60 protein-coding genes (2 of these 60 cut by a window edge) are annotated in these 57671 nt (G+C 39.0%); 58 read left to right on the forward strand and 2 right to left on the reverse strand.

Translation table 11 applies throughout. The features are described 5' to 3' along the window. Window positions 1-1485, reverse strand: partial view of a methyl-accepting chemotaxis protein gene (locus AMET_RS01300; protein ID WP_011971391.1) — the 5' portion only. Its footprint begins 579 nt before the window's first position; 1485 of the gene's 2064 nt are visible here — the first part of the coding sequence; its start codon is at window positions 1483-1485; the stop codon falls past the left edge of the window. Between the two features lie 553 nt (window positions 1486-2038). Between AMET_RS01300 and eutS the strand changes: the two genes are divergently transcribed. The 55 genes from eutS (at window position 2039) to AMET_RS01560 (ending at window position 54442) form a co-directional block, all read left to right on the forward strand. Continuing rightward, the gene (gene eutS / locus AMET_RS01305; protein ID WP_011971392.1) at window positions 2039-2389 is read left to right on the forward strand and encodes an ethanolamine utilization microcompartment protein EutS; all 351 of its coding nucleotides are present in this window, start codon (window positions 2039-2041) and stop codon (window positions 2387-2389) included. A gap of 11 nt (window positions 2390-2400) precedes the next feature. After that, a complete protein-coding gene (locus tag AMET_RS01310) occupies window positions 2401-2829 on the forward strand; it encodes a EutP/PduV family microcompartment system protein (protein ID WP_011971393.1) in 429 nt (142 codons plus the stop codon). Window positions 2830-2933: 104 nt separating this feature from the next. Beyond that, on the forward strand, window positions 2934-3503 hold the full coding sequence (locus AMET_RS01315) for an ANTAR domain-containing response regulator (protein WP_011971394.1): 570 nt from the start codon (window positions 2934-2936) through the stop codon (window positions 3501-3503). Window positions 3504-3525: 22 nt separating this feature from the next. Continuing rightward, window positions 3526-4935: a sensor histidine kinase gene (locus AMET_RS01320; RefSeq protein ID WP_011971395.1), complete on the forward strand. Its 1410-nt coding sequence runs from the start codon at window positions 3526-3528 to the stop codon at window positions 4933-4935. A gap of 106 nt (window positions 4936-5041) precedes the next feature. Beyond that, window positions 5042-6475, forward strand: coding sequence for an ethanolamine ammonia-lyase reactivating factor EutA (gene eutA / locus AMET_RS01325; RefSeq protein ID WP_011971396.1), 1434 nt, complete (start codon window positions 5042-5044; stop codon window positions 6473-6475). Between the two features lie 19 nt (window positions 6476-6494). Beyond that, window positions 6495-7862, forward strand: a complete 1368-nt coding sequence (locus tag AMET_RS01330; protein ID WP_011971397.1) for an ethanolamine ammonia-lyase subunit EutB — start codon at window positions 6495-6497, stop codon at window positions 7860-7862. Window positions 7863-7887: 25 nt separating this feature from the next. Next, the gene (gene eutC / locus AMET_RS01335) at window positions 7888-8787 is read left to right on the forward strand and encodes an ethanolamine ammonia-lyase subunit EutC (protein ID WP_011971398.1); all 900 of its coding nucleotides are present in this window, start codon (window positions 7888-7890) and stop codon (window positions 8785-8787) included. A gap of 23 nt (window positions 8788-8810) precedes the next feature. Next, window positions 8811-9464, forward strand: coding sequence for an ethanolamine utilization microcompartment protein EutL (gene eutL, locus AMET_RS01340; protein ID WP_011971399.1), 654 nt, complete (start codon window positions 8811-8813; stop codon window positions 9462-9464). Between the two features lie 17 nt (window positions 9465-9481). Next, complete coding sequence (locus AMET_RS26780) at window positions 9482-10102, forward strand: BMC domain-containing protein (protein WP_011971400.1); 621 nt, start codon at window positions 9482-9484, stop codon at window positions 10100-10102. After that, window positions 10103-11554 (forward strand): acetaldehyde dehydrogenase (acetylating), encoded by a 1452-nt coding sequence (locus AMET_RS01350; RefSeq protein WP_011971401.1) that lies wholly within the window; start codon window positions 10103-10105, stop codon window positions 11552-11554. 23 nt (window positions 11555-11577) lie between these two features. Beyond that, a complete protein-coding gene (gene eutM / locus AMET_RS01355; RefSeq protein WP_011971402.1) occupies window positions 11578-11862 on the forward strand; it encodes an ethanolamine utilization microcompartment protein EutM in 285 nt (94 codons plus the stop codon). A 65-nt stretch (window positions 11863-11927) separates the two neighbouring features. After that, window positions 11928-12701: a cobalamin adenosyltransferase gene (locus tag AMET_RS01360; RefSeq protein ID WP_011971403.1), complete on the forward strand. Its 774-nt coding sequence runs from the start codon at window positions 11928-11930 to the stop codon at window positions 12699-12701. A gap of 18 nt (window positions 12702-12719) precedes the next feature. Further along, a complete protein-coding gene (gene pduL, locus AMET_RS01365; protein WP_011971404.1) occupies window positions 12720-13358 on the forward strand; it encodes a phosphate propanoyltransferase in 639 nt (212 codons plus the stop codon). A 15-nt stretch (window positions 13359-13373) separates the two neighbouring features. Then, window positions 13374-14195 (forward strand): ethanolamine utilization protein EutJ, encoded by an 822-nt coding sequence (eutJ, locus tag AMET_RS01370; RefSeq protein WP_011971405.1) that lies wholly within the window; start codon window positions 13374-13376, stop codon window positions 14193-14195. An 11-nt stretch (window positions 14196-14206) separates the two neighbouring features. Further along, entirely contained in the window at window positions 14207-14944 is a 738-nt protein-coding gene (locus AMET_RS01375) for a hypothetical protein (protein WP_011971406.1), read from the forward strand. Window positions 14945-14962: 18 nt separating this feature from the next. After that, window positions 14963-15247, forward strand: coding sequence for a EutN/CcmL family microcompartment protein (locus AMET_RS01380; RefSeq protein WP_011971407.1), 285 nt, complete (start codon window positions 14963-14965; stop codon window positions 15245-15247). Between the two features lie 11 nt (window positions 15248-15258). Continuing rightward, window positions 15259-16605 (forward strand): SLBB domain-containing protein, encoded by a 1347-nt coding sequence (locus AMET_RS01385; RefSeq protein ID WP_011971408.1) that lies wholly within the window; start codon window positions 15259-15261, stop codon window positions 16603-16605. Further along, window positions 16602-17150, forward strand: coding sequence for a BMC domain-containing protein (locus AMET_RS01390; RefSeq protein WP_011971409.1), 549 nt, complete (start codon window positions 16602-16604; stop codon window positions 17148-17150). Before AMET_RS01385 ends, AMET_RS01390 begins: the two co-directional genes overlap by 4 nt. 24 nt (window positions 17151-17174) lie before the next feature. Then, complete coding sequence (gene eutH / locus AMET_RS01395; RefSeq protein WP_011971410.1) at window positions 17175-18278, forward strand: ethanolamine utilization protein EutH; 1104 nt, start codon at window positions 17175-17177, stop codon at window positions 18276-18278. A 118-nt stretch (window positions 18279-18396) separates the two neighbouring features. Continuing rightward, a complete protein-coding gene (locus AMET_RS01400; protein WP_011971411.1) occupies window positions 18397-19572 on the forward strand; it encodes a 1-propanol dehydrogenase PduQ in 1176 nt (391 codons plus the stop codon). Between the two features lie 494 nt (window positions 19573-20066). Next, window positions 20067-20621, forward strand: a complete 555-nt coding sequence (locus tag AMET_RS01405) for a TetR-like C-terminal domain-containing protein (RefSeq protein ID WP_011971412.1) — start codon at window positions 20067-20069, stop codon at window positions 20619-20621. A 182-nt stretch (window positions 20622-20803) separates the two neighbouring features. Then, entirely contained in the window at window positions 20804-22405 is a 1602-nt protein-coding gene (locus AMET_RS01410; RefSeq protein WP_330368663.1) for an oleate hydratase, read from the forward strand. A gap of 11 nt (window positions 22406-22416) precedes the next feature. Continuing rightward, entirely contained in the window at window positions 22417-22707 is a 291-nt protein-coding gene (locus tag AMET_RS01415) for a hypothetical protein (protein WP_011971414.1), read from the forward strand. Between the two features lie 355 nt (window positions 22708-23062). After that, the gene (locus AMET_RS01420; protein WP_011971415.1) at window positions 23063-23986 is read left to right on the forward strand and encodes a hypothetical protein; all 924 of its coding nucleotides are present in this window, start codon (window positions 23063-23065) and stop codon (window positions 23984-23986) included. After that, the gene (locus tag AMET_RS01425; RefSeq protein ID WP_011971416.1) at window positions 23974-24297 is read left to right on the forward strand and encodes a hypothetical protein; all 324 of its coding nucleotides are present in this window, start codon (window positions 23974-23976) and stop codon (window positions 24295-24297) included. Before AMET_RS01420 ends, AMET_RS01425 begins: the two co-directional genes overlap by 13 nt. Before the next feature lie 171 nt (window positions 24298-24468). After that, window positions 24469-24630, forward strand: coding sequence for a hypothetical protein (locus tag AMET_RS25460; RefSeq protein WP_011971417.1), 162 nt, complete (start codon window positions 24469-24471; stop codon window positions 24628-24630). 33 nt (window positions 24631-24663) lie between these two features. Beyond that, entirely contained in the window at window positions 24664-24867 is a 204-nt protein-coding gene (locus AMET_RS01430; RefSeq protein ID WP_011971418.1) for a hypothetical protein, read from the forward strand. Between the two features lie 68 nt (window positions 24868-24935). After that, window positions 24936-26783 carry a polysaccharide biosynthesis protein gene (locus tag AMET_RS01435; RefSeq protein WP_011971419.1) on the forward strand — a complete coding sequence of 616 codons (1848 nt, stop codon included), beginning with the start codon at window positions 24936-24938 and terminating at the stop codon, window positions 26781-26783. Window positions 26784-27068: 285 nt separating this feature from the next. Continuing rightward, window positions 27069-27485 (forward strand): COG2426 family protein, encoded by a 417-nt coding sequence (locus tag AMET_RS01440; protein WP_278184251.1) that lies wholly within the window; start codon window positions 27069-27071, stop codon window positions 27483-27485. A 270-nt stretch (window positions 27486-27755) separates the two neighbouring features. After that, complete coding sequence (locus tag AMET_RS27150) at window positions 27756-27977, forward strand: oleate hydratase (protein WP_334290548.1); 222 nt, start codon at window positions 27756-27758, stop codon at window positions 27975-27977. Continuing rightward, window positions 27892-28176 (forward strand): oleate hydratase, encoded by a 285-nt coding sequence (locus AMET_RS24720; RefSeq protein ID WP_330368665.1) that lies wholly within the window; start codon window positions 27892-27894, stop codon window positions 28174-28176. The genes AMET_RS27150 and AMET_RS24720 overlap by 86 nt, the downstream gene beginning before the upstream one ends. 14 nt (window positions 28177-28190) lie before the next feature. Continuing rightward, window positions 28191-28355 (forward strand): hypothetical protein, encoded by a 165-nt coding sequence (locus tag AMET_RS25465; RefSeq protein WP_011971421.1) that lies wholly within the window; start codon window positions 28191-28193, stop codon window positions 28353-28355. A gap of 389 nt (window positions 28356-28744) precedes the next feature. Next, window positions 28745-29224: a hypothetical protein gene (locus AMET_RS01450; RefSeq protein ID WP_011971422.1), complete on the forward strand. Its 480-nt coding sequence runs from the start codon at window positions 28745-28747 to the stop codon at window positions 29222-29224. A 68-nt stretch (window positions 29225-29292) separates the two neighbouring features. Further along, window positions 29293-30459 (forward strand): efflux RND transporter periplasmic adaptor subunit, encoded by a 1167-nt coding sequence (locus AMET_RS01455; RefSeq protein WP_011971423.1) that lies wholly within the window; start codon window positions 29293-29295, stop codon window positions 30457-30459. Next, the gene (locus AMET_RS01460) at window positions 30459-33539 is read left to right on the forward strand and encodes an efflux RND transporter permease subunit (protein WP_011971424.1); all 3081 of its coding nucleotides are present in this window, start codon (window positions 30459-30461) and stop codon (window positions 33537-33539) included. The genes AMET_RS01455 and AMET_RS01460 overlap by 1 nt, the downstream gene beginning before the upstream one ends. A 353-nt stretch (window positions 33540-33892) precedes the next feature. Next, window positions 33893-34480 carry a nucleotide exchange factor GrpE gene (gene grpE / locus AMET_RS01465; protein ID WP_011971425.1) on the forward strand — a complete coding sequence of 196 codons (588 nt, stop codon included), beginning with the start codon at window positions 33893-33895 and terminating at the stop codon, window positions 34478-34480. Continuing rightward, the gene (locus tag AMET_RS01470) at window positions 34477-36186 is read left to right on the forward strand and encodes an Hsp70 family protein (protein ID WP_011971426.1); all 1710 of its coding nucleotides are present in this window, start codon (window positions 34477-34479) and stop codon (window positions 36184-36186) included. The genes grpE and AMET_RS01470 overlap by 4 nt, the downstream gene beginning before the upstream one ends. Beyond that, on the forward strand, window positions 36186-36740 hold the full coding sequence (locus tag AMET_RS01475) for a tetratricopeptide repeat protein (protein ID WP_011971427.1): 555 nt from the start codon (window positions 36186-36188) through the stop codon (window positions 36738-36740). The genes AMET_RS01470 and AMET_RS01475 overlap by 1 nt, the downstream gene beginning before the upstream one ends. Window positions 36741-36765: 25 nt before the next feature. Continuing rightward, window positions 36766-38142: an SEC-C metal-binding domain-containing protein gene (locus AMET_RS27225; RefSeq protein ID WP_011971428.1), complete on the forward strand. Its 1377-nt coding sequence runs from the start codon at window positions 36766-36768 to the stop codon at window positions 38140-38142. Window positions 38143-38452: 310 nt separating this feature from the next. Next, a complete protein-coding gene (locus tag AMET_RS01485) occupies window positions 38453-39103 on the forward strand; it encodes a response regulator transcription factor (RefSeq protein ID WP_011971429.1) in 651 nt (216 codons plus the stop codon). Between the two features lie 3 nt (window positions 39104-39106). Then, complete coding sequence (locus AMET_RS01490) at window positions 39107-40534, forward strand: sensor histidine kinase (protein ID WP_011971430.1); 1428 nt, start codon at window positions 39107-39109, stop codon at window positions 40532-40534. A gap of 74 nt (window positions 40535-40608) precedes the next feature. After that, window positions 40609-40839 (forward strand): hypothetical protein, encoded by a 231-nt coding sequence (locus AMET_RS01495; protein ID WP_011971431.1) that lies wholly within the window; start codon window positions 40609-40611, stop codon window positions 40837-40839. Window positions 40840-40945: 106 nt separating this feature from the next. After that, complete coding sequence (locus AMET_RS01500; RefSeq protein WP_011971432.1) at window positions 40946-42736, forward strand: hypothetical protein; 1791 nt, start codon at window positions 40946-40948, stop codon at window positions 42734-42736. Between the two features lie 32 nt (window positions 42737-42768). Next, window positions 42769-43149, forward strand: a complete 381-nt coding sequence (locus tag AMET_RS01505; RefSeq protein ID WP_011971433.1) for a metallopeptidase family protein — start codon at window positions 42769-42771, stop codon at window positions 43147-43149. 236 nt (window positions 43150-43385) lie between these two features. Next, a complete protein-coding gene (locus tag AMET_RS24050; protein WP_011971434.1) occupies window positions 43386-45263 on the forward strand; it encodes an S-layer homology domain-containing protein in 1878 nt (625 codons plus the stop codon). 546 nt (window positions 45264-45809) lie between these two features. After that, entirely contained in the window at window positions 45810-46364 is a 555-nt protein-coding gene (locus tag AMET_RS01515; RefSeq protein ID WP_011971435.1) for a TetR-like C-terminal domain-containing protein, read from the forward strand. Between the two features lie 95 nt (window positions 46365-46459). After that, window positions 46460-47389, forward strand: a complete 930-nt coding sequence (galU, locus tag AMET_RS01520) for a UTP--glucose-1-phosphate uridylyltransferase GalU (protein WP_011971436.1) — start codon at window positions 46460-46462, stop codon at window positions 47387-47389. A gap of 204 nt (window positions 47390-47593) precedes the next feature. Next, window positions 47594-48436 carry a motility protein A gene (locus tag AMET_RS01525; protein ID WP_011971437.1) on the forward strand — a complete coding sequence of 281 codons (843 nt, stop codon included), beginning with the start codon at window positions 47594-47596 and terminating at the stop codon, window positions 48434-48436. Next, window positions 48411-49124 (forward strand): OmpA/MotB family protein, encoded by a 714-nt coding sequence (locus tag AMET_RS01530; protein WP_011971438.1) that lies wholly within the window; start codon window positions 48411-48413, stop codon window positions 49122-49124. The genes AMET_RS01525 and AMET_RS01530 overlap by 26 nt, the downstream gene beginning before the upstream one ends. 225 nt (window positions 49125-49349) lie before the next feature. After that, on the forward strand, window positions 49350-50261 hold the full coding sequence (locus tag AMET_RS24055; RefSeq protein ID WP_011971439.1) for an S-layer homology domain-containing protein: 912 nt from the start codon (window positions 49350-49352) through the stop codon (window positions 50259-50261). 79 nt (window positions 50262-50340) lie between these two features. Then, complete coding sequence (locus tag AMET_RS01540) at window positions 50341-51003, forward strand: tetratricopeptide repeat protein (RefSeq protein ID WP_011971440.1); 663 nt, start codon at window positions 50341-50343, stop codon at window positions 51001-51003. 152 nt (window positions 51004-51155) lie between these two features. After that, a complete protein-coding gene (locus AMET_RS01545; RefSeq protein WP_011971441.1) occupies window positions 51156-51422 on the forward strand; it encodes a DUF4160 domain-containing protein in 267 nt (88 codons plus the stop codon). 13 nt (window positions 51423-51435) lie between these two features. Beyond that, window positions 51436-51681: a DUF2442 domain-containing protein gene (locus AMET_RS01550; RefSeq protein WP_011971442.1), complete on the forward strand. Its 246-nt coding sequence runs from the start codon at window positions 51436-51438 to the stop codon at window positions 51679-51681. A 235-nt stretch (window positions 51682-51916) separates the two neighbouring features. Further along, window positions 51917-52906 carry a UDP-glucose 4-epimerase GalE gene (gene galE, locus AMET_RS01555; RefSeq protein WP_011971443.1) on the forward strand — a complete coding sequence of 330 codons (990 nt, stop codon included), beginning with the start codon at window positions 51917-51919 and terminating at the stop codon, window positions 52904-52906. Between the two features lie 105 nt (window positions 52907-53011). Continuing rightward, the gene (locus AMET_RS01560) at window positions 53012-54442 is read left to right on the forward strand and encodes a glycosyltransferase family 39 protein (RefSeq protein ID WP_011971444.1); all 1431 of its coding nucleotides are present in this window, start codon (window positions 53012-53014) and stop codon (window positions 54440-54442) included. 9 nt (window positions 54443-54451) lie between these two features. Here the strand turns inward: AMET_RS01560 and AMET_RS01565 are convergent, their stop codons facing one another. Next, window positions 54452-55660, reverse strand: a complete 1209-nt coding sequence (locus AMET_RS01565) for an IS4-like element ISVsa5 family transposase (protein ID WP_001339197.1) — start codon at window positions 55658-55660, stop codon at window positions 54452-54454. Between the two features lie 219 nt (window positions 55661-55879). Here AMET_RS01565 and AMET_RS01570 point away from each other — a divergent pair, with 219 nt between their 5' ends. From AMET_RS01570 to AMET_RS01580, 3 genes are all read left to right on the forward strand, one after another. Further along, window positions 55880-56770 (forward strand): glycosyltransferase family 2 protein, encoded by an 891-nt coding sequence (locus AMET_RS01570; protein ID WP_011971445.1) that lies wholly within the window; start codon window positions 55880-55882, stop codon window positions 56768-56770. 27 nt (window positions 56771-56797) lie between these two features. Continuing rightward, a complete protein-coding gene (locus AMET_RS01575; RefSeq protein WP_011971446.1) occupies window positions 56798-57217 on the forward strand; it encodes a GtrA family protein in 420 nt (139 codons plus the stop codon). Between the two features lie 187 nt (window positions 57218-57404). Next, on the forward strand, window positions 57405-57671 hold the 5' portion of the coding sequence (locus AMET_RS01580; RefSeq protein WP_011971447.1) for a polyphosphate polymerase domain-containing protein. 480 nt of this gene lie beyond the right edge of the window; 267 of the gene's 747 nt are visible here — the first part of the coding sequence; its start codon is at window positions 57405-57407; the stop codon falls past the right edge of the window.

Below are 57671 nucleotides of genomic sequence, written 5' to 3' on the forward strand. Positions count from 1 at the left end.
CGATCTTACGCAATTGATAAGATCTTTGAATGTTGAATCAAGCTTTTCAAAAGATGCTGTCATTTTATTCATTTCTTCGTTACTAGTATTGGCCATATTTTTTATGTCTTCAGCAGAATGCTCTACATCATCTATGGATTGACTCATGAAATCTACATCATTTCCAAATCTATTGATAACATTGCCGACATCTTTGAGCTTTTGAAATTGATTTGAAGCTCCTTCTGCCACATCTTCTATTGCTAGAGAAACACCTTCGGAAGTGGTGCTCATTTCCTCAGAAAAAGCCGATAGATTTTGAGCATGCTCATCTATGTTGGTGGCATTTAGCTTAAAACTCTCTACCACTTCTTTTAATTTGTTTTGCATTTCATTTAACGATCTTCCGATATCACCTAATTCATCTTTTCTAGTTAATTCTTTTTCATGAAAAACATTTTTTAAATTTCCATTAGAGACATTTTGAGCAACATCACTATATCTCTTAGTTACTTTACGTATATTATTGGCAAAGATTGCGATTAAAATGATCACAAGGATGATAGATACAATGCTTGTCATAACAAAAATAAGTAATAAACTATTTAAATCTTCAAATAAAGTAGATTCGTTTACTTGTATACCTATTTTCCAACCTGTTTCTGGGATCGTTTCATAATAAAAGAGGTGGTTGTCGGAATTTTCTATGTACTGACCTTTGCCGTATTGGTTTACAAACATACCTTCAGATGCTTCTACTAAAGATGGATTGTCATGATTCTTCAAACTATCTGTTATGAGCTGATGTTCTTGGACACCGCCTAAGTAAATACCACTTTCTTCTATCAGTATTGCACTGCCGTCATAATCGATATCTAAGGTGGATATCGTGTTTTGAATGCTAGATATGTCTATATCTGCAGTAACCACACCTAAAAGGTTATGGGAGGGATCATAGATAGGATAGGATATGGTAACCATAGCAACTTCTGTTGCTGGGTCGAAATAAGATTCTGTCCAGCCGCCGTCTCGATTTGTTTTCCCTACTTCATACCATTCCGTTGTCCAAATGTTAAGGTCACCAGATGTATAACTGTCATCTGCCACGATGTGAGGGCCATCTCTGTAGCCATAGGGAGCATACTGTTCAAGGTCCTGAAATGCATAGGGTTCGAACCAGATCCCCATACCAAAAGTTTCATCATACATAGAGATATAATTGATCAGAAGGTCATCATAATCCGCCATTGTCATATTATCAAAATTGGACTCTATGGTTTTGGCCATGCTCTTTGTGATTGCCTTTTGTGTGAACAATGTGTTTTCAATTGACCGGACTGTTTCTGTTAGCTTGGTTTCCATTATGTTATCTAGTTGAGTGACGATGATGTTCTTAGAAAATATGTATCCGATAGAAGAGATACTGACAAGAATCACTAAAACAACTGGTATCACATAGGAAATAATAGATATGGCAATGCTTTTCTTTTTCATTTTTGTAGACATATACTTTCCCCCCTTGAAAATATTGTGTGTTTTATTTACCAAAAACCTTTTTTAAAATACCCTATTGACGCTGGGAGCATCATAGAAATCTGAATAGCCAAATAATAGTAGGCGGTTCTATTGACACTTGTACTGACAGTAGAGAGCCACATAAATAGGGATGTTACATTACTATAAAGAGTAAGGATAAAACACTCCAGCAATGTAACACAGAGCACCAAGGATGTCAACAGAAAGGGGTAAGAGACTACTGGAGCTTATATGAGGGTGGTTGCCAATGAACATATATTATGATATGTTTATCACAATATATATGTTGTTGAAAAGAAACCCGCTATAGATTGAAGAGATAGATAAAAAATGAAGAGGAAATTTTCTAAAATAAACTTGTCCTATTAATGAGACTATGGTATGATTTAAATAATTAATAATTTCAAACAATTGCACAATGGCGTGCAATGATTAAAAAGCGATGAAGCTTGCAGGAAGGAAAATATTTTTTCCTTGCAAGCTTTTTTATGTTTTTGAATCAAGATTGTAAAGGAGTGATTGAATGGCCACAGAAGAAAAACAAAGGATGGTTCAAGAGTATGTACCAGGAAAACAAGTTACATTAGCTCATTTAATTGCGCATCCTCAACACAGCATTTATAAAAAACTTGGACTAATAGAAGATGAATACAATGCCATCGGAATTTTGACCATAACTCCTGGTGAAGCTGCCATTATTGCTGCTGATGTGGCGACTAAGTCCGCCAGCGTTGAAATCGGTTTCTTAGACCGTTTTAGTGGTTCTTTGGTCATCACAGGAGATGTTGCTAGTGTAGAATCGGCTTTGCTTGGGGTGATAGAGAGTTTGACCAACACACTGCAATTTACTCCGGCAGAATTAACTCGATCCTAGGAGGAAGCTGGATGAAGAAAGTTATTTTAGTAGGTAGAACGGGTAGTGGAAAAACCTCCCTCAGCCAGAGACTCAACCAACAAGAACTGATTTATAAGAAGACCCAAGCAATGGAATTTTCTGACAGGGTATTAGATACGCCTGGAGAATATATTGAAAACAGAAGGTTTTACTATGCAATTATCAGTGCTTCCGCTGATTGTGATGTCATAGGCATCCTACAAGCCATTGATGAACCCAATTGCATTTTTCCCCCTGGTTTTGGAAACTTTTTTAACAAACCTGTTATAGGCATTATCACTAAAATAGATCTAGAGCATGATAGTGGCAATGTGGAAAGCGACTTATATGCTGCAGGAGCTCAGCAAATTTTTAGAATAAGTGCTGTTACTGGAGAAGGGTTAGAGGAGCTTAGAGTTTATATGGAAGAAGTAGACTGAAGTAACAGGAAAATACCCTATTCAGCTTAAATTAACTGTATAATGGTAATAGATGAGTGAAATAATCAATGGAGATTATGTGAGTATCAAAGGAGGAAGGCGCTATGAAAGGTCGAGTGGTAATAGCCGATGACGAACCTATTACTAGAATGGACATAGTAGAAATGCTACTTGAGGAAGGATATGACATTGTAGGCGAAGCTTCGGATGGATTTGATGCAATTGAGTTGTGCAAAAAACATAAACCAGATTTGGTATTAATGGATGTTAAGATGCCTCTACTAAATGGATTGAAGGCCGCTGAGGTGATTAACCAAGATGAACTAGCAGCATGTGTTGTATTGGTAACGGCCTATAGCGGAAGAGAATTTGTAGAAGAGGCTAAAAAAGCAGGTGCCATGGGTTATGTTGTGAAACCAATTAATGAGAAGAACCTACTCCCGACCTTGGAGGTTGCGGTATCTAAAAGCAAAGAATTTAATGAGATGAAAAGCCAAGTCAAAAAAGCACAGGTTCAATTAGAGGATAGAAAGCAAATTGAGAGGGCCAAGGGAATTCTGATGAAAAAAGAAATGCTTTCAGAAGAAGAAGCCTACAACCAGATAAGAAAACTGAGTATGTCCAAAAGATGTTCTATGGGTGAAATAGCAAAAATCATTACGATGAATCAATAAGAAGGTACTAAGGGGTGAATGGATGTTACAGGAGCTTTGTAAGACCTATACGCAATTATCCGACTCAGATATTCTTATTTTAGAAAATGCAAAGCAGATGTTGCCACTTATTTCTAGTGCCATTAGAGCTGATGTGTTTATCGATTGTCTAACGAATATACCCAATACAGCTATTGTTGTGGCAGAAGCTAAGCAAAGTCAAAAAGAATCCATGTACCAGCATTCAGTAGTTGGCAAATTTGCTCTGGGAGAGAACGAACCCGCTGCATTGCGCACGTTAGAGACTGGTCTTGCTTCTCGGGATTTAAAGGCGTTGACCCAGGAAAACAAAACGGTTAGACAAAGTGTAGAGCCTATAAGAAATAAAGAAGACCAGATGATAGGCGTTTTGATTATAGAGCAGGATATTACAAAGGACATTAAGAGGGACAAAGAGATGGAAAACTTATTGCAAACAGCGGAAAAACTAACGGAAACAGTGAGTACCCTGAAGGGTGCTGAAAGCACAATTATTCATCATGTTAATGAAGCGATTATTATGTTCAATCGTAATGGCATTGCGACGTATTGTAATCCGGAGGCTCATCAGCTTTATAAGAAGCTGGGATATCAAGATGAAATTGTTGGATTATCCTTTAACAACTTAACTTTGGGTGGGATGACTTTCTCTGGCGTCATTCATAAAGACTTGGTTAATGTAGTGGAAGTCAAAGTAGGAAAACTGTCACTACGAGTGAAATATGTAGCCATGGAAGATGAGAATGAAGTGATTGGATTCATTATGATCATCAATGATGTCACAGAGGTAAAGGAAAAAGAAATGGAATTGGTTTCGAAATCAGTTGTCATTAGTGAAATACATCATCGTGTTAAGAATAATCTACAGACCATTGCCAGTTTGTTGAGATTACAGTCACGGCGGATCCATGAGGTCAAAGCAAAGCAAGCCTTCAATGAAAGTATTAGTCGGATTTTAAGTATTGCCATCACCCATGAGTTGTTAGCCCAAAGGGGTGTAGATGATGTTGATTTACGAACCATACTAGAGAGAATAAAGGAAAGTACCATGGATTATGTCATATCTCCAGATAAAATGATCAGTATTTCCATAGAAGGAGATCATATCATTGTTAACTCAGATAAGGCGACATCCATTGCCCTAGTTGTGAATGAGCTTTTGCAAAATGCACTAGAACACGGATTCAAAGGAAGGCAAGAGGGAAAGATAAGAATTCATATTCGAAAAAGTGATATCTACACTGATGTGACTGTTGTGGATAGTGGCCTGGGGTTTGATGCGGAGAAGGTTAAAACAAAAAGTCTAGGATTAAGCATTGTCAAGAGTATTGTTAGAGAACGACTTTATGGTAATCTGCAAATGAATTCTTCTAATCAGGGAACGGAAATACGGTTTAATTTCAAAAATAAATAAAATCAAGCACAATGGTGTGTTTGTTCAAGGCAATGGGGCCAAGGATCTATGAAAATACATAGATCCTTGGCCCCATTGTCTTTGCAGAAGAAAGGAGGGGAAACTTTTGACGGAAGAGGTTTTTAGTGTAGGGATTGATATTGGTACCTCAACAACTCAATTAGTATTTAGTAAACTGACCATTGAAAACACCGCTTCAATGATGGCGATTCCGAAAATACAAATCATTGACAAAGAGGTCGTTTACAGAAGTGACATACATTTTACTCCCTTGCTATCGGATACAAGAATTGATGGAGATGCCATTAGAAGGATTATTGAATTAGAATATAAAAAAGCAAATATTTCCTTTGAAAAAATAGATACAGGGGCGGTTATTATCACTGGAGAAACTGCCCGGAAGGAAAATGCCAATGAAATCCTCAGCACCCTTAGTGGGCTGGCCGGTGACTTTGTTGTTGCCACTGCAGGACCAGATCTGGAAAGCATTATTGCGGGTAAGGGGGCTGGGGCAGGAAAGTTCTCTAAGGAGAAAGGATGTACTGTTGCCAACCTGGATGTTGGTGGCGGCACAACTAATATCGCTATTTTCAAAAATGGAGAAGTAATTGACACTGCTTGTCTTGATATTGGAGGTAGACTGATTAAGTTTGCCAATGATCAACTGAAAGTAAGCTATGCTTCTGGTAAAATTAAAGTTTTAGCCAAAGAGATAGGCATCGATGTTGAAGTAGGCAACAAATTGTCAGTAGAGGAAGTAGAACGAATCAGTAGAAGAATGGGGGAGGTTTTAGCCGAGAGCATAGGGCTGATCCCTGAAACAACTCTTCTACAGAAGATGCTAACGGGAACCTCCCTAAAGCGGCAGGGAGAAATTGATTGTATTTCCTTTTCCGGGGGCGTGGCAGATTGCATCTTTAACAAAGAGATTGCTCCCCCCTTTAAATATGGTGACATCGGTATTGTTCTTGGTAAATCCATTGCATCTTCCCCTTGGTTAGAAACTGCTAAGGTGATTCAAGCCAGTGAAACCATTGGGGCAACAGTTGTTGGTGCAGGAACCCATACAACAGAGATCAGTGGCAGTACCATTACCATTGAAGCATCGATTTTACCTATGAAAAACATCCCCATTTTAAGGTTAAATCAGGAGGATGAAGAGCTGGTCTATGATCAACTAAGTCATCGTATCGCTGAAAAGCTAGATTGGTTTCGTCTGGAAAATGGACAACAGCTGGTGGCCTTAGCCATGAGGGGGTTGAAGAATCCAAGCTTTAAAGAGATACAAGGATTGGCAAAGGCCATTATAAAAGGGATGGAAAATAAGCTAGGGGAAAAGCAACCACTGATCATTGTGGTGGAACAGGACATGGGAAAAATATTAGGGCAAGGAATCCATGCTCACCTAGCTGGGAAAAGGGATGTGATCTGCATTGATTCGATTAAAGTTGACAATGGGGATTACATTGACATTGGGAAGCCTTTGGCCAATGGGAAGGTAGTGCCTGTTATTGTCAAAACCTTGGTGTTTAATTATTAGTATAGAAGGGAGATACGATATGATACTAAAATCAAAGTTATTTGGTACGGTTTATCAGTTTAAAAGTTTAAATGAAGTGATGGCTAAAGCCAATGAGGAAAGGTCAGGGGATAAACTGGCGGGTCTGGCAGCTGAATCTGTTACAGAAATGGTAGCAGCCAAGGAAGTATTGAGTAATATCACACTAAAGGACATCAGAAACAATCCCGCTGTTCCTTACGAAACAGATGAGGTGACCAGAGTTATCCAAGACGGTGTCAATGAAAAGATTTATAAGGAGATTCAAAACTGGACGGTTTCTGAGCTTAGGGAATGGATTTTAAGCAATGAAACCACCGGTAGTGACATCAAAAGGATAGGTAGGGGGCTCACCAGTGAAATGGTGGCAGCGGTAACTAAATTGATGTCCAATTTAGACTTGGTATATGGTGCTAAAAAAATCATTGTGACGGCCCATTGCAATACAACCATTGGAGAATCAGGGACATTGGCCTATAGACTTCAGCCTAATCATACAACCGACAACATAGAAGGAATCAAGGTATCTCTTTATGAGGGATTAAGCTATGGGGTAGGAGATGCAGTATTGGGATTGAACCCCGTAAATGACACGGTTAACAGTGTTAAAAATGTATTGAATTTGTTTGAAGAAGTCAAGCAAAAATGGCAAATTCCAACCCAAACCTGTGTGCTGGCTCATATCACAACACAGATGGAAGCCATTAGACAGGGAGCACCTTCGGATATGATCTTCCAAAGTATAGCAGGAACTGAAAAAGGTAATGAAGCCTTTGGTTTAAATGACAGTCTTTTATCTGAAGCTCGAGAGCTTGTACTAAAAGAAGGAACCTCTACGGGGCCTAATGTGATGTACTTTGAAACAGGTCAAGGCTCTGAGCTTTCTTCAGATGCCCACATGGGAGTAGACCAAGTCACACTAGAAGCTAGATGCTACGGGTTGGCTAAAAAACACAGTCCCTTCTTGGTGAATACAGTTGTTGGATTTATTGGGCCTGAGTATTTGTACAATAGCAAACAAGTGATGCGTGCAGGGCTGGAGGATCACTTTATGGGTAAGCTGTCGGGGATTCCAATGGGGGTAGATGTATGTTATACCAACCATATGAAGGCTGATCAAAATGACATTGAAAACTTAAGTGTCCTATTAGCCAGCGCTGGATGTAATTTCTTGATCGGAACACCCGCAGGAGATGACATTATGCTTAACTATCAAAGCTCAAGCTTCCATGATGCCGCTACCTTAAGAGAGCTATTGAATCTAACACCAATTCCTGAATTTCAGAAGTGGTTAGAAAAAATGGGAATCTCTGAAAATGGCAGGTTATCAAAGCGAGCAGGAGATGCATCTATTTTTTTTAGTAAATAAATAAAAAGAAAAAGGAGGCCTTCGATTGATTTCAGAACAAGCAGTTAAAGAAATGGTTCAGCAGATAGTTGAACAAATGACCATAGGTCAAAAGCAGACTACTGAAGACAAGTATACCCAAGAAACAGATGGAAAGGAACAACCAGAAATATGTATAGAGGATAAGAACCTAAAGGATTTAACTGAAATTAAGATGCAGGATTATTTTGCAGTACCCAATCCAGAAAATAAGGAAGTCTATTTAGGACTTAAGGAACAGACTCCTGCCAGGGTTGGTATTTGGAGAACCGGGTCTCGTAATTCTACAGAGACATTGTTGCGGTTTCGGGCAGATCATGCGGTTGCCATGGACGCCGTTTTCACCTATGTTTCTGAAGAACTTTTAGAAGAAGTGGGATTGTTTTCAGTGAACACCCTATGCCGTAATAAGGATGAATATATGACAAGACCTGATTTAGGCAGAAAATTTAGTCAAGAAACCATTGAAATGATTAAGGAAAAGTGTGTGAAAAGTCCACAAGTACAAATTTACGTTTCTGATGGTTTGAGCTCCACAGCCATTGAGGCCAATATTAAGGATATTCTACCTTCTATTATGCAAGGATTAGAGAATGAGGGACTCAAGGTAGGAACCCCATTTTTTGTGAAACATGGTAGGGTACCAGCCATGGATGTGATCTCAGAAACCCTTGATGCTGGAGCAACCGTGGTGTTAATTGGTGAAAGACCAGGGTTGGCTACGGGAGAAAGCATGAGCTGTTATATGACCTATGGTGGAACTGTAGGGATGCCTGAGTCCAGAAGAACAGTGATATCCAATATTCATAGGGGAGGCACACCAGCCACTGAAGCAGGTGCCCATATTGCACAAATTGTCAAGGAAATGATAAACCAAAAAGCAAGTGGATTAGATCTCAAGCTATAAGTCTAAAGAATGGAGTGAATAAGATGAAAAATGATGCATTACGTGCCTCGGTCCTGAGTGCAAAAATCATTTCCAATGCAAGTCCTGATATGATAAAGGAACTAAAGCTAGAGCCGGGACATAGGAGTATTGGAATCCTTACAGCTGATAGTGACGATGTGCTTTATACAGCTCTGGATGAAGCCACGAAAAAAGCAGATATTAAAGTGGCTTATGCAAAGTCCTTTTATGGGGGGGCGGCCAATGCCAATACCAAGTTGGCAGGAGAGGTCATTGGCATCATCTCTGGACCGAATCCCGCTGAAGTAAGAAGTGGATTGGATGCTGTAATCGATTTTGCTGAAAATAATGCTTGCTTTTATAGTGCAAATGAGGATGATTCCATTGCCTATTATGCCCATTGTATCTCTAGAACAGGATCTTATTTATCCGAGGTTGCAGGAATCAAAGAGGGTGAAGCCATAGCCTATGTGATCGCTCCTCCCATGGAAGCAATATATGCCCTAGATGCTGCCATGAAAGCAGCGGATGTTGAAATGGTATGTTTCTATGGACCTCCTTCTGAAACCAATTTTGGTGGGGGATTATTGACTGGAAGCCAATCTGCATGTAAAGCTGCATGCGATGCTTTTGCTGAAGCTGTTAAGTTTGTGGCGGATAATCCTACAAAATATTAAAGTGAGTTGAGTTTATTATGAGTAACAACGCATTGGGACTTTTAGAAACCTACGGCTACACTCCGTCAATTGTAGCACTGGACGCTGCCTTGAAGACAGCAAATGTGACATTGAAGGACTTTCAAATCACTGGTGGTGGGCTGGTGACCATGATGGTGGAGGGAGATGTGGCAGCTGTTCAAGCGGCTATTGAAGCTGGAAACATAGCGGCAGAAACCATAGGCCGTGTGATTTCCCAGCATGTGATCCCGAGGCCTGATATCGGGTTGAAGTCTTTACTACAAAGCCATGAGGGAAAAAATAAACAGCCAGTAGAGGGACCTGTCTCCATCAGCCTAGATGAGGAATCTCAGGAGTTGGAGGAAAAGGAAGCCACTCAGGAGCTGGAGGAAGCGCCATCTCAGAAATTAGAGGAAGTAGAAATACAAAACAAGAGTGAAAATCCAGGGAATCACCATAATGGAAAAGAGATCAAAATAAGGTCTAAAAAAGATCTCAATAGAATGAAGGTAGTAGAGCTGAGAAAGATGGCTAGGGGATTAGATGGTTTTTCCATGGAAGCAAAAACCATCAAATTTGCTAATAAATCAGAGTTGGTAGCCGCTCTATTAAGTCATTTTAGAATGGAGGTAGAATAATTGCAATTACAAGATAAGGATTTGTTATCCATACAAGAGGTAAGAGACATGGTGTCAAAAGCCAATAAGGCTCAGACGGAATTCTCTAAGTTCAGCCAAGAGGCCATTGATGAAATCGTCTATGGGATGAAGCAAGCTGCCTATAGCCAAGCAGAATTTCTTGGGAAATTTGCCTCTGAGGAAACAGGGTTTGGAAAATGGCAGGACAAGAAAACAAAAAATGAAATTGCCAGTGAAGGTGTATATAATCATATTCAAAACATGAAAACCATTGGTGTGATACATGAGGACGCTGAAAAGAAGATTGTTGAAATTGGAACACCGGTGGGGACGATTGCAGCATTGATTCCCTCTACGAATCCAACTTCCACTGTCATCTATAAAGCACTTATTGCTTTAAAATCTGGTAATGCCATTATTTTCAGTCCACATCCAAGTGGATTGAAAAGTATTTTGAAGACAGTAGAGATTTTAAATAAAGCTGCTGTAGAGGCGGGAGCACCAGATGGTTTACTCCATTGCATGACCCTGCCAAGCATGGAGGGAACTAGCGAGCTGATGAAGCATAGTGGTGTGGATTTGATTTTAGCCACTGGAGGTTCGGCCATGGTGAAGGCTGCCTATAGCTCTGGAACACCAGCCCTAGGAGTTGGACCTGGTAATGTTCCTGTATTTATTGAAAGAAGTGCTGATATAAAAGAAGCAATAGGGAAAATATTTTCCAGTAAGACCTTTGACAATGGAACTGTATGTGCATCGGAGCAAGCCATTGTCACAGAAAGATGCATTAGTGAAAAGGTGAAGGAAGAAGTAAAACGCCAAGGTGGGTACTTTCTAGTTGGAGAGCAGCTGGAAAAGGTAACCGCAATCATGGAGACTGTCACAGGGGGAATGAATCCTAAAATTGTAGGAAGGTCTGCCCAAGATATTGCAACAATTGCAGGAATTGAAATTCCAAAGGAGACAAAAATACTTCTCTGTGAAGAACAAAATGTTGGGAAGAATGTTCCTTTTTCTAAGGAAAAGCTGACTGCCCTTTTAGGGTTCTATACAGTGGAAGATTGGCAGAAAGGCTGTGAGCTTTGCTACGCCCTATTAGAAAATGGGGGCCTAGGACATACCCTGGCCATTCATTCTCAGGATGAATCCATTATTAGGGAGTTTGCTCTTAAAAAGCCAGTTTCTAGAATCCTAGTCAACACCCCATCAACCCAAGGTGCCATTGGGCTTAGCACGAACCTAGCACCATCCTTTACCTTAGGCTGTGGAGCTATTGGTGGAAGTGCTACATCAGATAATGTGGGACCGATGAACTTGATCAATATCCGAAGAATGGCCTATGGAATAGACGATTGTAGAGAAAGAGAAACCCAAGATTCAAAAGAATTAAGTAGTATAGATATTGAAGTAATTACCCAATTAGTAATGGAAAGTTTAAAAAATAAAATATAACTAACTTAGAGGAGGAATTTTAAATGGCAATTTCAAACGCGTTAGGAATGATTGAAACAAAAGGATTAGTAGGTGCAATTGAGGCAGCAGATGCAATGGTGAAGGCTGCAAATGTAACATTATTAGGTAAAGAACATGTTGGTGGTGGTTTAGTCACAGTAATGGTAAGAGGAGATGTTGGTGCAGTTAAAGCGGCAACAGATGCTGGAGCCGCAGCTGCAGAGAGAGTGGGAGAACTAATGTCTGTACACGTGATTCCAAGACCTCATGGTGAAGTGGAAACGATTCTTCCGCAAATCAAAGAATAAAGATAAGCTCCTCCTGGATCAATGCTTGATCTGGGAGGTTTTAATTGATAAAAGGGAGGGATCCTATGAAGGTTTTGACAGAAACCAGTCTTCGAATGGAGTTCAAAAACAAGTTTCCAAAAACCTATTCGATCAATTCGGGGATATTAGTAACGCCTTCAGCGAAGCAATATTTAAAGGAAAAGAGAATAGAGCTAATCGTAGAAGAAGAACAGGATCTAGAAAAACAAGAGGTGGTATCAACAGACCCAAAGGAAGTAAATCAAAAACAAAAACAACAGGTCCTTCCTAAATACAAATGTTATTTTAGTGGAGGATTTTTTGAAAGTAAGCCTGAGCATATGACGCAGCTACATGGAAATTTTCTAGTCAATAAGGATCATCCTAGAATTGTACTCAGAGGGAAGCTAGACAGTTTTCAGGCTCAGATTTTAGAGGTGCAGGTAATTTTAAATAATCGCAAGGAGAAAAAGCTTCTAGCAGATTTATCCGAAGTACTCACATTTGTTAGAAGTATTTTAAGAGCCGAAGTGCTAGAGGAGCCCTTTAACCAATGTGAAATATTGGGATTAGGGGAGGCGGAGTTAAGAAAAATGTCCCACAATCCAGAGCAGTTTTTTGATGTCAATCATTTTCTTCCAGATTATTCTATGGGAACAGTATTGATAAAATTAAATTCATTGAGAAGTGCTGCTAGAGAAGTGGAGATAGTGGGGGTCAAAGCCTTTACTGGAGCCAATGGAGATATAAAAAGAGTCGATATGATTCAAGCACTGAATCGACTCAGTAGCTGTTTGTATATTATGATGTGCCGCTGGCAAGGTGGGTACTACAAGTAGGAGGTGTAGAAGCTAGCCATGAAGGAAGAACAGATTAAGCAAATTGTAGAGCAGGTTATTAAGACATTTGAAGAGGCTCAATCAGTCCCAATGGAAGTTCCAGTGGAAGTTTCTGCTAGACACATCCATTTGAGCAAAGAACACATTTCGTTGCTATTTGGAAGCGAAGATCAATTGAGTATAATAAAAGAATTGTCCCAGCCCGGGCAATTCCAATATGATAAACGAGTTACATTAATTGGACCTAAGGGGTCCATTGGAAATGTTGCTATTTTAGGACCTAGTCGAGATGAAACCCAAGTGGAAATATCCTATACTGATGCGAGAGCCCTGGGAATCAAACCGCCCCTTAGGGAGTCGGGAGATTTACAGGATACAGCGGGAATTATTATTGCGACGGGACATAAGGCCATCAATTTAGAGGGAGGGGTCATGATTGCCAAACGACACATTCATATGACACCTAAGGATGCTGAAGTCTTTCATGTAAAGGATGGAGAGCACGTGAAGGTGAGGATTGAAAGTAAGCGGCCTATTGTTTTGGAGGATGTCCTGGTGAGGGTCAATGAAAAATACGGGTTAAGTATGCATATTGATCATGATGAAGGAAATGCTGCGGCCTATCAGCCGGGAACCACAGGGAAAATGATAAAATAATTGGAGGGTTAACAAGTGGATTTCACACAAGTAAATGATCTGGTGAGCCAAGTTGAAAAATCGATTCATGAGACTTTTCCCTTTGATAGAAGCAAGGAGCTATTGGTAGGGGTTGATTTAGGAACAGCATATGTTGTGATTGTGGTACTAGATCAACAGAATAATCCAATTGCCTGTGAAATGGAATTTGCTCAGGTGGTAAGGGATGGTCTAGTGGTGGACTATATAGGAGCCACTCAAATTGTACGGAAACTTAAGGAAAAGCTAGAGAAGAGGCTTGGACAGTCTTTGCTGAAAGCAGCCATTGCCTTGCCACCGGGGACGGGGTCAAAGGATAGTAGAACCCATAACTATGTGGTGGAGGGGGCAGGGCTAGAGGTTGTGTCTGTTGTAGATGAGCCCACTGCTGCTAATAATGTTCTTCAAGTAAAAAATGGCGTGATTGTTGATATTGGTGGGGGGACGACGGGTTTATCCATTATTAAAAATGATGAGGTTATCCATACTGTGGATGAAGCCACAGGGGGAACTCATCTTAGTCTGGTCCTAGCGGGCAATTACCGTGTGAAGTTTGAAGAGGCGGAGAAAATCAAAAAAGATCCAACACGGAAAAAAGAAGTATTAGCCATTGTAAGGCCTGTAATTCAAAAAATGGCATCGATTATTCAAAACAATATAGTGGATTATGATGTAGAGACAATTTATTTAGTAGGGGGAACCTGTTGCTTAGACGGCTTTGAAGATGTAGTTGAAAAAGAGACGGGAATTTCCACCCAAAAACCACATAACCCTTTTTTGGTGACCCCCTTAGGGATTGCTATGAATTGTAGAGAATAGGGAGTGATTTAATGGAGATAGAAGTATTGGTTCAAAAGATAACAGAGGAAGTAATGAAACAGCTTAAAGGAAGACAAAAAAATGAAAAACCTCAATTCTCGAAAAAAGCCCTGATACTTTCGGATAAAAATCCAATAAACAAACAAGAGATAAGGCAATTGGAGACCATGGGGGTTGAATGTGTATCTTTAGGAGAATGTCCTGAAGATGAAATAAGAAACATGGATTATATTATCCTGTTGACCCTGCCCTTAAGCAGTTTAAGCTATATTGCTAGAGGGGTTGAGGGAGATGAGATTTCTAAAGGTGCCATTGGAGGTCTGTTATATGGAAAAGAGATTTTTGTTTTGTGTGAAGGAATAGAGCACAGAAAGTTTGAACAAACCAGTCAGCATCATTTCTATCAGATGTATATGGACTATGAAAAGAAGCTGCAGGGCTTTGGTGTTAAAATAGGGACCCTAAAGAAAATATTGTCTCTTCTTAACCAAAAACCACAGCAGGAGCAATCCTCCACAGAAGCGATAAAGCAAGCTGAAGAAATCAGAAAAACTGAAGAATCAGTGAAAACAGAGCAAGTAGATGAAAAAGAAAGCCCTTTGATAAGTAATAAACTGATTACTGAGAATACATTGAAGGAAATGGGCTGCAGAGAAAAAAGCAGGATTTCCATTACTGCAAAGGCAATCGTTACCCCCATGGCAAATGATTATATTAGAATGATGAAGATACAAGTTATTAGAGTGTAGTGAGGAAGGAAGATTGAATTGATTATAGGAAAGGTAATCGGTAATGTATGGGCCACTAGAAAAGATGAAACCTTAAATGGGTTAAAGCTTTTAGTGATTGAATCCATAGATTATGGTAGAAACCAAAGAGGAGAGTCCTTTGTAGCAGTGGACGGCGTCGGTGCGGGCATTGGAGAACGGGTCTTGGTTGTAAAAGGAAATGCCGCAAGGAAGGCCCTTCAAAAAGAGGGTGCGGCGGTGGATGCCACAATAGTAGGGATCATAGATGAGGTAGAAGTGACATTACAAAATAACAGTGAGTAAGGGGGGGGACGATGGATATTTTAGAAAAGATATTTGAAGCCGGCGTTGTTGGAGCAGGTGGAGCTGGTTTTCCAACCCATATTAAGCTTGATGGTGTGGCAGAGTACCTACTGGTTAATGCAGTGGAGTGCGAACCCCTACTAGAAACCGATAAGTTTATCACACGACATAAGAGTGAAGAAATTATTAAAGCCATGGAAATCATGGGGAATCACATCCAAGCAAAGGAAATGGTTATTGGGTTAAAGAAAAAAAACACCAAAGAAATTCAAGCACTAAGAGAAGCGATACAATGCTTGAAATCTAAGGTAACACTTCATTTGGTTGAAAATTTTTATCCCGCAGGGGATGAGCAAATGCTAGTCTACGAAATCACCAAAAGGCAAGTACCTCCAGGGGGAATCCCTAAGGATGTGGGTGTTGTGGTATGTAATGTAGGGACAGTGGTCAATATTTATGAAGCCTTAAATGAAAAACCTGTTACTCATAAATTGGTGACGATCTTAGGAGAAGTGAAAAACCCCTCTATGGTGTACGCACCTATTGGAACTCCCATTGAGAAGTGTATCGAAATGGTGGGAGGACCAACCATACAGGCGTATCGCATTGTCCTAGGGGGGCCCATGATGGGCAGGGTAATCGAAAAAAGTCAGTTAAATCAAGAGGTGGTCACCAAGACAACCGGTGGGATCATTGTACTTCCTGAAGAACATTTTATGTTAAGGGATAAACAACAGGATTTGACACAAATGATTAATAGAAGTCGATCTACTTGTATCCAATGCTCTCTTTGTACGGATCTATGTCCAAGAAATTTAATTGGCCATCCCCTACGACCCCATCGAATCATGAGAACCCTGTCGGGAGATAAGGAGCAGTATGGGGTACTGAAGGAAGCCCTTTTATGCTGTGAGTGCGGTGTATGCGAGGTATATGCCTGTCCCATGGGGCAAACTCCAAAAAACATTAACGTAGAAATCAAAAATCTTCTTCGCCAGGAGGGCATAAGATATTCAGATACATCCGTGAAAAATGAAGTTAATGGGATGCGTGAATATAGAAAAGTGCCAGCTGAAAGACTTTTAGCTAGATTAGAGCTTTCTGGGTATGCAGATCAGGTTAAGGATGGGTACTGTTCTATTGAGCCTCATCGGGTAAAAATACCACTGAAACAACACATTGGAAAGCCTGCAACACCTATTGTTGAGGTGGGAAGTTTAGTAGAAAAAGGGCAATTGATTGCCAGGGTAAATGCAGGGGATTTAGGAGCTAATATCCATGCCAGTATGCAAGGTGTGGTTAGTGAGATCAATGAGTTTATCTGGATTGAGGCTGGAGAAAAGGCGGTGATACAATGATAAAAACCATAGGATTAATAGAATTAAATAGCATTGCCAAGGGAATAGAAACCGGTGATGCCATGGTTAAGACAGCCAATGTAGAGTTATTAAAGGCCCACTCTGTCTGTCCTGGTAAGTACATTTTACTGATATGCGGCGATGTGGGAGCTGTTGAAACAGCCATAGAGACTGGAATCAAAATAGGTGGAGGATACGTTGTTGATCATCTCATTTTACCTAGTATACATCCCCAATTAATCGATGCCATCCATGGTACCAATAGTGTACAAGAAGTGAGTGCCATTGGGGTGCTGGAATTTTTTAATATCGCCACATCTATTGTTGCGGCAGATGCTGCTGCCAAGGCTGCTGCTGTAACCCTTATGGAAATTCGCTTAGGTCTTTCTATAGGGGGCAAGTCCTTTGTTACATTATGCGGGGATGTCAGTTCTGTTCAGGAGGCGGTGGAAGCTGGGGCGACAATAGGTAAGGAAAAGGGGATGTTAGTAGAAAAATGTGTCATTCCATCTCCACGAAAAGAGCTATTTGAAAAACTATTATAAAATTTGAAGGAAGAGGTGTATTGGATGAACATTAATGAAATTATTGTCTATATTATGGTTGGATTTATGGTATTGGGTGCGTTAGATAAAATCATAGGCAACAAATATGGTTTAGGAGAAAAGTTTGATGAAGGAATGATCGCAATGGGGTCTTTAGCTGTTGCAATGGTCGGAGTTGTTTCTTTAGCTCCAGTTTTAGCGACAATTTTGGAGCCAATGGTTGTACCAGTTTATACATTTTTAGGTGCAGACCCTGCTATGTTTGCAACCACATTATTAGCTAATGATATGGGTGGATACCCTCTGGCCATGCAGTTGGCCCAAACTCAGGAGGCAGGGCTATTTGCTGGATTAATCCTAGGAGCCATGATGGGACCAACGATTGTGTTCACAATACCTGTGGCCCTGGGCATTATTAAAAAAGAAGATCACAAATATTTAGCAACAGGGGTTTTAGCAGGGATGGTGACGATTCCCATAGGCGCTTTTGTTGGTGGCGTGGTGGCTGGATTTGATATTTCAATGATTTTAAGCAACCTAGTCCCTATTATTTTAGTTTCTTTATTGCTTTCTCTTGGATTATGGAAGATGCCTGAGAAAATGATTAAAGGATTTACTGTTTTTGGTAAAGGTGTTGTGGTGGTGATTACAATCGGTTTGGCGGCTATTATTGTGGAAACCTTAACGGGTTTTGTGGTAATCCCTGGCATGGCACCAATATCCGATGGAATCGAAATCGTAGGGGAGATTGCCATTATGCTAGCAGGGGCCTTCCCAATGGTTTATGTGGTCACCAAGGTATTTAATAAGCCTCTTATGAAGATGGGGAAACTATTGGGAATGGGAGATGTTGCTGCTGCAGGCATGGTAGCTACTCTAGCCAATAATATTCCGATGTTTGGATTAATGAAGGATATGGATAATCGTGGGAAAATCATTAATGTTGCCTTTGCAGTCAGTGCTTCCTTTGTTCTAGGAGATCATCTTGGATTTACTGCTGGTGTCAACCAAGATATGATTTTCCCAATGGTAGTAGGTAAAATGGTAGGTGGCGTGACTGCTGTTATGGTGGCTATTTTTATTGCCAACAAAAGCATGTCAAAGGAAGATGCAGTTAAGCAACACTAAAACGAAACAAGAGGGAAAATAGGAAAAATAGGAAACAAAACGAAAAGAACATTAAAAACCATGCCAATGAATAGAGGGCTAAAGCCTCTTAAGGATGTTGGGGAAAGGAGGTGCCTTCTTGAAGAATTTTAAAGAAATGACTGAAATTGTACATGGAATTGATGCAATACAATACTTGGAAAGATTCAAAAATAAAAGGGCTTGCATTGTCACCGATCCCACAATGGTTCAATTGAAAGTTGTTGACCGTGTAACCGAAATTTTTGATAGAAATAAGATAGACTATGATGTGTTTTCTGAAGTGGAGCCAGATCCCTCCTTTGGGGTTGTCTACAAAGGTTTAAATCACATTATTAAAAACAAACCAGAGCTACTCATTGCAGTGGGAGGTGGTTCTGCCATTGATGCCGCTAAGGCCATCATGTATTTTTGTATTAAAATTAAAGAAAGCTTATTGGATACCCAAGAAATACCCAAGCCTTTTTTTATTGCAATACCTACTACTAGTGGTACGGGATCTGAGGTCACAGCCTATTCTGTGATAACAGATAAAGAAAAGAATATAAAAATCCCCATCATTGACTCTTTAATGGTACCTGATGTGGCTATATTAGATCCTATATTCACCAAAACCATACCATCCCATGTTACAGCAGATACAGGAATTGATGTCTTGACCCACTGCGTTGAGGCTTATGTTTCTAAGGATGCTTCGGATTTTACTGATGCCCTAGTTGAAAAAGCCACTGTCCAGGTGTTTCGGTATTTACCAGTAGCCTACAAGGATGGGTCTAATATGGAAGCTAGAGAAAAGCTTCACAATGCTTCTTGTATGGCAGGAATTGCCTTTACAAATGCTGGATTAGGAATTAATCATAGTATGGCCCATAGTTTAGGGAGTCATTTTAAGATGTCCCATGGTCGGAGCAATGCCATATTAATGCCCTATATTATTGCATTTAATAGTAAAGGTCAGGATAAAACCGGGTATAATCCAGCAGCAGTGAAATACGCTGAGCTGGCAAAATACATAGGGCTTCCCAACTCTACAGTCGAAACAGGGGTCTTGGGTTTAATTGAAGCCATCAAAGTCATGAAGATCGCCATGGGAATTCCTGCAACTATAAAAGAAGCTGGTGTGGATCGGGAAAGCTTCATGAATTCATTGGATGAAATTTCTGCCATGGCATTGGAAGACATTTGCACTAGTAGTAATCCAAAGAAAGTCTCTAAAGAGGATATTAAAAACATTTATTTAGAAGCCTATGATAGAAACTCCGGTTTATCTTTTTGACATTTACGAAAGGTTTTTTAATTGACTTTTAGAGCTCTACATATCGTAGAGAGACAAGTTCGTTTAATGAAATAAGAAAAGAGCATTTCCTTAGAGCTTCATGATTAGGGAAATGCTCTTTTTATACAATCAACAGCTCTTAAGAATAGACATTATGGATATTTAAAGGTCTTTTTTGTTTTCATAAAAATAATAATCTTATATGGACATCTTCACAAATTATAAATCAGGGTAAGGATGTCTAGTGGAATTGATCTTAATAATCAGTTAAGAAATAGTCCTCGAAATTTAGTTTATAATGATATGTATAGTGAATAAATAAGTATAACAGAGTCTCCCTCTTATTTGAAAAAGAGAGGCTGTTTTATACTTACTTTATATTTGCCTATTGGATACAAAGGAATAGGATGGTCATTTGTCATTAACAATGATGAATTTAGATGATTTAATTTACATACAGTTGTTCTGAAATTTAGAAAAAGGATGTGAGTAAAGTGACCCAGACAACAAAGAAGGCTATGGCAGCATCCCTTAAAGAGCGCTTGGAAAAAACAACGCTTCAAAACATTACGGTGAAGGATATTGTGAAAGATTGCGAAATCAACCGTCAGACATTTTACTATCATTTTCAGGATAGCTTTGCCTTAATGGAATGGATTTTTGAAACAGAAGGTACGAAAGCAATTTCTAACAATAAAACCTATGACACCTGGGAACGAGGATTTTTACAGGCATTTCAGTATGTGGAACAAAACAAAATGCTTGTACTTAATGCATATCATTCTATGGGTCGTGAACACGTAGAGCGGTACTTGTATAGTGTGGTTTACAGGTTGCTGATAAATGTAATCAATGAGCAAGCGAAAGGTATGAATGTACCTGAAGATGACAAGGGGTTTATTGCTCATTTTTATAAGTATGTCTTTGTAGGGCTAATGTTGGAGTGGATTCATCAAGGTATGAAAGAGTGTCCAAAGGATATTGTCGATAGGTTGAGTAAATTGATTACAGGGGATATCCATAAGGCGCTACTTAAGTATGAGCAGTAAAGCATATATGCAGGTTGGTTTTATAGAATCGATTTTAGACAAACAAGCATAAATGTCGAAAAACTTGACAATCAAGGCGTGGTGTTGGAATTTTAGGCACTGCGCCTTCACTGTCTATAGTGTGTCTCAATAGGATTGTTTACAATGGAGTTACAAGAAAAAACCTTGTAAATAACATTTTATTGGAGGGAATAACCATGAAAAAAGATTATGGGAACAAACAAGTTTATTTTGTAGGAGGAGGGATCGCTTCACTTGCAGGTGCGGCTTATCTGATCCGAGATTGTCACTTCAAAGGAGAAAACATCCACATTCTGGAGGGTATGCATATCCTGGGAGGCTCTAATGACGGAATGGGTACTCCAGAGGATGGATTCGTATGTCGAGGAGGCAGGATGCTTAACGAGGAAACTTATGAAAACTTCTGGGAGCTTTTTTCCTCGATACCTTCTATTGAACATGAGGGCATGAGCGTAACTGATGAAATTCTTGCATTTGACCATGCTCATCCTACCCACGCTAATGCACGTCTTATCAATAAAGACGGTGAAGTTTTAGATGTGATGAGTATGGGATTTGATAAAGAAGACCAGATGGCAATGGGAAAACTGCTTTTGACACCAGAAGAAAAGTTGGATCATCTGAAAATATCAGATTGGTTCGGTCCACATTTCTTTGAGACAAATTTCTGGTATATGTGGCAAACCACCTTTGCTTTCCAAAAATGGTCTAGTTTGTTTGAATTCCAACGTTATATGTTCCGTATGATATTTGAATTCTCTCGTATTCAAACATTAGAAGGGGTCACCAGAACACCATATAACCAATATGAATCTATCATTTTACCAATGAAAGCATATCTAGATGACCATGGAGTAGATTTTACGATCAAATGTACGGTCACTGACCTTGACTTCAAGGAAGGTGAAGGGATCACTGTGACTACCATTCATTATCAGGATCAAGATGGTGATGGCATCATTCGGCTTCAAGAAGATGATATTTGCATCGTCACCAACGGTTGTATGACTGACGGTGCAACATTAGGTGATTTGTATACACCAGCACCTCTTAAACCTGAACATCCAATTTCTGGTGATCTGTGGGCCAATATCGCAGCCAAGAAAAGTGGTCTTGGTGATCCGAAACCTTTCTTTGGCAACGCGGAAGAAACCAACTGGGAATCCTTTACTGTAACCATGAAGGGAAACAAATTACTGAAAATGATTGAGAAGTATTCACGTAATGTTCCTGGTAGCGGTGCACTGATGACGTTTAAGGATTCTAGCTGGCTTATGTCCATGGTTGTGGCAGCACAGCCCCATTTCAAAGCCCAAACTGCCGATGAAACGATATTCTGGGGATATGCTCTGCATACTAATAAAGTTGGTGATTATGTGAAGAAGCCTATGCGTGACTGTACTGGCGAGGAAATGCTCATCGAACTACTGCATCATCTACATTTTGATGAGGAGATGGATGAAATCATGAAGGATGTTGTCAATGTGATCCCTTGCATGATGCCCTACATTATCTCTCAGTTTCAGCCGAGAGCCATGACGGACAGACCACAGGTTGTACCTGAAGGGTCTACTAACCTGGCTATGATCAGTCAATTTGTTGAAATCCCTGAAGACATGGTGTTCACCGAGGAATTTTCTGTTCGTGCAGCTCGTATTGCGGTGTATACATTGATGGGCTTAGATAAAAAGATCTGTCCTGTCACACCACATCGCTATGATGTTCGAACACTGTTAAAAGCACTGAACACCTGCTATAGATAAAGGAGGAGAACATGATGAATGGAAGTTACAATATTACAATGATCACACCATTAGGTCCAGAAAAAGGAACGATACTCCTTAATGCTGATGAGGAAAAGTTGAGTGGGATATTAAAAATTATGGGAAATGAAAAGGAATTTACCGGTACTGCAAAGGGAAATAGCTTTGAATTCTCTAGTGAATTAAAGAAGCTTATTACAAAGATTCCATTCAGTGCAAAGGGTACAGTAAATGGGGATACCATGGAAGCTAATATCGATTCAAAATTTGGACAGATGAAGATCATTGGGAAAAAAGCATAAGGGATGGATATAAACTGAATCATAACAAGATATAGCCTACATTTTCTTCTGTAGGCTATATTTTCTTTAACCGCCATATGATATAACAAATTAAAACCAGAGCACTAATATTAGTATGGATCCTAACTAAGAGAACCAATGGTGCCAGGGAAACCTCCTCCACTCTTTTTTCGGAGGTTTCCCTGGCACTTAACGTAATGCAATATGCTGATGGCATTTTACAGGAAGACCCTCATTGTACTATGAAGGGGCCCAAAAGGTTTGTTGATTCGATATAAACGGACAAAAAAAATAATAAACCCTATGCTATACTGATTTTATGTAAATAGGAAAATAGAAAGGGTGGCATAGCTGGATGAGAAAAAAATTAGGGTTAATGGCGATAATATTGATGGTTTCCTTAGCTTTATTGGGTTGTGGACCAAAGGTAGGACAGGGGAAAGATTATGGTACTTATGATGAAGATACAAGGGTTTTTATTCTCAATGAGAAGGCCTTTGAGGATGCTGAAAAGGTGAAAATGGACAAGATTCAGGAAAAAACACCGTGGCAGTTGTATGTTGCGAAGTTTGGCTTTTCTGAAGTCGTCTATCTTCAGGTAATACGTTCTAAGGGAAAATACAGTGAAATACAGTTCTTAGACATGGAGTACCAAGGCTATATGATTAGCGACCATGAAGGGGAAGTGGTACTGGATAAAGTTCCTAGGATTATGCTGGATAGAGATTATGAGGAAAGTCTGTTTGCTGAAATGCTTCAAGAAGGCTCAACAGAGGGTTTTGAAGCGTTTTTCCAAAGAGCGATGTATCAATGGGAAAAAAGCAGTGCCACCTATGATAACAGTAGATTTACTTTATTTCATCAACAGTTAGAGGAGGATCCACAGTATGGTAAGGTGATTGCCTTTTATAGTGAAGAAGGACATCGAATTGCTATTGATAAAACTGAAGACCATCAAATGGGTTTTCTGATAGGCCCATATAGGGAAGAAGAATTAGCGCTGGCCAAGGCGATAACATCAGAGACAGAAAAAGAGGTACAAGAGATGGCTGTCAAGGATGCTGATGTAGATAAGGAATATATAGTAGCAAAGGTCGATCCTGCTGACTATGCAGATGTTATCAAAAAACTGACGAAGTCTAGGAAAGGGCAATTAGAGGATTACGGGGTAGGAGATGTGAATGGCGATGGAGAGGTGGACTATATTATCCTGAACTCTATACCACCTATTCAATGGTATTGGACCAAAGTCAACGGGAGGACTGTATGTATTATGTAGCTAGAGGTGGTAATCCAAAGGATCTCGCTTATTACAAGGATGCTATTTCTGTTGATACTAAGAATCGACTTTTAGTGGAAAGACAGCTGATAGTATCTCCTATAGGAGGAATGGGGTTAGGAAACATCCAGGAGCGTTATCAATGGAAAACTAACAAATGGCAGCTGGTGGATGTAAAGGTAACACCCTATAACTTTAAATTAGAAACCTCTAAAGGTGTACGGGATCAGACATTAAAGGAGACCCTGAAAAACCATAAGGTTGTTGTCAATGAAAAAAATGTCGACAAGCTCTTAATGCTATCGAAGTAGGAGGTACTACACTTTCACGGAGAACCTCGAGCAACGGAGGGGGACGGAGAACCACATCTTATCTATGAAGATACCACCTATACTTTTCTGGGGGGGAATGCCCATGGATGGGGTCCAAGTTCAGTATCCTTTACTGGAGCAAAACAAGAGATATTTGGGGTTCGCAAGGGTATGTCCATAGAGGAAGTAGAGAAGGTTTTAGGGAAACCACAGGAAGGTAGCATTGATACTACTGGTGAAACAGAGGATTATATACTTTATAACATCAAAGGACGCCAAGTGTTGTTTATAATAGAAGAGGGAAGGGTAGTAGTGAGTATTATCAAAGCTTAAAAACAATGTAAAGGATAACATATAAGGAGAAGAATGAATGGGCAAAGTAAAGAAGGCATTGTCTTAAGGCTAGCGATTGTGACTTATTTGATTGGTACAATGATGTTTTTAAATGGGGATAGTGAAGCACAGGATGCGTATACAAAAGAAGTGCTGCCAAGTGTCATGGCTGTACAAGGAGATAATGACGGGGGTTTAGAAATAAGTGAAGGGAAATATGAAACTCTTCCCAATTGACTTGAAAGTATGTAAGTAGTATAGTTATGAGTAGAAGTGGAATGGAAGGGTAAGGGGGCAACGTTAAGATGAAGAAAAGGGTGTTGAGTGGGCTATTGATGATGATGGATGCTGCCATGATAAACATTGCAGTGGTCATTGCCTTTTACATACGATTTGATGGGGCTTTTTCAGGTAGATTCGCAGGGCAGTATATTCCTATTTATACGGACAACTTATTAACTTTCACTTTGATTAAAATCGCACTTTTTTATGCCTTTGGTATGTATCAAAACCTATGGAAATATGCCAGCATAGAGGCAGTCTTTCAAATTATGATCGCAGCCTTCGTTGCCAACACAGGTGTGGTTAGCTATATGGTCCTCACCCAACAGGGGCATCTACCTAGGAGTATTTACCTGTTGATGTTTATTTTGGACATGTTACTGGTAGGGGGCATACGCTTTAGCTATCGTGCCACTCGGGGACTACGGGAGCATGGTTTCATTAGAAGGAAAAACTGTAAACGGGTGATGATTGTAGGAGCCGGGACTGCCGGGGCTGTGGTCATCAAAGAGCTTAAAATCCATGATAACTTAAATTACAAACCAGTGGCAGTCATCGATGATGATGAGTCAAAGTTAGGCTCTAAAATCAATGGGGTTCCTGTCCTGGGGGATCGATATCATATTAAAAAGGTAGCTGAAATGAAACAAGTAGATGAAATCATTATTGCCATACCCTCTGGGTTTAGACAAGAACTCAAGGAAATCGTGGAGGAATGTAGTAAAACCAAGTGTAAACTAAAAATATTACCTGGCATTGGTGAGTTGATCGATGGCAAGGTCAGTATGAAAAAGGCCCGTGATGTGGAGATTGAAGATCTATTAGGTAGGGATGCCATTAATATAGATCTTGAGGAGATCAGTGAGTATCTACATAATCAAGTGGTCTTAATTACTGGAGGTGGAGGATCTATTGGGTCTGAGCTTTGCAGACAGATTGCCACATTCAATCCCAAGAAGCTCTTAATATTAGATAACTATGAAAATAATGCTTATGATATACAAAATGAATTGAGAAGAAAATATCCTGAGTTGAATTTAGAAGTGTTGATTGCTTCAGTAAGAGAAAGGGACCGTATAGAGGAAATTTTTGGTCAATATTTACCTGAGGTCATATTTCATGCGGCGGCCCATAAGCATGTTCCTTTGATGGAGGCCAATCCTCAGGAAGCCATTAAAAATAATATTTTTGGAACCAAAAATGTAGCAGAATGTGCTGATCAATTTGGTGCCAAGAGATTTGTTCTAATTTCCACAGATAAAGCGGTGAATCCCACTAATATTATGGGTGCCACCAAGCGAGTAGCAGAAATGTTGATCCAGTCTATTGATTTAACAAGTAAAACTGAGTTCGTGGCGGTACGGTTTGGAAATGTATTAGGGAGCAATGGTAGTGTGATTCCCCTCTTTAAAAGGCAAATTGCAGAAGGGGGACCGGTGACGGTGACACATCCAGAGGTTACTCGATACTTTATGACCATCCCTGAGGCAGTTCAGCTGGTGATCCAAGCTGGTTCAATGGCAAGTGGCGGGGAAATATTTGTCTTGGATATGGGAGAGCCAGTGAAGATTATTGATTTAGCCAGAAACCTTATTCGCCTTTCTGGGATGGAGCCTGATGTGGATATGGACATTAAGGTGGTTGGGTTAAGGCCAGGAGAAAAGCTCTATGAAGAGCTATTGATGGATGAAGAAGGATTAGAGTCAACCAAGCATGATAAGATTTTTGTGGGAAAACCATTCTTTACTGATTTAAAGTTTTTAGAAAGAGAGTTGGACATTTTATCGGATCTCTTATTATTAAGAGACCAAGAGGAAGTCAAAGAATATATGGTGAAGATTGTTCCTACATATCATAGAGAGACAAGCTGAGAGAGTGAAAATTGAACAAGGCACCTCCATTAGTATTACTTGATAACTGATGTTGGTGCTTTTTCATGTGTTATTGATGCGAATACTAAATACTTCTAATTTAGAATAATAGTAATCAATGTTATGCTAGAATAATAATGGTCTTAGGGCTATCAAAATTTCAATTGAGTTATTAAGAAATAGGGTGAAAGGGTAAAGGTACCGTATTATGACAAATTTGTTAAATCAATTACTGGTATTTTTAACAATAGAATTCACCGTATTTTTCACTGCAGCCTACCCATTATTGAGCTATGGGGAGCGATTCCTGTAGGGGTTTCATTGGGAATGTCGCCTCTCCATGCCACAATGGTCAGCTTTGCCGGGAGTATGCTTCCGGTACCCTTTTTGATTTGTGCCATCCGTCCTGTGTTTGATATTTTAAAGAAAACCAGGTTGTTTGGGGGAATGATTCATAGGCTCAGCGCACGAACGCTAAGGAATAGTGAAAAGGTAAAGAAATATGGATTTTGGGGACTCATCCTATTTGTGTCCATTCCCCTGCCTGGAACTGGTGTTTGGAGTGGAACATTAGCAGCGGTTTTATTAGATATGCGCTTTAAGATTGCTTTTCCAGCTATCCTAATTGGAAACACTATTGCCGCCATTGTAATTATGACATTAAGCTATGGTGCACTTGGAGCCATTAATTTATTGCCTTAAATGAGACTTAGTTTAGAGGATGTTAATAAATATGGGATTGTCAAAGGAATGCATATTGAGGATCGGATCTATAAGATGAAGTAATAAGTGTTGTAGAATCTGTTTATGGCAGAGACTAAATAGGAAAAAGCTAGAATGAGAAAAAATGCTAGGAAACTAGACATTGAAGGCGCGGTGTTGGAATTTTAGACACTGTGCCTTCAATGTCTATATCCCATCTCAATATCATTGTGTAGAATAGAGTTATAAGAAAAAAAGCTTGGAACTAAAATGATATTGCTCAAAAAGATTGAAAAATATTCGAGGAATGTTCCTGGTAGCGGTGCACTGATGACTTTTAAAGATTCCAGCGGGCTTATGTCCATGGTTGTGGCAGCACAGCCCCATTTCAAAGCCCAAACTGCCGATGAAACGATATTTTGGGGATATGCCCTGCATTATCTCTCAGTTTCAGCCAAGAGCCATGACAGACAGACCACAGGTTGTACCTGAAGGGTCTACTAACCTGGCTATGATCAGTCAATTTGTTGAAATTCCTGAAGACATGGTATTTACCGAGGAAGTTTCTGTTCGTGCAGCTCATATTGTGGTGTATACATTGATGGGCTTAGATAAAAAGATCTGTCCTGTCACACCACATCGCTATGATGTTCGAACACTGTTAAAAGCACTGAACACCAGCTATAGATAAAGGAGGAAGATACCATGAACGGGAACTACAATATTACGATCCTCACACCCTTGGGGGCTGAAAAAGGAACGATATTCCTTGATGCTGATGGAGAAAAGCTAAATGGTATACTGAAAATAATGGGAAAAAGCATAATTATTAGGAATGCGATGCAGGTTCAATGTATTTTTATACAGTGAACTTGCACCGCTTTTTTATATAATAGGAAAGTTCTCTTTCCTATTATATAAAAAACAGGGGTTGTAGGGGATGCAATCCCCTGCCCGCTTCCAGGAAGGTGCTCAGCCAGCTTCGCTGGTGTCGAAGGAAACCTAGGGTTTCCTAGCGAAAGCGTCGTAGACGCTCTTTTTAATGTATGGTCGGGACCGCTGTCAGTCAACACGCCAAGATAAGGATATATTTCATAAATAAGATAAATATGTGAGCAAAATGCTGTCATGAAGCGATGAAGTTATTAATTAAAACTTAAATTCCTTATAACTACTTGTAGAATAAAAAATTATCAAATATTATGTAATATGAAAAAATCAGGATGAGATAAATTTTACCAGTTGGGAGGAAGATTGTGATGCGTAAGCCAATGTATATTATCGTTTTACAATTCGTATTGATATTGATGATACTGATACTGACACTGACCTCTTTGAATATAGTAGAGGTGGAGAATATCTATGGGATGCAACCACTAAACAGAGATAGTATACACAATGTGGTTGTGGCTTATGAAGGCGGACTGGATGTTTCCAATGTCATTTCTAGAATTGGTGAAAGAAGAGAATCATTAAGGGAAAGAATAGAGAGAAGTAGAGACACATATGAGAATCTGAAAAGTAATAATTCTAGAGAGATTATTATTAAAAAAAGATCAAAAGTCATGGAAAGAGTTGATGCTGAAGGAGATCGTGTTTGTGTCGAGGATACTGAGTATAATCATATGGAGGGTAAGAACAAAAAATATTTAGCCTATAATCCACGATATTTGATAATAAAAAATCAAATTATAAGAGGGCATGCAATTGGTTTAAGAAGTCCACCTGTATATGTATAAAACTTTCATTAATTAATAAAAAAAGCGACTAAATTATAAAGTGAAGGTATATATAAGGGGGAGAAAAATTGAAATCTTACAAAAAAGCGATATTGACCATTTTTCTGATCAGTACAACATTTCTATATGGTTGTAGTCAAACCGCTGCTAATGAAATAGAAGAGGTTCTAAAGCCTGTGAAGGTGAAAGTGGTAGAGACACAAGAATATTCAAAAGACATGGAAATTAGTGGTAATGTAAAGCCTGCTCAATTGATCAGATCGGGATTTAAAGTGGCAGGTGTCATTGATCATATTCATGTGGAAGAGGGAGATATAGTAAAAGAAGGACAGACTCTTATGCAACTGGACCCATATGACTATCAACTAGGGGTAAATGCAGCCCGCTCTCAATATCAAGCTTTGCAAAAACAAGCGGAGAGTAGTATCAACTCAGGGGTGAATCAAGCAGTAGCTCATTTAGAGTTTGTTAATACTCAGTATGATAGAATGCTAAAGCTCTATGAGGAAGGAGCCATTCCTAAAAAAACCTTAGAGGAGGTGGAAACTCAAATTGTAGTGGCGCAGAATAAGTATCAGGAGTCATTGGATGCTTCTCCTATTGCTGAAGCACAACTAGATCAAGCAAGAACAGGACTAGAGGCAGCAGAGTCAAAAATAGGAGATACTATTTTAAAAAGTCCTATTACTGGTACAGTGATCAAGAGGACTTTTGAAGTTGGGGAAACAGTTGCTCCTGGACACCCTACCATTATTTTAGGAAGACTGGATAAGCTAGAGGTGGAAATAGGAGTACCGGATGGATTAGTAGATAATATACGTATCGGAAAAAATGTAGATGTGTTTATATATGGTTTGGATAAAGAAATTAAAGGAACGATTGCTAGCATTGATACGACAGCGGACTTGGAAACAAGAACCTTTGGTGTGAAGGTGGAAATTGATAACAAAGAGAATCGGATTCGTCCTGGGATGATTGCTAAGGTGATGATGAACACCGATAAGTTGACAACGATTATGATTCCAACAAACGCTGTCATGAATGACCCTGATGGTGCTAAGATATTTGTCTATCAAGAAGAAGGCTATGTAGTAGAAAGAAGAGTCATACTAGGTGAGATATTTGGGGATGAAATTCAAGTAATCGAAGGCTTGGAAAACGGAGAAAAAATTGTAATAGAAGGTCACTATAGACTGATAGACGGGGATAATGTAAAAGTGGAGGTAGTAGAATAATGACGAAATGGTGCTTGGAACATCGCAGTATTGTTGCGGTATTATCTATTTTCATCTTCTTAAGCGGGATCTTCGTCTATACAACCATGGAGCGACAAGAGAACCCTGATGTCGTTGCACCTGGAGCAACAGTAAAGACGATTTATCCTGGAGCTACACCAGAAGATATTGAAAAGTTTATTGTAAAACCACTGGAAAGTAAGATTGGGGAGATTCCTGATGTAAAGATGATGCTTTCTTACTCTTTAGATAATGTAGGGGTAATTATCATACGTTTGGAAGATTTAAGTGATGAGGATATCAATGAGACTTGGAACCTATTAAGACAAAAGGTAGATGAGGCAGAGCTACCAGAACAAGCCTGGGATCCAGAAATCGACACTGATCTTATTGATACCTATGGAATGCTCTTTACCATAAGTGGAGATCGCTTTGAGTATAAGGAATTAAAGTCAATTGCAGATGAGCTCCAAGAAGAGTTGGAGAAAATGGATGGTATCGCTCAAGTAGACATCAATGGATACATAGACGAAGAAATACACATTAATCTAGATCTCTTGCGGATGAAGCACTTTAATATTCCTGTGGAGACAATCGGGATGGCACTAAAGGCTACAAATATAAATATTCCAGGGGGAAGCTTGAAATTACGTGGTACCAATGTACCCATATCCACCACAGGAGAGTATAAAAATATCCATGATATTGAAAATACAATTGTAGGGATGTCAGAGGCGGGTAACGTGATTTACCTCAAGGATGTGGCTGATATTGAACAAGTGGAAGGCGATAGAGATGTTTTTGTTGGCAGTAATGGTGAAAAAGCACTGCTGATGAACTTGAAGTATTCTGATGGAGAGAACATTGTGAACATTGGAGAAGAAGTGATGACCTTTTTAGAAGAGTATAAGAATACCATAGCAGAGGATATGAATATCACTGTCATCACGGATCAGGCAGAGTATGTGGAGGATGCCATCAATCTTTTTGAAAAAAATCTACTATCAGCTATTAGTTTGGTGGTAGTGGTTGTATTAATCAGCATGGGCTATAGAAGTGCCCTGGTAGTTTCTTCTGCCATTCCGATTACGGTTATGGCTACATTCGCTTTTATGCGATTTACGGGAATTGTACTACATCAGGTTTCTATATCCTCTTTAATTGTATGCTTAGGACTTCTGGTGGCCAATGCCATTGTAGCTAACGACAGTATGGATTTATATTTGTCCAAGGGAATGTCAAGAAAAGAAGCCATTGTTTATGGAATTAATGAAGTGAAAATTCCAATTTTAACATCGACATTAACCACGGTGGCCTCCTTTTTACCCCTATTGTTAATGGAGGGGGTAGCAGGAAAGTTTGTAAAGAGCTTACCGATCATGGTGACAGTTGCCCTGTTCAGCTCCTTTATACTATCCCTGACAGTTGTTCCCGCAATGGGATATACTTTTCTAAAGGGAAGCCAAGGAGAAAAGAAAAAATCACTGTTTAGCGATGTGAGCGATTTTTTCCTAAAACAATACAAGTTTATATTGAAAGCCACATTGAAAATGCCAATCATTACAATTTTAGTGGCGATGGGTTTACTGGTTTTCAGTACTACCATGATATCTAGTTTAGGCTTACAACTATTTCCTTTTGTAGAAAGAGATCAATATGTGATTGATGTGACTTTAATAGAAGGAACTTCCGCTGAAAAAACCAAGGAAGTGATTACAGAAATAGAAGAAATGCTTAAGGAGGATCCTTCAGTAGATAGCTTTTTGAGTAAGGTGGGAGATGGTATACCAAAGTTTTATCCATCCTTTGTACCTAATCAGATTGCTAGCAATCAAGCCCAATTTGTCGTAAATGGCAAGGTCAGTGAAATGGTTGCCCTGCAAGATAGGATAGACCAGACTGTGGTGGGCGCCAGAGTAGAAGTAAAACAGCTAGAGAATGCGGTACCGGTAGGCCTACCTATCCAGGTAAGAGTCAGTGGAAACGATATTGATACCTTGATTAGAACATCTAATGAAATTAAAGAAATTTTATACACTGTAGAGGAAGGTCAGCATGTTCAGGATGATTATGGTCATGAAGTGCTTAAGATGGTGATAGACGTTAATCAAGATAAAGCAAGCATGGTAGGTATCACTAACTACGACATAGCATCAACTGTAAGAATGGCCATCAATGGACACGAAGTGATCAAAATGAGACCAGATGATACCGATGATGATATACCCGTGGTTCTACGAATTCCAACAGATGAAAAGAATACGGTACAGGTATTAGATAATATTTTTGTTACCTCTCAATTTACAGGTAGAAATGTACCTATTCAACAAATTGCTGATATCCATAGTGAATTTTCTCTTAGTAGAATACTAAGGCGAGATAGAGATCGTACGATTACGGTAGGCTTATATCCAAAACCAGGATACTCAGCTGCAGAAGTATTAAATGTAGTAGAGGAAAGAATGGAAGGGTTTGAAGTTCCTCAAGGTTATATGATGGAATTTGGTGGAGAAAGTGAAGATAGAACAGAAGCCTTTGAATCTCTTATCGGACCATTCTTTTTAGCGGCTATGTTGATTTACGTGATTCTGATGTTCCAATTTATGGATTTAAGGCAACCATTAATCATTATGGGAACCATACCATTATCCTTTATTGGTGTCATATGGGGTCTGAAAATAACCGGATATCCCCTAGGCTTTATGGCTCTGATGGGAACGGTGAGTTTGATGGGTATCGTTGTAAACAATGGGATTGTATTGTTGGATTATATCAATATCCTAGCAAAGAGTGGTATCGAGGCCAAAGAAGCAGTGATAGAGGCTTGTGCCACTAGACTAAGACCTATCATGATTGGAATGATAACCACTGTTATTGGATTAGTACCGATGGCATTAATCGGAGGAAGTCTATGGGCGCCACTTGCCTACGCGATTATCTTTGGACTGATGGTATCCTCTATACTAACGATGCTTGTCATTCCTTCAGCATTTATGCTCTTTAGGCGTAGGGATAAAAAAGGCAATGGAATAATAGATGAAGCTTTAACTGATAAAGAAATAAAGGAAACGGTTTCGTAGAAAAGGTCACTTAAAATATTTTGTTGCGATAATCGTATCTAAAACCTAAAAAAAGTAACAAAAAACACTCCTTGAATCGTATAACCAATATGGTTTTCAAGGGGTGTTTTTTTGCAGTAAAAGAAAGCATATTTCACTAAGAGATAAATAAATCAAAACATGATGAAAATGCTATCAAAATAATTGATGACCCAGGAAACATTCTAGGGTATGTACCAAGGTGCCAAGAACTTAACTTATTAATATATTGCAGCTAACAACAGCTTTTGATAAAATGAAACTAGAAGTTGTTTTTAAATCACTACATTACCTATAAAGTGGTGTAAATATAATGAAGTACGAGGAGAAGAAGGATGATTGACGTAAGGAAGGAAATTGAGAAGTATGAACCTATAGATCTAGCACAAGAAGAAGAGCTTCAACAGGACGAGTTTATCGAAGTCCTTCAGCATTTGCAAAAGTCTCTAAACCGATTTGGAAAAGATCAATATAAGACCCTAGGACAAGTGGAAGAGGTACTGGAGCTTTTGGAGGCAAGTGAAGAAAAGGACAAGGTTTATGGTGACCTCAGAAAAGAGGCAAAAAAGAAGGACGAAGAGATAGATGCCCTACTTTTGGCAATCATAATGGTAACGGATGCTTTAGAGGATCTCTATTATTATACGGTGAAAAATAATGAGGGTTCCTGGGCAGAACAGCTATCTTTGCTATGGGAAAAATTGGGTCAGAAACTATCTTACTATGGGATTGTGCGAATCGGGGAAGAAGGGACCACCTTTTCATCTCATCATGGAATCGCAGAGGGAATCTCAAAGGATGCGAATCGATCCCATGGAGAGATCGTAGAAGTCATTCAGTTGGGATATGTTTATAGAGGTAGAGTCCTTCGAAAGGCAAGGGTTATTGTTAATGAAAATGAAGAAAGGGTGAAGTACGAATGAGTAAAATTATTGGAATCGACTTAGGCACTTCCACATCTGAGGTGGGTATATTCGAAACCGGTAAGCCTATTGTCATTGGAAATCATTTAAATGAAAAAATCACGCCATCAGTAGTCGGACTGGGTGAAGAGGGACAGTTGATCATTGGTCGGGATGCAAAGGACCAAATGCTGTTTAAACCAGAGGATACGGTAATGGAAGTCAAAAGGTTGATGGGATCTAGAGAAAAAGTGAAAATGGGTGGAAAGGAATATAGGCCTCAGGAAATGTCCTCTTTTATCTTAAAATATTTGAAGGAATGTGCAGAAGCATACTTAGAAGAGGAAGTCCTACGGGCGGTGATTACGGTGCCAGCCTATTTTACAGATGAACAACGAAGGGCCACGGTAGAAGCCGGGGGATTAGCTGGATTGAAGGTAGAACGGATTATTAATGAACCAACAGCAGCAGCTCTAGCCTATGGCATCGATCATATGGATGAAAATCAGCATATACTGGTCTATGATTTAGGGGGAGGCACTTTAGATGTAACTGTGTTAGAAATGTTTGAGGGTGTTCTAGAAGTAAAGGCAAGTAGTGGAAATAATCAATTGGGAGGCAAGGACTTCGATCAGAAATTGATTGACTACCTTTGCGATCGTTTCTTTGAACAATATCATATAGATTTACGAAGTGACCTAAGGGCTATGGCAAAGTTAAAAAAATCAGCAGAAGAATGTAAGATTACCTTAAGTGGCCACGAGGCCTATCACGTATTAATCCCCTTTATAGCAGAAAAGGAAGGAAACCCTGTGTCTTTGGAGGAAACAATTACTAGGCAGGTTTTTGAATCCCTGATTGAGGAGATAGTACAATCCACATTAAAGCCCATTACGATAGCACTAAAAGATGCCAAGCTAACTTCGAAGGATCTTGATCTGATTTTAATGGTAGGGGGATCGACTCGAGTTCCTTTGGTAAAAAGCGTTGTAGATCATCATTTAGGACAAGGATCTCAGTCCTTAGTAGACCCAGATCTGGCAGTGGTAACGGGAGCAGCTATACAAGCTGGGATGATCAATGAGGACCTTTCTCCAGAGACGGATATTGTCATTACTGATGTATGCCCCTATACACTAGGCGTAGAAACCATGGATTTTATCATGGGTATGCCCCTAGAAGATGTTTATGATGTGATTATTCCTAGAAACACAACGATTCCTGTTATGAGAGAAAAGATCTATACCACGGTATCGGATGATCAAGAAATGGTAGAAATTATTGTTTATCAGGGAGATTATGAAAAGGCTTCTTTAAATAACTTATTAGGAAAGTTTGAATTAAGTGGCATCCCTCCTGCAAAAGCCTCTACAGAGAAAATAAAAATTCGATTTACCTATGATGTCAATGGCATTTTACAGGTGGAGGGGATGATTGTCAGCACGGGAAAGCAGGCTCAAATTACCATTGATACAACCGGTGTGGAGATGGAACAGGAAGTTGATTTGGAGGGCTGGAAAAAGGCTTCCATGGCGAAAAAATATCGGGCATTGATACGTAAAGGAGAAAAATTTCTAGAAGAGGAAGAGGTTGTTTTTGTAGCGGAACTAGAAGGAATATTAAAGAAATTTAAAAGAGCCTTGATCTTAGAGGAGGGCAAAGAACGGTTAGAGGAGCTAGAAGAAGAGCTATTAGAGCTACTGTATGACATGGAGGAAGAGGAATAATGCTGCAGGATTTGGCTAACTATTATTTTCATCAAGGGTTGAGACTGGCAAAGGAGAACCATATTACGAAAGCATTAGAGCAACTTAAAAAAGCAACGGCATTACAAGGGGAGAATTGGCAAGCATTAAACCTACAAGGGTTGTGCTTCTATGAATTAGGAGATTTTTCTAAGGCCAAAGGGGCTTGGAAAAGAAGCTTAACATGTAAAAACCAAGAGAATATAGCCAGTCATTACTTAGGGGAAATGGAACAAGGGGATTTTGAGGATTTATGCAAGGAATACAATCAGGCCCTCATGCTGGCCAAATTAAAAAAATACAAGAAAGCTATTAAAATACTAAATAGTAAGGAATTTGCTTCTATAAAGATTACTTCTTTTCAAAATTTATTAGGATTATGCTACTTGGCACAGGGAAAAAAAGTGAAAGCCTTACATGTCTGGCATCAAGCATTAAAAATAGATATAGATAACCCATACACTCTAAGGTATATTCAAGAATCCCTAGGGAATCTAGAGGAAAAATCATGGTTTGCAAAGTGGTTTGCAGGATAAAAAATGAAGAAAGAGGTTGGATGTAGTGAAAAATTATTATGAAACATTAAATGTTGATTTGAAGGCATCCCCTATAGAAATCAAAAGAGGATACTTTTCTCTTGTCAGAAAATATCCCTCGGATCGATTCCCCCAGGAATTTATGGACATACGAGAGGCCTATGAAGCTTTAAGCAATGAGAAAACCCGAGAAGAATACGATCATATGATGGAAATGTCTGCCTGGGATAGAGAATTTTTTGAGAAGAGTCGTCAATTAGTTCAAGCAGGAGAGACTAAAAAAGCCATCAAGATACTGGAGTTCATATTAGAAAGGCAGTTCGATTCTTCACTGGTTCAAGGACTGTTGGCAGAGGCATATTTATGTAATGGAAATAGTGGAAAGGCAATCAAGATATTGGAGAAGCTTGTGGAAGAGCACCCAGGAAATGCGGGATTTAAAGGTCATCTAGCCCATGCCTACATAGAAAGAGGATGGCATAAGAAAGCGATTAAAGCCTATGAAGATGCTTTGGAAATCGACGAGGATAATCTTTCTCTGTGGCTAGGTTTGTCTAAAGCCTATGCAGCAGGGCAATGGATGTCAAAGGCTAAAAGTGTATTACTAAGGGCTTTAGAAAAGGGAAAAGATAAGGATTGGGATTATATTACCCTATACTTAACATTAATTCATATCGAGTTGGCTATGGGTGATCTAGATGAAATGAAGAAATCCGTAAAGAAATTAAGTAAAGCCTCTTTGGAAAAAGAGGAATCTCGAGAGCATATCGGCTGGATTTTAAGTCAACTATCTCAATTGTTGCTAGGCAATGGATTCATGGAAGAAGCCATGGTACTCCTAGAGGAAGCAGAAGTACTACTTCCAAATAATGAAGAAATTCAAATGGTGAGAAAAGAGGTTCAATCCTTTTTTGATTTAGAAAAAGAATTTGAGAAACTAATGCTAGATGGCTTGATTGAAGAGGATATTAGAAACCTAATGGAATTAGAAGTTTTACCAAGGGAAATGTTGGGACTAGAGGAAGACCATAGAAAAGATTTGGTTTTTATGATTGAATATAGGATATTGGAGGAAATTCATCTTTTTAGGAAGTCCATCAATCGACTTAAGGAAAAATACCCTAGAATTTACGAAAAGAAAGCCAACTTTTTTGAAGGAGCCATGGATCCCAAAAGAAGGGGTAAGATGGCAAGGAGCTACGAAAAGCAAGGAAAAAGGATGCACAGAATCATTCAAGAAATGGCGATGAATTTTGAGCAGAATTATGAAGATGACGATGATGAGTTCCTTGGATATTCAGAATATCAAGAGCCCCATGTAAGGGAAGAGCCTAAGATTGGGAGAAATGAACCCTGTCCCTGTGGAAGTGGGAAAAAATATAAGAAATGCTGTGGGATTTAATAAAAAATCAGAGTGTCAGGGAAACCTCCGAAAAACGCCAACTAATATTGGGATAATATTGCCCTAAAATACGACAAGATTATATGGAAAATAATAGATAAACACAAAAGCCTTTTTTAAAAGAAGGAAAAGTAAAAAAGGGTCCTCATCTGACATAAAGGTGAGGACCCTTTTGTAGAAAAGAAAGTAAGTATAACTAGTTATTCTTTTAGGATCCGGTTGAAACAAAGACCCAATTCTTGCAAAACCTTCTATAATAAAATAGAATGCAGGTATAGATTAAGGCGTTTATGAAAATGAGGTGAAGCTTGTGAGTGTGATTTTAATTATAGAGGATGAAGATCCGATTAGAGAGTTGATCAAATTAAATTTGGTGATGGCAGGGTATGAAACGCTAGAGGCTTGTGATGGGGAAGAGGGTCTCCAGTATCTAAACAATGAAAAAATAGATTTAGTACTCTTGGATGTCATGCTTCCTCAACAGGATGGTTATACACTACTGCCTAAAATCTTAAAGAAGAATATACCTACAATTATGCTGACAGCAAAGGATAGACTAAAGGACAAAGTAAAAGGCTTAGAAATGGGTGCCGATGATTATGTGACAAAACCCTTTGAAGCCATGGAGCTTTTAGCTCGGGTCAAATGTGTTTTAAGGAGATCCGATAAAGAAAAAACAAAAATCGTAATGGATGATATTGAAATCTGCTTAGACCAATGGAAGGTTTTAAAGGATGGCAAAGAAGTAGATTTAACTTATAAAGAGTTTGATCTTTTACGACTATTGATTGAAAACAAGGGGAATGTCATGTCTCGAGATCGATTATTGGAACTGGTTTGGGGCTATGAATTTGAGGGAAATACGAGAACCGTTGATATGCATATTCAACGACTAAGGAATAAAATAGGGGCAGATAAGATTAAGACGATCTACAAGGTAGGCTATCGTATGGAGGGCTAAAGGATGAAACTTGGCTGGAAGATTTTTCTTCTTTGTGTGGGAATTTATGTTGTTTCACTGACCATAACAGGATTTGTAGTCAGTGAAAATACCTATACCAGCTTGTTGAAAAATGAAGTAGAAGGAACAGTAGAAGAAGAAAGTAATCTACACTCTACTTTGGCGGTATATTTATTAAACAATCAACGGATTGCTCAAGAAGAAATTGAATTAAAAAACTATAGTAAGAGCATGGTAGACATGATTAATTCAGATAGAAATTATCTGGAGATATTTGATGAGAACCTAAACCTTTTAGCAACAAATGCACCAAAGGCTTGGTTTTTTTCCCGAAAAGAATTGGATGTGGCTTTGGAGGGACAAAAAAACTTTGTCCTAAGAAGAGATGAAGATGAGCTTTATTTATTTGTTTCTAACGTCTTAGAGATTGGTGAAGAAAAAATTGTGTTATCCCTCATAAAGGATATTACCCATGTAGACCATTATCGTAGAGAACAATATCTACTTTTTATGAGAACGGGATTAATGGGATTGATTTTTGTTGCTCTCATCACCTGGGCATTGAGTATACTCCTACTGAAGCCCTTTAGAGAATTAAGTTCAACAGCTGAAAACATTGCTTCGGGCAATTATCATGTACGAGCAGAAGTCAACAGAACCGACGAAGTTGGCTTGTTGGCAGAGCAGTTTAATATCATGGCAGGCGAGATTGAGCAAAAGATGGGTGAGTTGAAGGAAGAGGGACAACAGCAGCAACGTTTTATTGACAACCTTACCCATGAGCTTCGAACGCCACTGACATCGATTATTGGTTATGCAGAGTACTTGCTAAAGGCAGAATATGATTCTAAAACATTTAATAAGGGTTTGAGCTATATCCACTCAGAGGGAAATCGGATGCTAAAATTAGCTAAAACCTTGATGGATATGATTTTAGTTCGAGAGAGGTCGTTGCAGCTTGAGGAGGAACACGTAATGTCTCTACTGGTGATGATACAAAATATCATGAAAGTAAAGGCAGAGAAAAAAGGTGTCATACTAAAAGTACAAGGAGAAAATCTAAAAATTTCAATAGATAAAGAACTGTTTAAAGTTGCCATTATCAATCTAGTGGATAATGCGATTAATGCCAGTCAAGAGGGACAAACGGTAACCATGGGCGTTGAAAAAACACCACAGAAAATTAGTCTGTATATAAAAGATGAAGGAAAAGGTATGGCGGAATGGGAGTTAAACAGAGTAATACAACCTTTTTATCGCGTTGATAAATCCCGCTCTAGAAAAGATGGAGGCATAGGATTAGGGTTAGCCATTTGCTATCAAATAGTAAAGGAACACGGTGCTATCTTTGAAATAGAAAGTGAGATAGGAAAAGGTACAAAGATAAAAGTTGATTTTCCTCAAAGAGTTTACAAAAATTTTACAAGTTAGAATTAAATTGGATAAAATCCTCTGATACAATAAGAATTGTTAAAGAGAATAAGTACATAAGGAGGATTTTAAAAATGAAAAAAATATTAGCACTTTCATTAGTACTACTACTGAGTTTAACTGTAATGGTTGCATGTAATGCAGAAGAAGAGACAATCACAGAACAAGAGGGAACTGAAATTGAACTTGAGATTGAAGAAGAAGTAGATGTAGACGCAGAAGTAGATGTGGATGTAGAAGAAGATGTAGACGCAGAAGAAGATGCAGATGCAGAAGAAGAAGAAGAAGAAGAAGAAAAAAGCTAATAAACTAATACGATAAATGATAAAGAGGCCTGCTTAAAAGGGGTCTCTTTTCTTTATATCTTAAAAAATGTATAATTAGGGAGAGATAAGTGAAAGGAATGATAACATGAAGAGGATCGTTTTTTCCCTTTGCTTTATTGTGATCCTAATGGGTTGTAGTCAACAGGAAATAAAGGAAGGACAAGTGTATGTAGTACAAGATGAGAATTATGATGAAGAACAAACTGGTGATATTTTAAATATTGAGGGAAGAATCCCCTTTCAAAAGTACGTTAACCAAAATATTGTAGATCTGCAGGATTCAAACCGAATATTATTGACCATTGCCCCAAGTGGTGAGGAAATATATTTAATGGAGAGAATGGAAACAACCGAGCTTTCACCAGTTATTAAGGGAGACGTCAGGGAGAAGGTAAGGATTATAAGGGAGGATATGGTTACTAAAGATCAAGTAATTGTAGCAAAGGATATCCCTTTTGTTTCGAAAGTACGATGGAATACAGAGGGAAATATAGTGTCCTTCGGTGGTGGAGATAGGTTAACAATTTATGATGCCAAAGATGGAAGTATCATTATGGAGGGAAAACTAGCACAGGATCCCATCACTGGATTTTTCTGGGCACCTACTGATGAAAACAAGATCTACACAGAGCAACCTAATTTGGCTAATGGTAGTATCTATTATCTGGCTTCTCAAAGAAAAGTGGAAGCATATGAAACCAGAGAGGAGACCTACTATAAGGGTAAATTAAATAGTGATTATTATTATGGAACAAAGTGGGATTTAGCTAATGGAAATATTAAGACTGTTATTTTAGATAAACAAGGTAAAACAATAAAAGTTATCATTCCTGGAATATTTAGGGATTCTTATGAGAAATCATTAGTGGTAGTTGGTGAAGAAGGCTTTGGTTTATCTTATGTAGAGGATATTAATAATCCAGAAGATGCGATGGATTTAACAAAGGAGTATGTCTACGATGTTAAATTTATTGCTGATGGGAAAATAGCCTATACCACAAAGGCGGAGGACATAGATGATAATTTGTTTTATTTGCATATAGTGAGCAATAACGGAAGTGAATTGAAAAGAGCTAAGGTTTATGGTGCCAATATTGCACTTTTACCTGATGGAAACTCTGGTTATATTAGTGGACCAGTATGGCAAAAGGTGGACTTTCTAGAAAACAAGCTATTTGAGGTTGATTTAGAACATGATGTAGAACTAGATGAATCAAAAGAGATATATTCAACAATTAGAGGTGCCATGATGACACTTTATGACTTCCAAATGAAGGGAGAGGAAGATCGGAATAGAATAGAGAAGTATTTTAAGAATACACGCTCTCCTGAGCAATGGGCTTATTTTGATGTTACAAATATGCTTCAAGAAAACGATAACAGATCATCAAGGCGAGATTATGCCATGAGGATTGATCTGAAGAGCTATGTCATGGATTATGCTGATGGTAGTGCATCTGTAGTCATTGACGTAAACATAAAGAATTCATATGGGAGAGATATCACTACGGATTATGCTTTGGAGTTAAGTAAAAGTGAGGAGCGTTGGTATGTAACAGGCTTTAGTACTTTTCCCCACGCCGTGGAGAGAGAGGAGATAGAGAAAATCCTTCAGGAAACCATAGAAAAGATTCGAATAGGAAAGCTCTTTCCAGGTAAACTTGAGGATAAAGAGATTACTTTGGGACAAGTGCAATTTTGGTTAAGTAGGATGCCTCGCTTAGCACCGAATATAGAAAGTGCCAACGCAGTGAAGGTATTTTTACAGGTAAATCAGGAAGGAAGAGAAGAGGTGTACAAGTTGGTACTGGAGAAGGTAGAACAAAATTTATGGCAGCCTACTAAGCTGACTCAAGAAGACTTGAGTTCACTATAAAAAAGCAAGTAAATAAAGAAAGGAGCACTGTTATGAATAATTTTCCTTCTATAGATGAAGTTCATGATATATTAGATGAAATAGCTCAAGAGATACCAGATGTATTTTTCAAAGAATTAAATCAAGGCATTCTTCTGCTACCAGAACATAAGCTGCATTTTGAGAGTCGTACTAGGGATAAACTGTATATTATGGGGGAATATCGTAAGAGTATCACTGGTAGACAAATTATAATGTATTATGGCTCATTTGAAAGGCTTTATAAAGGAATGTCTAAAGAAAGGCTCTATGAAAAGTTAAAGGATACTTTACTCCATGAATTTACTCATCATCTAGAATCCTTAGCAGGAGAAGTGGGTTTAGAAGTAAAAGATAGTAAAGACCTTCGTAAATATAGGAATCGATTAACTTAAGCATTAAATGTTTTAATGGCTACTGATAACGAAATGAGGTTTTGTAAGAAAAAAGATTTATTGGAAATATTTTATTATAACAAGAAGGATTTACCAATTATTTAACGAATACTTATATTGTATGACTCGTAGTATATGAGAGGCACCATAAAAATCAAGAAGATAAGGAGGAGATCAAAAATTTAAACTTATCTTGGATAAGGAGTGATAGATATAAAAGAGGAGGAAGAAAGAACATGAAGTTAGTAAATCACAAAAAACGTAGTTTAGCAATGTTGCTAGTAATGGCAATGGTATTTACCGTATTACCAGCAATGGCACCAATGGTTGCAGAGGCGACTGTGAACGGAAGTGCACCGTACATTACCGTGACAGGTGATGTGTACGATGGTGATGAGTACCAAACAGTAACAGAAGGCGTTTATCGCACTGGGTCAGACCTTCAAGTGATGAGTGGTCTTACATTTACAGTGTCTGAAAGTGTATACTTAAGGGCAACTGAAGGACCTAGTTCTGTAGTAGCTAGTGTATATAAGAACGACATTAGCGTAACAGAAGCGGTATACGTTCAGTCAACAGATGAAATAAGCATAAAAGGTAATGCAAATAGTAAGGTAACAGTTGAACTTAGTAGAACTTTGGATTTTAGTAGTCCAGTTGCTACATTTACGTTTACTGTAGATCTAGCAGATGTAGACGATGTAGACAACGGAGACGATGTAGACAATGGAGACGATGTAGACAACGGAGACGATGTAGACAACGGAGACGATGTAGACAACGGAGACGATGTAGACAACGGAGACGATGTAGACAACGGAGATGATGTAGACAACGGAGAAGTTATAGAAGCACCAGAATTAACTTTTGTATCTAAAGATCGTAACAGTGTAAGACTTCAGGTTTATTCAAAGGTTGAAGGTGCAAGATTTGAATTCTTTACAGGAGAGACAAAGAGAACGGCTACTTTTGTAACAGAAGAATCAGGTAAATATCAATATACGATTACAGGATTAAGTGCAAATACAAGCTATACATTTACAGCAAGAGTCATCGTAGATGGTGTTAAATCAGCGCATTCCAATGAAGTAACCGTAACAACCGACAGAACTAGTTCTTCTGGCGGCGGCGGTGGCGGCGGTGGTGGAAGTACTTCAACTTCAACTTCAACTACTTCAGTAAGAGCATCTCAATCCGCTACTTTAAGAGGGCAAGGAGTTGTGATCAATTTCCCTGCTAATGCAATGGATAATGATTTTGAAGTCAAGATTGCAAAAATAAGTAATGTTTCTCGTTTACCAATGCCTTCAAATATGAAATTTGCGGGAGATGTATTTGAGATTACTAAGAACAGAAGTGGTGATTTCAAAGATGATGTAACCTTAACACTACCTTTTGATAAGGCTAAAGTAGATTTTGATAAGTATGATGTATCTCTTTTCTGGTTGAATGAGAGAACCGATAAGTGGATTGAATTAGACAATATAAAAGTAAATAAATCCATAGGTAATGTAAGTGGAGAGGTAGATCACTTTACGAAGTTTGCTGTGTTAGCTATAGACCAAGATGCAGCAGAAGAAGAAAAAGAAAAACCAGTGCGAGTTTTTGCAGACGTTACAGGACACTGGGCAGAAACACATATCAACAACTTAGTAAAAACAGGAGCTATCGGTGGATACCCTGATGGAACATTTAAACCAGACAACAATATTACAAGAGCTGAATTTGCTACGGTATTAGTGAAGGCTCTGGATTTAGAAGTAAAATCAGGCAAAGTGTTTATTGATACAGCAGATCATTGGGCGAAGGATTATATTGCAACAGCTTATGCTAATGGCATTATAAGCGGATATGATGCAAATACATTTGGTGCCAACGACTTTATTACCCGTGAGCAAAAGGCGGTAATGATTGTAAAGGCTGCTGCTTTAGAAAATGCGACAATGTCAAAAAGTTATGTAGATGCAGAAAGCGTTTCTGATTGGGCAAAGACAGCAGTAGAAACTGCTAACGCTAAAGGGATTATTAATGGATATCCAGATGGAACCTTTAGACCTAAAAATAACGCAACAAGAGCAGAAGCAGCTACAGTAATTGCAAAAATTATTCATTAAAAAAGTAAATAAAAATAAAAATTCCCAAGAACTCTAGAGTTCTTGGGAATTTTTTACGGAATCAAACGATTATTGATGAAACTCTTCCCAATTAACGTCAAAGTGACTAAGTAATATAGTTAGGGAGAGAGGTGGAACAGATTTAGGGGACAAATTAAGATGAAAAAGAAGGTGTTGAGTGGATTGCTTATGATGATGACAATTTAAATATTTTAAAATATTTTTGTTTTCATAAACATAATAATCTTATATGGACATCCTCATAAATTACAAGTCGGGGCTGGGGATACCTAATGCGATTATTCTTAATAATCAGTTAAGAAATAGTCCTCGAAATTTAGTTTATAATGATATATAGTGAATAAATAAGTAAGTATAACAGAGTCTCCCTCTTATTTGAAAAAGAGAGGCTGCTTTATACTTACTTTATATTTGACTATTGGATACAAAGGAATAGGATCGCGATTTGTCATTAACAATAGTGTATCTAGATGATTTAATTTATATACAATTATTCTAAAATTTAGAAAGTAGGAGGTGAATAAAGTGACCCAGAAAACAAAAGAGGCCATGGCAGCGTCTCTTAAAGAGCGCTTGCGCAAAACAACGCTTCAAAACATTACAGTGAAAGATATCGTAAAAGATTGCGAGGTAAACCGTCAGACGTTTTACTATCATTTTCAGGATAGTTTTGCGTTACTGGAATGGATTTTTGAAACTGAAGGCACGAAAGCGATCTCGACCAATAAAACCTATGACACCTGGGAACAAGGATTTTTACGGGTATTTCAGTATGTGGAACAAAACAAAATGCTTGTGCATAATGCATATCATTCTATGGGTCGTGAACACGTGGAGAGGTACTTGTATAGTGTAGTTTACAGGTTGCTGATAAATGTAATCAATGAGCAAGCGAAAGGTATGAATGTACCTGAAGACGACAAGGGGTTCATTGCTGATTTTTATAAGTATGCCTTTGTGGGAATAATGTTGGAGTGGATTCATCAAGGTATGAAAGAGCGTCCAGAAGATATTGTCGATAGGCTAAGCAAGTTGATCACAGGGGCCATTCATAGGGCGTTGCTTAAATATGAGCAGTAAGGCATATCGTCCTTTTTGATAAAATTTCCAGTCATATGAAAAAAACTCATGTAAGTGATATACTATAGCTACTAGTGAAAATACAAGGAGGAAATATGATGAAGGTAAAAAAAGCCATTATTCCAGCGGCGGGGCTAGGGACACGTTTTCTACCGGCTACTAAAGCGCAACCAAAGGAAATGCTACCCATTGTGGATAAACCAACACTGCAATATATTATTGAAGAAGCCGTGGCTTCTGGGATTGAAGAGATTTTGATTATTACAGGTCGAAATAAAAAGTCCATTGAAGATCACTTTGATAAGTCTGTGGAGTTAGAGCTAGAGCTTGAAAGCAAGGGTAAGACAGAGCTGTTAGAGGAAGTACGTAAGATTTCAGATATGGTGAATATCCATTACATTCGTCAAAAGGAACCAAAGGGCCTAGGACATGCCATCCACTGTGCCAAAAGCTTTATTGGCAATGAGCCATTTGCAGTTTTACTGGGGGATGACATCGTGGATGCACCTAAGCCTTGTCTAAAGCAGATGATTGATGCCTACAATGAATACAAAACCAGTATTTTAGGTGTTCAGGAAGTTCCATGGGAAGACGTTAATAAATATGGGATTGTTAAGGGAATGCATATTGAGGATCGAATCTATAAGGTGAAGGATTTGATAGAAAAACCAGCTGTGAATGAGGCACCTTCTAATGTGGCCATCCTGGGAAGATATATTATCACACCAAATATTTTCGAAATTCTAGAGAATACCCCACCAGGCAAAGGAGGAGAAATTCAATTAACCGATGCCCTAAGGGTATTGGCTCAAAAAGAGGCCATGTATGCCTATCATTTTGAAGGAAGAAGATATGATGTAGGGGATAAGCAGGGCTTTTTAGAAGCTACTGTGGAGTTTGCATTAAAGAGAGAAGATCTCAGAGAAGATTTCTTAGCTTACTTACAAAAGATTACACGTCGGGAAGTAGAACGTGAACAAACCCAGGTACAAGTTCAAGAAGTGGCCATGACAGATAAGGAATAAAATAAATAATTTTAATAAAGACCTTTTGTTAAGGGGTGGTAGAGCAATTGACCTAATGTATCTTAGCAAAGGGTCTTTATTTTTTATATTGTAGATATTTGTCGAAGGTATATGATAGAATTGTGTAGATGAGTAATAATTAAAAGTGGGATAAAATATAAATAAGAGATCATTTACCCAAGGGAAATCGGAGGATTATAAGATATGAAATGGGACATGGAAAAGAAGTTTGATTTTAAGGGAAGGAATATGAAAATAGTTGTGATTGCAGTGTTGATGATAGTAGTGGCACAGGCCTTAATTGGAACCATGTCTTTATCGATTGTCTTTAATGTTACTGCCCTACAGATCATTTTTGCAGGGATTTTAATTTCTGTTTTTATGAGCTTTCCCTTGGAGATTTTGACCAATACAGTAAAACTTGTGAAGGAAAGTTTTACAAATGATATTAATTATGATGAGACAATCCATAAAATCTATGAGCTAACGGTTAAGATTAAAAAAAAGGGTGTTTTATCCATACAAGCAGAAATCGACCAAGAGGAAAACACATTTCTACGGGATGCAATGATCCTGTTAAATGATTATAAACGTTCCGATGCAATCGAAGATATTTTAGACAATGACATTGAGTCAAGACAGATGAATCTATATAAATGTCATAATGTCCTCAATATGATTGCCCACATCGCCCCTGCCTTTGGGCTCATTGGAACCTTGGTGGGAATGATTGGGCTCCTTGCCAATATCAGTATACCAGATCAAATTATGAACAATATGGCAGCAGCCTTAGTTTCCACATTATACGGGAGCCTAATTGCCAACATAATTGCGGTTCCTCTCATGGCTAGACTAAAAGAACATATAGAACAAAGAGTACTGCAATATCGAATCATAAAGGAAGGAATACTGCTGATCGCACAAGAGGATACCGCCAGAAATGTTTTCGATAAGATGAACGTGATGCTAAAGGAAGAAAATAGATTGATCTATCCTAGACGAGCCCAAGAGGAAAGGAAACATGAAAGCTATGAGTTCAAAGTATGATGGCAAGAAATATGAAACTGAATACTCCAATAGCTGGCTCATCACCTACAGTGATATGATCACTATCGTATTATGCTTTTTTATCATTTTCTTTACATTTACAGCTGAGGAAGCCAGTGTGCTTTATCATGTGAAGGAAGCCTTAACCTCTGAAGTGGCGGATCTAAGTGATGAAAACCAGAGACTACTGGAGGAAAAGGAATCCTTGGCAGCCCTTTTATTTGGATTAGAAGACATTGAGTTGGATTTAGTCCAATCCCAAGAGACATTTATCCGCTTTTTACGAGAGAATCACCTACTGGACCGGGTAGATGTTATTGAAGAGGAGCGAGGTCTTGTGATCCGTTTTAGAGATAGTGTTCTCTTTGGAAGTGGACAGGCTAGGATCTCTCAAGAGGGGTATATGCTGTTGGATCACGTAACGGCTAAGCTAAGAACCATTGATAATGCCATTGTTATTGAAGGGTTCACCGATAACATTCCCATCCAAACCAATGAATTTCCATCAAACTGGGAGCTATCGGTGGCACGGGCCATTGGTGTAGCCAGGTATATGATTGATGAAGAGTATATTGAAGAAAGTCGGATTTCCGTCAGTGGGTTTGGAGAACAACAGCCCATTGATAGCAATGAAACCAATGAAGGACGAGCCAATAATCGAAGGATTGAGATTACGATATTACATTGATGAATAGGTTTAGCGTCGAGGATATAATTTGATCCTTGGCGCTATTTTTATTTAAGTGGAGATGATTTATTTCCCTTAATTTACATTGGAAGAGATTTCCTTATAACGTTGAAATTTCAATGCTTTTAGGATAAAATCATAATATAGATATAGAATTGTTTCTTCGTAAGTAATAAAACTATGAAAAAACCATTCAATATTATAGAAGTAAGTGGAGGGATTTTAATGAAAAGTAACAATGTAAAAAGAAAAGCAATTGGAGCTGTGGTGGCAGGGTCTTTGGTTGTATCTTCATTAAGTGGGGTTTTTGCTCAGAATTTAACTGATATTGATGGACATTGGGCTAAAGAAAGAATACAAGATTGGGTAGCAGCAGAGCTATTATCAGGTTATCCAGATGGAAGCTTTAAGCCAGATCAATCGATTTCAAGGGCTGAATTTATGTCTCTAGTCAATAAATCATTTGACTACACAGTTGAGAAAGAAGGTAGTTTTTCAGATGTGTCTAAGGATGAATGGTTTGCATCAGTAGTAGCTGTAGCAAATGGTGCTGGGTACATATCTGGCTATGATGACGAAACAATGAAACCAAATCAACCGATTAGCCGTCAAGAAGTTGCAACAATCATCACAAAAATTATGAAATTAGAAGAAAATGTTGAACAAGCAGCTGAGTTTACTGACCATGAAGGAATTGCTCAGTGGAGTAAAGGATTTATAGGCGCGGTATCTGCTGCAAGATATATGAACGGATATCCTGATGGAAGCTTCCAAGCTAAAAAGGAAATGACAAGAGCTGAGGCTGTTGCGGCCTTAGATAAGGTCATCAGTGAGCTATCTGATGGAGAAGGAGAAGTAACTGATCAAGAGGCAGTAGAGGCAGCAGCAGAGTTAATGACAGATGAAGTTACTTATAATGCTGAAGCAAATGCCCTAACAATTAACTTCTCTGAAGCACCAGATGCTGGAGTTGAATTTGCAACTCGAGTAGGAAATGGAATCGGAGAGTTTCAAACAACTACAGGTCAAACAGTTACCCTAAAGGTATATGGCGATACAAAAGTAGGAGACATTGACATTTTCATTAGAAAAGGTGAAGCAACAAGTGTTGTAGAATCTGTTTATAGCAGAGACTAAATAGGAAAAAGTTAAAATGAGAAAAAGAACTTCAGATTGTTTGGAGTTCTTTTTCCTTATATGGAGAAAGGGGATAACCATGAATTGGAAAATAAAGACAGCAATGATATTGACATTGGCTATGGTGTTAATGCTTTCCGGATGCTCTCTAGGAGAAAAAGAAGACCCCTCTGTGGCTAAAGCCAATGCAAACTATAAAAATGCATTACAACTAATCAAAGCAGATCAGCTAGCAGAGGCCAAGGGAATATTAGAAGAATCAATAGAGCTGAACGCCACGGAAGGGATTTACCACATAGCCCTGGGAAATATATACTTGAGAGAAGATGAAAAAGAGACAGCCCTAAGCAACTTCGTGAGATCAATAGAGAAAACACCTAAATACAGAGAGGCATACAACAACGCTGTAGGCCTTTACATGTTAAATAATCAGTATGAACAGGCACTGACCACGGTACAAGAGGGTCTGGCAATAGCTCCAGAAGATCTTGAACTCACATTTAAAAAAGCCCAAATATACTTTATTCAAGACAAAAATGAAGAAGCAATTGAAGGATTCCAATTCTTAATAGAGGCAGATAGTGAAACATATTTTGAGGCATACAGATTCCTAGGACTATCTCAATTGAACCTGGATTTAAAAGAAGAAGCAAAGATGAATTTAGAAAAATATATAGAAGTAGCACCTGAGGCAGTACCAGTCAGAGAAAGCATCGAAAATATTCTAAGCACACTAAAATAAGAGAGATGACATCAAGAGACTATCGGCATCACAAGGTAGTCTCTTTTTCAATTGCGAAAGAGTGTATAAGATGAAGAGTATATTGAAGAAAATTTAGATAAATGGTATACTAAACTTGTATAGTTATATATTTTTATGGAAAGGGTGATGAAATGCCAACCATATGTATGTTTTATGGAATAATAATTAGAATGTTTTGTGCTCCAGGAGAACATAATCCACCACACTTCCATGCTTATTACGGAGAATATAAGGCAACAGTTGATATAAGAACTTGTGAATTAATTGAAGGTAATCTACCCAAAAAACAGCTTAAGCTTGTTCTAGCGTGGGCTGAACTACGACAAGAAGACTTATTAGCAAATTGGACTTTAGCAATGAATAGTGAACTTCCTTTTAAAGTTGAACCGTTAAAATAGGAGGTGTAAATTTATGTATTTAGCTATTATGAATGTGAAGCCATTAATTGATTACCAATTACTTTTAACTTTTGAGAATGGTGAAAAAAGAATCTTTGATATGAAGCCTTATTTAGACAAAGGTATATTCAAAGAGCTAAAAGACGAGAAAAAATTCAAGTCGGTCAGAGTAAGTTTTGATAGTATTGAATGGTGTAATCAAGCTGACATTGATCCAGAAGTTTTATATGAAAAAAGTGTGAAATATTCATTGCAATGATGGTTTTAAATGGACACCAAAACTAACGACCCCAGCAAACCTTGGGAGCAATCAACCTCTTAAGGGACTGGGGTTTTTGTTTTTTGTATAATCGAGTTGTTTTAACAGGAATTTCATCAACATGTATAGAACCTAACTACAGTAGAAAAGAATAATAATAAGATGAATTTTGTCAAAGTGATGTATATGGGGACTTTGGGTATAGAGGATCAGAAAACAAGAAAGGAAGATGAAAATGGCGGTACTTGTTTGTGGTGGAGCTGGATATATTGGGAGTCATACGGTTTTGGCTTTGTTAAAGGAAAAAGTTGAGGTCATTGTATTAGATAATTTGAGTAAAGGACATAGAGAGGCTCTACCTTCTGAGGTAAAGCTATACCAAGGAGATCTACGAGATGAAAAGTTATTGGCTGGGATTTTTATAGATAATGAAATTGATGGAGTGATCCACTTTGCTGCGGATTCCTTGGTGGGAGAAAGTGTAGAGGCTCCTTTGAAATACTATGAAAACAATGTATATGGCAGCCTATCCTTGTTAAAGGCAATGGCGAAACACGGTGTGAAGAAAATTGTTTTTTCCTCTACGGCGGCGGTTTACGGAGAGCCAAGGGAAGTTCCTATTGTAGAGGAGAGTTTGACCCTACCAACCAATCCCTATGGCGAGACAAAGCTGGCTGTAGAGCGGATGCTGAAGTGGGCCCAGGAGGCCCATGGCATTGAGTTTGTTGTGCTTCGCTACTTCAATGCAGCTGGAGCTGAGGAAGAGGGAACAATTGGAGAGGATCACAGCCCTGAAAGTCACTTGATTCCACTGGTATTAGAAGTGGCCCTGGGGAAACGAGAGAAGATTTACATTTTTGGAGAGGATTACCCAACGGAGGATGGCACCTGTGTCAGAGACTACATCCATGTGATGGATTTAGCAGATGCTCATCTATTGGCTCTAAAACGATTACAAAGAGGTGAGGGAAGTGGCACCTATAACCTAGGCAATGGAAAGGGCTTTTCCGTGCAAGAGGTCATTGAGACCGCTAGACGAATCACTGGAAAACCCATTCCTGCAGAGATGGCTCCAAGACGGGCAGGAGATCCCGCAGTGTTAATTGCTTCCTCTGATAAAGCAAGAAAAGAGTTGGGATGGACATCTCAATATGACTCACTGGAAAAAATCATCGGAACTGCCTGGAAATGGCATCATTCCAACCCTTATGGATTTAAATCTTAAATTGTGTTATAATGACATTGCATAATTACCTTTTAATAATGACATTTTACATCAACACAACTATAAGCGATATATTAAACTTTTGAGAACATAGGGAGAAAAGAAATGGCACAAAAACGTATACAAAGGACAGTGGCAGGCTGTTATGTAGTGTTTCTCATATTAACTGTCATTTATGGCATGTTTATCCGGGGTCCCTATTTATTCAAAAGACCCACGGTTTATTTGTTGACCTATGCATTATTAGGGGCAGCACTGATGATTGGGGTATTTTATTTATTGGACAGGGTTCCATTTTTAAAGGATCCTAGGGTATTTATTCCTATTTTAGGGGTGATCACCTTTGTGCCACGATACATTTGGGTGAGGCTCATTACAACGGTACCGGTGTATGACTTTGCCAGGTTTCACCAATACACCCAGGCATTGATCAGGGGGGAATATGACTCCTATTTGGAGATTCGGAATGTGTTTCCTCATTTGAGTGGGTATCCCCTTATTTTGTCCTATGTCTATCGAATATTTGGAGACAGTGTGGCAGTAGGAAAGGCATTTAATCTATTTTGTGCTGTGATGACGGCGGTGATAATCTATTTAATAGGTAAAGAGATCTTTGGAGAACGAGGGGGCAGAATAGCTGGACTCCTTTTTGCCCTATGGCCCACATTGATTATGTACACCCCTGTATTGGCTTCGGAGCATATTTTCTTACTGTTATTTTTATTGGCCTTATATTTATTTCTAATTTATACGAAAAAGCCCCTGAAGGGATGGGAGTTACTAAGGCTACTACTAATCGGAGTTGTCATGGCATTTTCCCATATTGTGAGACCTGTGGCCTCATTACTATTTCCTCCCATGCTTGTGTATTTGCTGTTTTACCAAGGGGTAGGCAATTCCCTTGGGGCTTTTGTGAAGGACAAGCTGAAGATAATGGTACTAATTATATTGGCATTTACACTGACAATGGGGGCCCTGAATTGGATGTACATTGATCAGATAAAAGTACCCCTAGGAAAAACGGCAGGTGGATTTAACCTCTATGTGGGGACGGATCCTGAGCGAAACGGCATGTGGAATCCCACGGCCTGGGAGATTATCGAAGAATACGATCATGATTTTGACCGGGTCCACGGAGAAGCCCAACGTCGTGCCATTGAAAGAATCAAAGAAGACCCAAGGGCTTTTGTTGGACTGGCTGAACGGAAGTTTGCCATCCAGTGGGGAACCGATGACTATGGACTTTATTGGAGCATGCTAGAGCGCTACCCCGAGACGGACTTTGGTCTGTGGGTAGATGAAAATAAAAATGAAGTAAACATTTTTGCCCAAAGCTATTATATGGCCATTATTTTACTGGCCCTATTAGGCTGCTGGCGACTCCTTACTAAGGTTCCCAGTCATGCAGTTGGTTTTTTTGCCATGATTGTATTGATCTTTGCTGCTGCCCATGTCTTAATAGAGGTGCAGTCTCGATACCATCATCCAATCTCCCCCTTCTTTATTGTCACAGCCGTGGTGGGGATTGAGCACTGAGAGATCCCCTCATAATTTCCCCAAAGCGTAACCATGTGTGAATAAATTTTGAGCTAGTAGGGTTGCAGCCACGAGTAAGTCTTCCCTTGTTATTGTGTAGCCAGAATGCCGCAAAACTTCCATGCCTAAGCGAACTGTTGAGAGTACGTTTCGATTTCTGACTGTGTTAGCCTGGAAGTGCTTGTCCCAACCTTGTTTCTGAGCATGAACGCCCGCAAGCCAACATGTTAGTTGAAGCATCAGGGCGATTAGCAGCATGATATCAAAACGCTCTGAGCTGCTCGTTCGGCTATGGCGTAGGCCTAGTCCGTAGGCAGGACTTTTCAAGTCTCGGAAGGTTTCTTCAATCTGCATTCGCTTCGAATAGATATTAACAAGTTGTTTGGGTGTTCGAATTTCAACAGGTAAGTTAGTTGCTAGAACCCATGGCTCCTTTGCCGACGCTGAGTAGATTTTAGGTGACGGGTGGTGACAATGAGTCCGTGTCGAGCGCTGATTTTTTCGGCCTTTAGAGCGAGATTTATACAATAGAATTTGGCATGAGATTGGATTGCTTTTAGTCAGCCTCTTATAGCCTAAAGTCTTTGAGTGACTAGATGACATATCATGTAAGTTGCTGATAGGTTTCCAGTTTTCCGCTCCTAGGTCTGCATATTGTACTTTTCCTCTTACTCGACTTAACCAGTACCAACCCAGCTTCTCAACGGATTTATACCATGGCACTTTAAAGCCAGCATCACTGACAATGAGCGGTGTGGTGTTACTCGGTAGAATGCTCGCAAGGTCGGCTAGAAATTGGTCATGAGCTTTCTTTGAACATTGCTCTGAAAGCGGGAACGCTTTCTCATAAAGAGTAACAGAACGACCGTGTAGTGCGACTGAAGCTCGCAATACCATAAGTCGTTTTTGCTCACGAATATCAGACCAGTCAACAAGTACAATGGGCATCGTATTGCCCGAACAGATAAAGCTAGCATGCCAACGGTATACAGCGAGTCGCTCTTTGTGGAGGTGACGATTACCTAACAATCGGTCGATTCGTTTGATGTTATGTTTTGTTCTCGCTTTGGTTGGCAGGTTACGGCCAAGTTCGGTAAGAGTGAGAGTTTTACAGTCAAGTAATGCGTGGCAAGCCAACGTTAAGCTGTTGAGTCGTTTTAAGTGTAATTCGGGGCAGAATTGGTAAAGAGAGTCGTGTAAAATATCGAGTTCGCACATCTTGTTGTCTGATTATTGATTTTTCGCGAAACCATTTGATCATATGACAAGATGTGTATCCACCTTAACTTAATGATTTTTACCAAAATCATTAGGGGATTCATCAGGATTGAGCATTTACTAAATATCTTAGATTGTAAGGCATCTCCTAAAGAATAAAGAGTCGGTAGGGGAGTCTGTTTTCCTTCCGATGATTAAATAGAAATGGAGCGGTGTATAATGAAAGAAAAGCTGATTTCTTTAGTGGTACCCATGTATTGTGAAAATGAAGTCGCTAAGGAATGCTATAAACGATTAAAAGAAGTGATGAAAAAGCATGAGATCCCCTATGAAATGGTGTTTATCAATGATGGTAGCACCGATGAGACCCTATCTATATTAGAAGTTATTGCAGCCCAGGATAAAAAGGTAAAGGTCATTAGCTTTGCCCGGAACTTTGGCCATCAAATAGCAGTGACCGCAGGGATTAAGCGGGCCCAAGGGGATGCCGTGATCGTCATCGATGCAGATCTACAGGATCCACCGGAGCTCATTCCAGAAATGATCAAGCTATGGGAGGAAGGCTATCATGTTGTCTATGGAAAGCGGAAGAAGCGTCAAGGGGAAACCTGGTTTAAGCTGACCACGGCCAAATATTTTTACCGATTTTTAAATAGTATCACTGAGGTGGATATTCCACTTGATACAGGAGACTTTCGATTGATGGATCGTAAGGTAGTAGATATCTTTAACAATATGCCTGAGAAGAACCGATTTATTCGGGGAATGGTCAGCTGGATAGGATTTAAGCAAACAGCCATTGAATATGAAAGACAGGAGCGCTTTGCAGGAGAGACAAAGTACCCACTGAAGCAGATGCTAAAGTTAGCAGCCGACGGCATTTTATCCTTCTCCTTTAAGCCTGTCAAGTGGATTGAAGGTACTGGAATTGTTATTTTCCTATTGGGAATGCTACTTTTATTCTTCTCTGGGATTTATGGACTGCTAGTGGTCATTGGTGGGATTCAATTGTTTGCCATTGGCATCATTGGAGAATATGTTGTGCGGATTTATGACGAAGCTCGGGCAAGACCAATTTATACCGTAGAGAAGGAAATTAACTTCAAGTAGAATCAGAAAGGATCAGGAGGTGCACTCATGCTAGGAAATCTAAAACATTATATGAATTATCTCATTTTTGGGGTATTAACAACCGCAGTGAACCTGGTGATTTACACCATATTGATTCGGTTTGGGCTTCACTATCTGATCAGTACAACCATTGCCTTTATCCTAGCGGTTTCTGTGGCCTTTTACACCAATCGGAAATGGGTTTTTGACAGTGATGTTAAGGAGCAAAAGGGCCTGATGAAGGAAATGAGCACCTTTTTTGTTGTTCGGATTGGAACCTATTTCTTTGATTTGTTTGGATTGATCTTACTCATTCAGCTGGCGGATATGGATGAGCTCATTAGTAAGTTGATCGTCAATGGGGGTGTGATTGTGCTGAACTATGCACTGAGCAAGTGGGTGGTCTTTAAAAAGCCCAGACCCATGACCGTAGGTAAAAATGGATAACCCTTGGTAAAAAAATGCCAAGGTTTTTTGTTCGTAGGCTCCATACCCTTCAAATCTTGCTGTGTTCTAGTTAAAAGTTGTCAAAACCAAGGAATTCGTGTAAAATAGTATGAGCACGATTCTGTGAAAAAACGAAAAGGCATTGGGCCCTATACATGGGGCGTTACGGTGAAAGGCTGGTGACAAAATGATCCAAGAGGTTTTTAATCGATATGAATTTAAATATGTCATTAATATGAATCAATATAAACAGGTATTAAAGGCGTTGAAGGGTCGGATTGAAGTGGATGGCAATGGGGATCCTGATGGTTTTTATAAAATCCTCAGCCTGTATTATGATTCCGATGCAGATACTTTTTTCCATGAAACAATTGATGGGACCACATTCCGACAAAAGCTACGATTGCGGGCCTATAATCACGTGACCATGGAAGATGATGTTTTTTTAGAGGTG

The organism is Alkaliphilus metalliredigens QYMF (assembly GCF_000016985.1).
In the GTDB taxonomy this organism is placed as follows: Bacteria; Bacillota; Clostridia; order Peptostreptococcales; family Natronincolaceae; genus Alkaliphilus_A; species Alkaliphilus_A metalliredigens.

What these genes read in the sequence shown, in the direction of transcription:
- AMET_RS25460 (WP_011971417.1), top strand. Translation starts at nt 24,469, where the DNA reads ATGTCCATAGAGGAAGTAGAGAAGGTTTTAGGGAAACCACAGGAAGGT.
- AMET_RS01310 (WP_011971393.1), top strand. Translation starts at nt 2,401, where the DNA reads ATGAAGAAAGTTATTTTAGTAGGTAGAACGGGTAGTGGAAAAACCTCC.
- eutH (WP_011971410.1), top strand. Translation starts at nt 17,175, where the DNA reads ATGAACATTAATGAAATTATTGTCTATATTATGGTTGGATTTATGGTA.
- galU (WP_011971436.1), top strand. Translation starts at nt 46,460, where the DNA reads ATGATGAAGGTAAAAAAAGCCATTATTCCAGCGGCGGGGCTAGGGACA.
- AMET_RS01495 (WP_011971431.1), top strand. Translation starts at nt 40,609, where the DNA reads ATGAAAAAAATATTAGCACTTTCATTAGTACTACTACTGAGTTTAACT.
- AMET_RS27150 (WP_334290548.1), top strand. Translation starts at nt 27,756, where the DNA reads ATGATATTGCTCAAAAAGATTGAAAAATATTCGAGGAATGTTCCTGGT.
- AMET_RS01450 (WP_011971422.1), top strand. Translation starts at nt 28,745, where the DNA reads ATGCGTAAGCCAATGTATATTATCGTTTTACAATTCGTATTGATATTG.
- AMET_RS01330 (WP_011971397.1), top strand. Translation starts at nt 6,495, where the DNA reads ATGATACTAAAATCAAAGTTATTTGGTACGGTTTATCAGTTTAAAAGT.
- AMET_RS01505 (WP_011971433.1), top strand. Translation starts at nt 42,769, where the DNA reads ATGAATAATTTTCCTTCTATAGATGAAGTTCATGATATATTAGATGAA.
- AMET_RS01420 (WP_011971415.1), top strand. Translation starts at nt 23,063, where the DNA reads ATGAGAAAAAAATTAGGGTTAATGGCGATAATATTGATGGTTTCCTTA.
- AMET_RS01530 (WP_011971438.1), top strand. Translation starts at nt 48,411, where the DNA reads ATGAAAGCTATGAGTTCAAAGTATGATGGCAAGAAATATGAAACTGAA.
- AMET_RS01320 (WP_011971395.1), top strand. Translation starts at nt 3,526, where the DNA reads ATGTTACAGGAGCTTTGTAAGACCTATACGCAATTATCCGACTCAGAT.
- AMET_RS01435 (WP_011971419.1), top strand. Translation starts at nt 24,936, where the DNA reads ATGAAGAAAAGGGTGTTGAGTGGGCTATTGATGATGATGGATGCTGCC.
- AMET_RS25465 (WP_011971421.1), top strand. Translation starts at nt 28,191, where the DNA reads ATGAACGGGAACTACAATATTACGATCCTCACACCCTTGGGGGCTGAA.
- AMET_RS01470 (WP_011971426.1), top strand. Translation starts at nt 34,477, where the DNA reads ATGAGTAAAATTATTGGAATCGACTTAGGCACTTCCACATCTGAGGTG.
- AMET_RS26780 (WP_011971400.1), top strand. Translation starts at nt 9,482, where the DNA reads ATGAGTAACAACGCATTGGGACTTTTAGAAACCTACGGCTACACTCCG.
- AMET_RS01375 (WP_011971406.1), top strand. Translation starts at nt 14,207, where the DNA reads ATGGAGATAGAAGTATTGGTTCAAAAGATAACAGAGGAAGTAATGAAA.
- pduL (WP_011971404.1), top strand. Translation starts at nt 12,720, where the DNA reads ATGAAGGAAGAACAGATTAAGCAAATTGTAGAGCAGGTTATTAAGACA.
- AMET_RS24050 (WP_011971434.1), top strand. Translation starts at nt 43,386, where the DNA reads ATGAAGTTAGTAAATCACAAAAAACGTAGTTTAGCAATGTTGCTAGTA.
- AMET_RS01545 (WP_011971441.1), top strand. Translation starts at nt 51,156, where the DNA reads ATGCCAACCATATGTATGTTTTATGGAATAATAATTAGAATGTTTTGT.
- AMET_RS01415 (WP_011971414.1), top strand. Translation starts at nt 22,417, where the DNA reads ATGATGAATGGAAGTTACAATATTACAATGATCACACCATTAGGTCCA.
- AMET_RS24720 (WP_330368665.1), top strand. Translation starts at nt 27,892, where the DNA reads ATGAAACGATATTTTGGGGATATGCCCTGCATTATCTCTCAGTTTCAG.
- AMET_RS01570 (WP_011971445.1), top strand. Translation starts at nt 55,880, where the DNA reads ATGAAAGAAAAGCTGATTTCTTTAGTGGTACCCATGTATTGTGAAAAT.
- AMET_RS01360 (WP_011971403.1), top strand. Translation starts at nt 11,928, where the DNA reads ATGAAGGTTTTGACAGAAACCAGTCTTCGAATGGAGTTCAAAAACAAG.
- AMET_RS01560 (WP_011971444.1), top strand. Translation starts at nt 53,012, where the DNA reads ATGGCACAAAAACGTATACAAAGGACAGTGGCAGGCTGTTATGTAGTG.
- AMET_RS01525 (WP_011971437.1), top strand. Translation starts at nt 47,594, where the DNA reads ATGAAATGGGACATGGAAAAGAAGTTTGATTTTAAGGGAAGGAATATG.
- eutL (WP_011971399.1), top strand. Translation starts at nt 8,811, where the DNA reads ATGAAAAATGATGCATTACGTGCCTCGGTCCTGAGTGCAAAAATCATT.
- AMET_RS01315 (WP_011971394.1), top strand. Translation starts at nt 2,934, where the DNA reads ATGAAAGGTCGAGTGGTAATAGCCGATGACGAACCTATTACTAGAATG.
- AMET_RS01475 (WP_011971427.1), top strand. Translation starts at nt 36,186, where the DNA reads ATGCTGCAGGATTTGGCTAACTATTATTTTCATCAAGGGTTGAGACTG.
- AMET_RS01540 (WP_011971440.1), top strand. Translation starts at nt 50,341, where the DNA reads ATGAATTGGAAAATAAAGACAGCAATGATATTGACATTGGCTATGGTG.
- galE (WP_011971443.1), top strand. Translation starts at nt 51,917, where the DNA reads ATGGCGGTACTTGTTTGTGGTGGAGCTGGATATATTGGGAGTCATACG.
- AMET_RS01575 (WP_011971446.1), top strand. Translation starts at nt 56,798, where the DNA reads ATGCTAGGAAATCTAAAACATTATATGAATTATCTCATTTTTGGGGTA.
- AMET_RS01460 (WP_011971424.1), top strand. Translation starts at nt 30,459, where the DNA reads ATGACGAAATGGTGCTTGGAACATCGCAGTATTGTTGCGGTATTATCT.
- eutM (WP_011971402.1), top strand. Translation starts at nt 11,578, where the DNA reads ATGGCAATTTCAAACGCGTTAGGAATGATTGAAACAAAAGGATTAGTA.
- AMET_RS01425 (WP_011971416.1), top strand. Translation starts at nt 23,974, where the DNA reads ATGTATTATGTAGCTAGAGGTGGTAATCCAAAGGATCTCGCTTATTAC.
- grpE (WP_011971425.1), top strand. Translation starts at nt 33,893, where the DNA reads ATGATTGACGTAAGGAAGGAAATTGAGAAGTATGAACCTATAGATCTA.
- AMET_RS01390 (WP_011971409.1), top strand. Translation starts at nt 16,602, where the DNA reads ATGATAAAAACCATAGGATTAATAGAATTAAATAGCATTGCCAAGGGA.
- AMET_RS01500 (WP_011971432.1), top strand. Translation starts at nt 40,946, where the DNA reads ATGAAGAGGATCGTTTTTTCCCTTTGCTTTATTGTGATCCTAATGGGT.
- AMET_RS01550 (WP_011971442.1), top strand. Translation starts at nt 51,436, where the DNA reads ATGTATTTAGCTATTATGAATGTGAAGCCATTAATTGATTACCAATTA.
- AMET_RS24055 (WP_011971439.1), top strand. Translation starts at nt 49,350, where the DNA reads ATGAAAAGTAACAATGTAAAAAGAAAAGCAATTGGAGCTGTGGTGGCA.
- AMET_RS01385 (WP_011971408.1), top strand. Translation starts at nt 15,259, where the DNA reads ATGGATATTTTAGAAAAGATATTTGAAGCCGGCGTTGTTGGAGCAGGT.
- eutS (WP_011971392.1), top strand. Translation starts at nt 2,039, where the DNA reads ATGGCCACAGAAGAAAAACAAAGGATGGTTCAAGAGTATGTACCAGGA.
- AMET_RS01490 (WP_011971430.1), top strand. Translation starts at nt 39,107, where the DNA reads ATGAAACTTGGCTGGAAGATTTTTCTTCTTTGTGTGGGAATTTATGTT.
- AMET_RS01565 (WP_001339197.1), bottom strand. Translation starts at nt 55,660, where the DNA reads ATGTGCGAACTCGATATTTTACACGACTCTCTTTACCAATTCTGCCCC.
- AMET_RS01430 (WP_011971418.1), top strand. Translation starts at nt 24,664, where the DNA reads ATGAATGGGCAAAGTAAAGAAGGCATTGTCTTAAGGCTAGCGATTGTG.